Source organism: Hyalangium ruber, from assembly GCF_034259325.1.
GTDB classification, from domain to species: Bacteria; Myxococcota; Myxococcia; order Myxococcales; family Myxococcaceae; genus Hyalangium_A; species Hyalangium_A rubrum.
In genome coordinates, this window is sequence record NZ_JAXIVS010000013.1 from 173,015 (window position 1) to 230,685 (window position 57,671).

General features: G+C 69.8%; 42 protein-coding genes (1 of these 42 cut by a window edge). 22 read left to right on the forward strand and 20 right to left on the reverse strand.

All coding sequences use genetic code 11. The features are described 5' to 3' along the window. Positions 1–296, reverse strand: the start of a protein-coding gene (locus tag SYV04_RS31990; RefSeq protein WP_321549761.1) for a Re/Si-specific NAD(P)(+) transhydrogenase subunit alpha. It extends 1,327 nt beyond the left edge of the window; only the first 296 of its 1,623 coding nucleotides appear in the window; its start codon is at positions 294–296; its stop codon lies off the left edge, out of view. 75 nt (positions 297–371) lie between these two features. Next, entirely contained in the window at positions 372–893 is a 522-nt protein-coding gene (locus tag SYV04_RS31995; protein WP_321549762.1) for a polymer-forming cytoskeletal protein, read from the reverse strand. Between the two features lie 98 nt (positions 894–991). On the opposite strand from SYV04_RS31995, the gene SYV04_RS32000 reads away from it, so the two are divergent. Then, positions 992–1,576 carry a GNAT family N-acetyltransferase gene (locus tag SYV04_RS32000; RefSeq protein ID WP_321549763.1) on the forward strand — a complete coding sequence of 195 codons (585 nt, stop codon included), beginning with the start codon at positions 992–994 and terminating at the stop codon, positions 1,574–1,576. On the opposite strand, the gene SYV04_RS32005 is transcribed toward SYV04_RS32000, so the two are convergent. Continuing rightward, positions 1,563–1,979 carry a hypothetical protein gene (locus SYV04_RS32005; protein ID WP_321549764.1) on the reverse strand — a complete coding sequence of 139 codons (417 nt, stop codon included), beginning with the start codon at positions 1,977–1,979 and terminating at the stop codon, positions 1,563–1,565. The genes SYV04_RS32000 and SYV04_RS32005 overlap by 14 nt on opposite strands. 145 nt (positions 1,980–2,124) lie before the next feature. Here SYV04_RS32005 and SYV04_RS32010 point away from each other — a divergent pair, with 145 nt between their 5' ends. Both SYV04_RS32010 and SYV04_RS32015 read left to right on the forward strand, forming a co-directional pair. Next, a complete protein-coding gene (locus tag SYV04_RS32010) occupies positions 2,125–2,943 on the forward strand; it encodes a helix-turn-helix domain-containing protein (protein WP_321549765.1) in 819 nt (272 codons plus the stop codon). A gap of 116 nt (positions 2,944–3,059) precedes the next feature. Further along, positions 3,060–4,202 carry a dienelactone hydrolase family protein gene (locus SYV04_RS32015; RefSeq protein ID WP_321549766.1) on the forward strand — a complete coding sequence of 381 codons (1,143 nt, stop codon included), beginning with the start codon at positions 3,060–3,062 and terminating at the stop codon, positions 4,200–4,202. A gap of 6 nt (positions 4,203–4,208) precedes the next feature. Here the strand turns inward: SYV04_RS32015 and SYV04_RS32020 are convergent, their stop codons facing one another. The 8 genes from SYV04_RS32020 to nhaA all read right to left on the reverse strand — a co-directional run bounded on the left by SYV04_RS32020 (position 4,209) and on the right by nhaA (position 19,822). Next, positions 4,209–5,564, reverse strand: a complete 1,356-nt coding sequence (locus SYV04_RS32020) for a TrpB-like pyridoxal phosphate-dependent enzyme (RefSeq protein ID WP_321549767.1) — start codon at positions 5,562–5,564, stop codon at positions 4,209–4,211. A 71-nt stretch (positions 5,565–5,635) separates the two neighbouring features. After that, on the reverse strand, positions 5,636–7,816 hold the full coding sequence (locus tag SYV04_RS32025) for a PAS domain-containing protein (protein ID WP_321549768.1): 2,181 nt from the start codon (positions 7,814–7,816) through the stop codon (positions 5,636–5,638). Between the two features lie 90 nt (positions 7,817–7,906). Further along, positions 7,907–8,767 carry a DUF1206 domain-containing protein gene (locus SYV04_RS32030; protein WP_321549769.1) on the reverse strand — a complete coding sequence of 287 codons (861 nt, stop codon included), beginning with the start codon at positions 8,765–8,767 and terminating at the stop codon, positions 7,907–7,909. 106 nt (positions 8,768–8,873) lie between these two features. After that, the gene (locus SYV04_RS32035; RefSeq protein ID WP_321549770.1) at positions 8,874–11,636 is read right to left on the reverse strand and encodes a cache domain-containing protein; all 2,763 of its coding nucleotides are present in this window, start codon (positions 11,634–11,636) and stop codon (positions 8,874–8,876) included. Further along, positions 11,633–15,616, reverse strand: a complete 3,984-nt coding sequence (locus SYV04_RS32040; protein ID WP_321549771.1) for a protein kinase domain-containing protein — start codon at positions 15,614–15,616, stop codon at positions 11,633–11,635. The genes SYV04_RS32035 and SYV04_RS32040 overlap by 4 nt, the downstream gene beginning before the upstream one ends. A 216-nt stretch (positions 15,617–15,832) precedes the next feature. Next, a complete protein-coding gene (locus SYV04_RS32045; RefSeq protein ID WP_321549772.1) occupies positions 15,833–16,507 on the reverse strand; it encodes a DUF4336 domain-containing protein in 675 nt (224 codons plus the stop codon). 216 nt (positions 16,508–16,723) lie between these two features. Next, a complete protein-coding gene (locus SYV04_RS32050) occupies positions 16,724–18,406 on the reverse strand; it encodes an ABC1 kinase family protein (protein ID WP_321549773.1) in 1,683 nt (560 codons plus the stop codon). A gap of 78 nt (positions 18,407–18,484) precedes the next feature. Further along, positions 18,485–19,822 carry a Na+/H+ antiporter NhaA gene (nhaA, locus tag SYV04_RS32055; protein ID WP_321549774.1) on the reverse strand — a complete coding sequence of 446 codons (1,338 nt, stop codon included), beginning with the start codon at positions 19,820–19,822 and terminating at the stop codon, positions 18,485–18,487. 162 nt (positions 19,823–19,984) lie between these two features. Between nhaA and mutS the strand changes: the two genes are divergently transcribed. After that, complete coding sequence (gene mutS / locus SYV04_RS32060; RefSeq protein WP_321549775.1) at positions 19,985–22,756, forward strand: DNA mismatch repair protein MutS; 2,772 nt, start codon at positions 19,985–19,987, stop codon at positions 22,754–22,756. Between the two features lie 28 nt (positions 22,757–22,784). Further along, the gene (locus tag SYV04_RS32065; protein WP_321549776.1) at positions 22,785–23,549 is read left to right on the forward strand and encodes a DUF3592 domain-containing protein; all 765 of its coding nucleotides are present in this window, start codon (positions 22,785–22,787) and stop codon (positions 23,547–23,549) included. Positions 23,550–23,573: 24 nt separating this feature from the next. Here SYV04_RS32065 and SYV04_RS32070 read toward each other — a convergent pair whose 3' ends face one another. Beyond that, positions 23,574–24,758: an LLM class flavin-dependent oxidoreductase gene (locus SYV04_RS32070; protein WP_321549777.1), complete on the reverse strand. Its 1,185-nt coding sequence runs from the start codon at positions 24,756–24,758 to the stop codon at positions 23,574–23,576. A 145-nt stretch (positions 24,759–24,903) separates the two neighbouring features. Between SYV04_RS32070 and SYV04_RS32075 the strand changes: the two genes are divergently transcribed. After that, entirely contained in the window at positions 24,904–26,664 is a 1,761-nt protein-coding gene (locus tag SYV04_RS32075) for an N-acetylmuramoyl-L-alanine amidase (RefSeq protein WP_321549778.1), read from the forward strand. An 18-nt stretch (positions 26,665–26,682) separates the two neighbouring features. Here the strand turns inward: SYV04_RS32075 and SYV04_RS32080 are convergent, their stop codons facing one another. Then, positions 26,683–31,995 carry a trifunctional serine/threonine-protein kinase/ATP-binding protein/sensor histidine kinase gene (locus SYV04_RS32080; protein WP_321549779.1) on the reverse strand — a complete coding sequence of 1,771 codons (5,313 nt, stop codon included), beginning with the start codon at positions 31,993–31,995 and terminating at the stop codon, positions 26,683–26,685. A 158-nt stretch (positions 31,996–32,153) separates the two neighbouring features. Further along, positions 32,154–32,912: a TVP38/TMEM64 family protein gene (locus SYV04_RS32085; protein ID WP_321549780.1), complete on the reverse strand. Its 759-nt coding sequence runs from the start codon at positions 32,910–32,912 to the stop codon at positions 32,154–32,156. Positions 32,913–33,202: 290 nt separating this feature from the next. On the opposite strand from SYV04_RS32085, the gene SYV04_RS32090 reads away from it, so the two are divergent. The 9 genes from SYV04_RS32090 (at position 33,203) to SYV04_RS32130 (ending at position 40,895) form a co-directional block, all read left to right on the forward strand. After that, a complete protein-coding gene (locus tag SYV04_RS32090) occupies positions 33,203–33,649 on the forward strand; it encodes a general stress protein (protein WP_321549781.1) in 447 nt (148 codons plus the stop codon). A gap of 36 nt (positions 33,650–33,685) precedes the next feature. Then, complete coding sequence (locus SYV04_RS32095) at positions 33,686–34,024, forward strand: hypothetical protein (protein ID WP_321549782.1); 339 nt, start codon at positions 33,686–33,688, stop codon at positions 34,022–34,024. 33 nt (positions 34,025–34,057) lie between these two features. After that, a complete protein-coding gene (locus tag SYV04_RS32100) occupies positions 34,058–35,260 on the forward strand; it encodes a sodium:proton exchanger (protein ID WP_321549783.1) in 1,203 nt (400 codons plus the stop codon). Continuing rightward, positions 35,257–36,555, forward strand: coding sequence for a cation:proton antiporter (locus SYV04_RS32105; protein WP_321549784.1), 1,299 nt, complete (start codon positions 35,257–35,259; stop codon positions 36,553–36,555). The genes SYV04_RS32100 and SYV04_RS32105 overlap by 4 nt, the downstream gene beginning before the upstream one ends. A 128-nt stretch (positions 36,556–36,683) precedes the next feature. Continuing rightward, positions 36,684–37,295 carry an L-threonylcarbamoyladenylate synthase gene (locus tag SYV04_RS32110; protein WP_321549785.1) on the forward strand — a complete coding sequence of 204 codons (612 nt, stop codon included), beginning with the start codon at positions 36,684–36,686 and terminating at the stop codon, positions 37,293–37,295. Between the two features lie 18 nt (positions 37,296–37,313). Continuing rightward, positions 37,314–38,309: a hypothetical protein gene (locus SYV04_RS32115; protein ID WP_321549786.1), complete on the forward strand. Its 996-nt coding sequence runs from the start codon at positions 37,314–37,316 to the stop codon at positions 38,307–38,309. A 46-nt stretch (positions 38,310–38,355) separates the two neighbouring features. Next, the gene (gene xerD / locus SYV04_RS32120; RefSeq protein WP_321549787.1) at positions 38,356–39,288 is read left to right on the forward strand and encodes a site-specific tyrosine recombinase XerD; all 933 of its coding nucleotides are present in this window, start codon (positions 38,356–38,358) and stop codon (positions 39,286–39,288) included. An 80-nt stretch (positions 39,289–39,368) separates the two neighbouring features. Next, the gene (locus tag SYV04_RS32125) at positions 39,369–40,022 is read left to right on the forward strand and encodes a Uma2 family endonuclease (RefSeq protein WP_321549788.1); all 654 of its coding nucleotides are present in this window, start codon (positions 39,369–39,371) and stop codon (positions 40,020–40,022) included. Positions 40,023–40,073: 51 nt separating this feature from the next. Continuing rightward, a complete protein-coding gene (locus SYV04_RS32130) occupies positions 40,074–40,895 on the forward strand; it encodes a metallophosphoesterase family protein (protein ID WP_321549789.1) in 822 nt (273 codons plus the stop codon). Here SYV04_RS32130 and SYV04_RS32135 read toward each other — a convergent pair. Next, positions 40,886–42,079 (reverse strand): DUF4388 domain-containing protein, encoded by a 1,194-nt coding sequence (locus SYV04_RS32135; RefSeq protein ID WP_321549790.1) that lies wholly within the window; start codon positions 42,077–42,079, stop codon positions 40,886–40,888. The two genes, SYV04_RS32130 and SYV04_RS32135, sit on opposite strands and share 10 nt — an antisense overlap. A 255-nt stretch (positions 42,080–42,334) precedes the next feature. Between SYV04_RS32135 and trpS the strand changes: the two genes are divergently transcribed. The 6 genes from trpS to SYV04_RS32165 all read left to right on the forward strand — a co-directional run bounded on the left by trpS (position 42,335) and on the right by SYV04_RS32165 (position 51,609). Continuing rightward, positions 42,335–43,348 (forward strand): tryptophan--tRNA ligase, encoded by a 1,014-nt coding sequence (gene trpS / locus SYV04_RS32140; protein ID WP_321549791.1) that lies wholly within the window; start codon positions 42,335–42,337, stop codon positions 43,346–43,348. 71 nt (positions 43,349–43,419) lie between these two features. Continuing rightward, complete coding sequence (locus SYV04_RS32145) at positions 43,420–44,277, forward strand: segregation and condensation protein A (protein WP_321549792.1); 858 nt, start codon at positions 43,420–43,422, stop codon at positions 44,275–44,277. Beyond that, on the forward strand, positions 44,264–45,271 hold the full coding sequence (scpB, locus tag SYV04_RS32150; RefSeq protein ID WP_321549793.1) for an SMC-Scp complex subunit ScpB: 1,008 nt from the start codon (positions 44,264–44,266) through the stop codon (positions 45,269–45,271). Before SYV04_RS32145 ends, scpB begins: the two co-directional genes overlap by 14 nt. A 22-nt stretch (positions 45,272–45,293) precedes the next feature. Then, positions 45,294–47,324: a pseudouridine synthase gene (locus SYV04_RS32155; protein WP_321549794.1), complete on the forward strand. Its 2,031-nt coding sequence runs from the start codon at positions 45,294–45,296 to the stop codon at positions 47,322–47,324. A gap of 75 nt (positions 47,325–47,399) precedes the next feature. Next, a complete protein-coding gene (locus SYV04_RS32160; RefSeq protein WP_321549795.1) occupies positions 47,400–49,532 on the forward strand; it encodes a HEAT repeat domain-containing protein in 2,133 nt (710 codons plus the stop codon). A gap of 1 nt (position 49,533) precedes the next feature. Next, a complete protein-coding gene (locus tag SYV04_RS32165; RefSeq protein ID WP_321549796.1) occupies positions 49,534–51,609 on the forward strand; it encodes a cyclic nucleotide-binding domain-containing protein in 2,076 nt (691 codons plus the stop codon). A gap of 8 nt (positions 51,610–51,617) precedes the next feature. Here SYV04_RS32165 and SYV04_RS32170 read toward each other — a convergent pair whose 3' ends face one another. After that, positions 51,618–53,954 carry a glycoside hydrolase family 88 protein gene (locus tag SYV04_RS32170; protein WP_321549797.1) on the reverse strand — a complete coding sequence of 779 codons (2,337 nt, stop codon included), beginning with the start codon at positions 53,952–53,954 and terminating at the stop codon, positions 51,618–51,620. A gap of 129 nt (positions 53,955–54,083) precedes the next feature. Next, positions 54,084–54,758: a GspE/PulE/PilB domain-containing protein gene (locus SYV04_RS32175; protein ID WP_321549798.1), complete on the reverse strand. Its 675-nt coding sequence runs from the start codon at positions 54,756–54,758 to the stop codon at positions 54,084–54,086. Between the two features lie 138 nt (positions 54,759–54,896). On the opposite strand from SYV04_RS32175, the gene SYV04_RS32180 reads away from it, so the two are divergent. Continuing rightward, positions 54,897–55,730, forward strand: coding sequence for a hypothetical protein (locus SYV04_RS32180; protein WP_321549799.1), 834 nt, complete (start codon positions 54,897–54,899; stop codon positions 55,728–55,730). Between the two features lie 14 nt (positions 55,731–55,744). Here the strand turns inward: SYV04_RS32180 and SYV04_RS32185 are convergent, their stop codons facing one another. The 3 genes from SYV04_RS32185 to SYV04_RS32195 form a co-directional block, all read right to left on the reverse strand. Next, positions 55,745–55,993 (reverse strand): carboxymuconolactone decarboxylase family protein, encoded by a 249-nt coding sequence (locus tag SYV04_RS32185; RefSeq protein WP_321549800.1) that lies wholly within the window; start codon positions 55,991–55,993, stop codon positions 55,745–55,747. Positions 55,994–56,113: 120 nt separating this feature from the next. Beyond that, positions 56,114–56,365: a carboxymuconolactone decarboxylase family protein gene (locus tag SYV04_RS32190; protein WP_321549801.1), complete on the reverse strand. Its 252-nt coding sequence runs from the start codon at positions 56,363–56,365 to the stop codon at positions 56,114–56,116. 30 nt (positions 56,366–56,395) lie between these two features. Further along, positions 56,396–57,643 (reverse strand): ArsB/NhaD family transporter, encoded by a 1,248-nt coding sequence (locus SYV04_RS32195; protein WP_321549802.1) that lies wholly within the window; start codon positions 57,641–57,643, stop codon positions 56,396–56,398. Positions 57,644–57,671 lie beyond the last annotated feature (28 nt).

The following is a 57,671-nucleotide window of genomic DNA, read 5'->3' on the forward strand; positions in this document are numbered from 1 at the left end:
GCCTCATCCGGGGTAGGGGGCCGCACCTTCACGATGACATCGGCCGCCTGCCACAAGGCCTCGGGCGAGTCCGCCAGGGTGGCGCCCGCCTCGACGTAGGCGGCATCGGTGAGGCCCGAGTCGGTGCCCGCGCCCTTCTCGATCTGCACCTCGAAGCCGAGGTCGCGCAGCTTGCGGGTGGACTCGGGCGTGGCGGCCACGCGCCGCTCGCCCGGGAGGATCTCACGTGGAACGCCGATACGAATCGCCGGCCTCCTTGATAAAGGTGCGCGGACGATAGCCGTAAACGGCGCCATCCCCTACCAGAGAACAACCCAACGGGTTCCGGGGGGCCCGGTTGCCCTGGAAGGGGGCGTCCCGGCGAGCGGAGGCTACTCCTTCTCGTCATCTCCGAAGGAGAGGCGGCAGTCGGAGTTCTCGAGGGCTTTGTCCACGAAGCTCCTCGCGAGATCCTTGCCGTTGAGGTTGATGCTGAGGCTGGACTGCTTGCCCCCCACGCTGGCGTCCTCGTCCATGCGGAGCGAGCCCCCCAGCGCCACCACGTCTCCGTCCACCCGGGCCTTGCCCTTGAGGACCAAGTCTCCGCCCAGGGCGATCACATCTCCCTTCACCTCGGCGCCCTCCTCGATGGTGACCTTGCCCTGGATGACGACGACGTCCTCCACCACGGCGCCCTTGCGGATGGTGATGTTGCCGTCGATGGCGACCGCGTCCTTGATTTTCTCACCGGCCTTCACGATCAGATCCGAGCCTTGAACGGCGCGGCTCCCGTTCTTGGAGTGGATGGCGCAGCGCACCTTGGGCTCCGGCTCCTTCTTGTCGGTGTCATCGGCCAGGGCAGGCAGGGCCAGGAGGCTGACGAGGGCCAGGGTCGGGGCGAACATCGAGCGCATTGAGAGGGCTCCAAGGAAGAGGGTGCCTCTTCCCTACGCGGAGCGGCGCCTTCCATTGCAGGGGCCTGTCACGTCGCCTGCCGCTAGACTCGTGGGGGATGCTCGCCCTGCCCCCACCTGTCGAGGTCACCCTTCGGGATGGCCGCAACTGCCTCATCCGCCCTGCCGCGCCCGAGGACTTCGTCGGGCTGTTCGAGCTCGAGCGGGCCATCGTCCGCGCCCGGCACGGCGTCGTGAAGCACGAGGACGAGCTGCCCGGGGATGTGGCCTCCTACGCGGATGTTCAGGTGCGCGCGGGGCTCGCGGCGACGGATGGCTCGGCGTGCCAGCTCGTGGCGGAGCTGGAGGGCAGGGTGGTGGGCGAGGCGTCGATCCTTCGGCTCCGGTTCCGCATGGTGAACCACGTGGGCGTGCTGGGCATCGGCGTACTCCCGGGAGCCCAGGGCCTCGGCATCGGCCGGGCGATGATCGAACACCTTCTGGCCTGGGCACGCTCGCACCGGGACGCGGACGGAGGCGGCGTGCGGAAGGTGGAGCTGGGGGTGAGAGCCGACAACCTGAAGGCCGTCGAGCTCTACCGCGCGCTGGGCTTCGTGGTGGAGGGAACGCGCCGAGGCCTGGTCCGCGCGGACGACGGCACGTTCGTGGACAGCCTGTCGATGGCGCTCTTCATCCCGCGCTAGGGACGAGAGCAGGGGCCGAGCGCCGCAGCCCGACGTACTGCAGCCCGGCGAAGGCGGCCACCGCGAGCGCCTGGAACGAGGTGAAGAGGTAGCCCAGGGTCGTGGGCTCGGCCCAGCCGCTCACCATCAGCAGCACGCTGTCGATGACCCACAGCAGGTTGAGGACGACGATCGCCCAGACGACGCGGCGCGAGATGTTGCCCCGCGCGGCGAGGTACACCAGGAAGGCAGCGAAGGGCAGCAGGCTGAGGCCGGCGATGCGCAGCAGGTCCACGTTCAGCCCGAGCAGCCCGCCCAGGGGGCTGGCGGCGAGCAGCATCAGGAGCCCAGTGCTGCCACTGATGACTCCGTCGGCCAGCAGGACACGGCGCAGCAGGTTCCACGAAGCGGTCAGGGTGCTCATAACGGGTGTTCTCCAATGAGAGAGGTGAGCGCGACGGCGCTTCCGGCGTCCGTTGCGTGAGACACAAGATGCGCGCCGGCCCGTCTGGAGTCGATTACGTCCGAGGTAATTGGTGGGATGACCTCGCGCCTCTATCTTCCGAGGCATGACGACTCAGAGCCGCCCCGTGGGAGAGCTGCTGCGCATGTGGCGCCAGCGCCGCAGCATCAGCCAGCTCGATCTGGCGTGTCGCGCGGAGGTGTCCGCCCGGCACGTGAGCTTCCTGGAGACGGGCCGCTCCCAGCCGAGCCGGGAGATGGTGCTGCTGCTCGCCGAGGAGCTCGACATTCCCCTGCGTGACCGCAACACGCTGCTGGTGGCCGCCGGGTTTGCGCCGGTCTACGCGGAGCGGAGCCTGGATGATCCGGCGCTCCAGGCCTCACGGCAGGCGGTAGACCTGGTGCTCGCCGGGCATGAGCCCTATCCGGCGCTGGCCGTGGATCGGCACTGGACGCTGCTCGCCGCCAATCGCGCGGTGGGGGCGCTCCTCGTGGGGATCGCGCCGGAGATGCTCCAGCCTCCGCTCAATGTCTTGCGGCTCAGCCTGCACCCCTCGGGGCTGGCGCCTCGCATCGTCAACCTGGAGCAGTGGCGGCACCACGTGCTCACACGGTTGCACCGGCAGGTGGAACTCACCGCCGATGCGACGCTCGCCGCGCTCTATGACGAACTCCGCGGATATGGCGCGCATGGCGACACCTCCCAGAAGTTCGCCCGGGAGCCGGACTACGCGGGGGTGGTCCTGCCGATGCGTCTCCAGACGCCGCACGGGGTGCTGTCGCTCATCAGCACCATCACGGTCTTCGGCACGCCGACCGACATCACCCTCTCGGAGCTGGCGATCGAGTCCTTCTTCCCCGCGGATGCCAAGACGGCCGAGATCCTGAGGAGCCTCTCTGTCGACGCGCCGCGTCAGGCCAACTGAAGTCCCTGTCACAAATGCGCGGTGGCTTCTCTGACGATCGCCGGGAAGATCTTTTGCCGGGTTCGTTCTTCCGGCAGACCGCCCCCATGAAGGGGGGATCTTCCCAGAGGCGCACCATGTTCTTGTCCCGCACCACCCTCTGCTTCTCCCTGCTGTGCTCGATGTCGGCCTGTGGTCCCGAGCTCGCCGCTCCCGACCCGGAGCTCTCGCGGTCCCAGTCCTCCGTGGTCGTCGACCCGTGGCCCACGGGCCAGCGCATCGCCGTGAGCATCCCGAACGGGGCGCTCGGCTACACCCTCGACGGCTACCTGTACCTGCCGACGGGCACGCCCACGGATCCGGAGACACCGGCCGAGGACAAGGTGCCCGCGGTGGTGATGCTCCACGGCTGCGCGGGGCTCTTCAACGCCTCGGGCGAGATCAAGCGCGTCTTCGACAACGCCAGCACGACCGCCTCGCAGCAGGGCTGGGCCCAGCGCGCCATGGACGCCGGCATGGCCGTGCTCCTCGTGGACAGCCTGACCACGCGAGGGCTCTCGGACGGCTCGGACGTAACGGTCACCCGCAACGGCACGCCCACCACCGTCACCATCACCAAGGGCATCTGCAAGGAAGGAAGCGGCTACCCGGGCGATGACGTGCTCCACACGCTCGGCGTCGAGGAGACGACACAGCGTCCCCAGGACGCGCTCGCGGCCCGGCAGTTCCTCGCCACCGTGCCCGGCATCGACACCAACCGCGTGGGCGTGCTCGGCTGGTCCCATGGAGGCAGCACCCTCATGGCCCTGCTGGCTCACTCCAACACCTGGACCAGCGGCTCGCAGACCCTGACGGGCCCGGCGCCGCTCTACAACGGCGCCAAGCCCTTCAAGGTGGGCTACGCCTTCTATCCGGGCTGCGGCCTGGAGACCCGCGACGCAGACAACGGCGCCACGGACCTGAGCGCGGAGCGCAATTACGGCGGGCTCAGCCTCACCGGCACCGTGGCCAACAGCACCTGGATCCCCAACGTGCCGTTCCGCCTCGTCATGGGCACCTCGGACTCGCTGCTCACCAACTGCCGTGACCGCCGCATGGTGAAGGCGAAGCAGCTCGCCCTCTCGGACGCGTCGGTGGCGGACGCCTATCCCTCCAGCGTCCGCCACAGCTTCGACGAGGCCTTCACCACCGGCGGCTCCTTCACCCAGGCCGACGTGGACGCCAAGGTCACCTACGATCAGGAGGCCCTGGACTTCCTCACGACCCACCTCGACCCGTAAGGGGACTCAGGCGCCGATCTTGGGCAGCGCGGCCATCGAGCGCTCGATGGCTTCGCGCGGGTACTCGAAGTCCTCGAGCTGTCCGGCGAGGTACTGGTCATACGCGGCCAGATCGAAGTGCCCGTGCCCCGAGAGGTTGAAGAGGATGACGCGCTCGCGGCCCTCCTGGTCGGCCCGGCGCGCCTCCTCGATGGCGGCCTTGATGGCGTGCGAGCTCTCCGGAGCGGGCAGGATGCCCTCCGCCTTGGCGAAGAGCAGGGCCGCCTCGAAGCAGCCCTTCTGGGGGAAGGCGACGCCCTCGGCGAGTCCCGAAGCCACCAGCTGGGACACCAGGGGGCTGGCGCCGTGGTAGCGCAGGCCGCCCGCGTGGATGCCCGGCGGCATGAAGTCATGCCCCAGCGTGTGCATCTTCATCAGCGGCGTCATCTTCGCCGTGTCGCCGAAGTCGTAGGTGTACACGCCCCGGGTGAGCGTGGGGCAACTGGTGGGCTCGGCGGCCACCAACCGCACCTGCCTGCCGTGCATCTTGTCGCGCGCGAAGGGGAAGGCGAGGCCGGCGAAGTTGCTGCCGCCGCCGTGGCAGCCGATGACGACGTCCGGGTACTCGCCCGCGAGCTTCATCTGCTCCTGGGCCTCCAGCCCCACTACCGTCTGGTGCAGGCACACGTGGTTGAGCACCGAGCCCAGCGCGTACTTCGTGTCCTCGTGGGTGGCCGCGTCCTCCACCGCCTCGGAGATGGCGATGCCCAGCGAGCCCTGGCTGCGCGGATCCTTCTGGAGGATGCCTCGGCCGGCGTTCGTCTTGTCCGTGGGCGAGGCGAACACCTCGGCGCCCCAGGTGCGCATCAGCGAGCGCCGGTAGGGCTTCTGCTCGTAGCTGATCTTCACCATATATACGGTGACGGCGAGCCCGAAGAGCTGGCCCGCGAAGGCCAGCGAGCTGCCCCACTGACCGGCGCCTGTTTCCGTAGCCAGCCGCCGCACGCCCGCCTTCGCGTTGTAGAAGGCCTGGGGCACCGCCGTGTTGGGCTTGTGGCTGCCCGCGGGCGAGACGCCCTCATACTTGTAATAGATGTGGGAGCGCGTGCCGAGCTGCTGCTCCAGGGCGCGGGCGCGGAACAGCGGCGAGGGCCGCCAGCGGGCCAGCGCGGCGCGCACCTCCTCGGGGATGGGGACCTCGCGCTGGGCGCTCATCTCCTGCTCGATGAGGGCCATGGGGAACAGCGGCGCCAGGTCGTCCGGCTTCACGGGCTGGAGCGTGCCCGGGTGCAGCACGGGCGCCGGAGGGGAGGGCAGATCCGGGATGATGTTGTACCAGTGGCGGGGGATCTGCTCGTCGGAGAGTAGGTACTTCAAGGGCATGGCCGGGCCTCCTGCGACGCGTGGAAGCGCGGGAGTGTACCGCGCGGGCATGCCCCGCTTCACTGCTGGTCCTAGGAATGAGAAGGCAGCAGCAGGGAGAAGGTGGTGCCTCGACCCACCTGGCTCTCCACCCGCATCTCTCCGCCCATCTTCTGGACGATGGCGTGGCTGATGGACAGGCCGAGCCCGCTGCCTACGCCCACCGGCTTGGTGGTGAAGAAGGGATCGAAGATGCGCGGCAGCACATCCGGGGGGATGCCGTGGCCGGTGTCGCTGATGTCCACGCGCACCCGCTCGCCCTCCCGCCGCGTGTGGACGCGCAGCCGATGGTCCCTCGCGGAGCCCGGCCGCATGGCGTGTACGGCGTTGATGATGAGGTTGAGGAACACCTGACTCAGGCGGCCCTCGCTGCCGAGCACCAGGGGCAGATCCTCCGCGTACGCCTTCTCCAACTGGGCCGTGCGCTTGAGCTCTCCCTGGGCGAGGTGCAGCGCCGCGTCCAGGTTCGCGTGGATGTCCAGCAGGGTGGGCTCCTCGTCGTGGCCCTGGTGGGACAGGTAGCGCATGCCGCGCACGATGTCCTGGATGCGTGAGGCCCCGTCCAGGCAGTCGGCGATGAGCTGCCGGGCCTCGGACAGCCCCCCGACCAGCGCGGGCGGGAGCGCGGGCTGGGTACACAGGTGTTGCTCCAGCTCGTCCCAGCGCGCCCGCAGGAAGTCGAGGTTGGAGAGCACATAGGCGGTGGGGTTGTTGATCTCATGGGCGATGCCCGCCGCCAGCACGCCCATGGCCATCAGCCGGTCGTTCTGGATGCCCTGCTGCTCCAGCCTCCGCCGCTCGGTGAGATCGTGCGCCACGAGCAGCAGGTTCCGCGAGTCGCCAGCGTCCTGGATCGATCCGATGATCTGCACCGCCGTCCGCGCGCCCGTGGCCGAGCGCAGGCCCTGGTCCTCCAGTCGCAGCGTGCCGCGGGTGAGCAACTCCCCCAGGGCGCGCTCCAGGGCGGCCTGTTCGCAGGAGGGGGCGAGCGTGTGAAAGGGCATGCCCAGGAGCTGGGAGCCGGGCATCCCCACGAGCTGCTCGGCCACCGGGTTGAGCTCGAGCACGCGCCCCGCCTCATCGAGGACGAAGACCGCGTCCAGGGAGGCCTCCATGAGCCGGCGGATGCGCCCGCGGGCCTCGTACACCTGGAACTCCAGCCGCGCGGCGTGCCGCTCCACCTCGCGCAGGGCATGGTGGAGCACGTTCTCCTGGACGCGGCGCTCGGTGATGTCCGCGAAGATGCCGAGCACCGCCCACACCTGGCCTTCCGGATCCCACAGCGGCACCTTGCTCGTCAGCAGCCAGTGATCGGTGCCCTGGGCCGTGCGGATGGGCTCTTCGATTCCGAGCTTGGGCATGCCGCTGTCCATCACCTGCAGATCATCCTGCCGGTAGGCCTTGATCTGCACGGGGGGCAGGCCGAGCTCCAGCTCCGTCCGGCCGACGATCTCCTCGGGCGAGGCCCGGCCGAGCTGGTGCGCGAAGGCGTCGTTGCAGCCCAGGAAGATGCCCTCGCGGTTCTTCCAGAAGACCGAGTGGGGGATGTGGGTGAGGACGTTGGTGAGGATCTCCCGCTGGGAGCGCAGCTCGCGCTCGACGCGCCGGCGCTCGAGGATCTCGGCCTGGAGGTCCTGGTTGAGCGCATCCAGGCGCGAGCGGGCCTCCTCCAGCTCGGCGTTGCGCTCCTGGGCCTGCTGGAGTTGGAGCCGCAGGCGCAAGTGCGTCTCGATCTGACGCCCCAGGTGCTCCAGGACGTGGAGCTGGCCGTCGTCCAGGTGGCGGGGAGTCCGATCGAAGATGCACAGGGCGCCGATCCGAGCCCCGTTATCGGCATGCAGAGGGACTCCGGCGCAGAAGCGGACGAAGGGCGCCCCGCGCACGCGCGGGTTGTCACGAAAGCGGGGATCCTCCAGCGCGTCGGCGACGATGAAGGGCCCGTCCTGCTGGATGACGTAGGTGGAGAAAGAGCTGGCGCGATCCAGGCGGGTGGTGCTGCTCGTCAGCCCGAGGCTGGCCTTGACCCAGAGGTGCTCCCGGTCCACCAGGCTCATGAGGGTGATGGGCACCTTGCACAGCTCCGCGGCGAGCCGGACGATGGCGTCGTACTCGGGCTCGGGCGGCCCCTCCAGCAGCCCGTACCGATAGAGGGATTGCAGGCGTTGCTCTTCCCCGAAATCGGGCGCGCTGGACTGGAGTCGCGACTGAAGCATGGCGGACCGCCCCCCAAGGGAAGATCCTGGTTTTCCGGTGAAACTCAGGGAAAACGCAAGGCTTTGCCACGCTGCGTTGTAAACCCGACGTCAGACGCTGGGGGCGATGCGGCGGTAGCGCGCCTCGATGAAGAGATAGAGGGCGTAGGCGACGAGCCCCGCGGCGGTGATGCCCAGGAGCACGACGCCGTGAGGCTGTCGGGCCAGGATGGCCAGGGCCTCGCCCAGCCCCTTGGCTTCGCCGGGATCGGCCTGCAGCGCGGCGCGGATGAAGAAGGCGCCAATGAGGAGGAACACGCCTCCGCGCGCGGCCAGCCCGAAGCGGCAGAGCTGCACGGCGGTATGCGCGCGGTTCGGCGCCAGGCGCTGAAGGTCCAGCTTGCGGCGGAAGTTCGCGGTGAATGCCTTGTGGAACTCCTTCACGGCGTAGCCGATGACGACCAGCCCCACGAGCGCCACCAGCACCTGTCCCAGGGGCTGCTCGAGCAGCCGCGCCGTCCAGCCTCGGGTGCTGGTGCCCTCGCGAGGGGCGCCGCCCAGGGCGCGCTGCGCGGCGGTGAGCGCGAGGCCGGCGTAGAGGGCGCCTCCCGCGAAGTAGGCCACCCGCTTCACCAGCGCCTTGCCGCGAGTGCCCACGTGCTCGGGATCCAGGAACGCCTGGACCCAGCGCCACACGACGAAGCCCACGAGGCCCACGGCGAGCAGCGCGAGCAGGAACCGGCCGAAGGGCTGGTGGGCCACGCTCTCCACGGCTCCGTGGCTGTCGGTGGTGCGCCCCCCTTGGCCTAAGGCCAGCCGCAGGGCCAGGGTGCCGATGATGGCGTACACGACGCCCTTGGCTCCGTAGCCCAGCCTCGCACAGCGCTCCACCCAGCCGCCGCGCGCTGACGCACGCACCTCGTCAGGCACCCGCCCCCAGTTGGGGGATCGCGTCACATTCACCGTTGCCATGTCCGCCCCTCCCTCGACGCTGTCGCGCCGCTAACGGTGTTCACGGCGCACCCAGGCGCCAGCGCGTGCCTGGTCGGCTGGGCTCCTTGCGAGCGGGGGCGGCAGCTCAGCCGGTGGAGGGCCGCGCCAGGTCCTCGTCGGAGCGAGAGGGGGAGAAGTCCCTGCCAGAGGGCGCGGGCACCAGGGGGAGGCTGAAGGAGAACGTCGAGCCTGCCTCGGGAGAGCTCGCCACCCAGATGCGTCCGCCCTGGGCCTCGATCATCTGCCGGCTCAGGTGCAACCCGAGCCCCACCACCCCGGTGTAGCCCTGCGCCCCAGGAGGCAGTGGCTCGTAGAGGGGCTCGAAGACATGGGGTTGGCGCTCCGGTGGAATTCCCGGGTCCTGGTCGTGAACGGAGACCACGACCTCTTCGTCCTGCCTGCGCGCCTTGATCTCGATCGCCTGGCCGGGGAACGAGTACCGGACGGCGTTCTCCAGCAGGTGCGTCACCACATCCCCGATGAACTGGCGGTCGGCCTGGACGAAGAGCGGGCCGGAGGCCTCGATGGAGATCGGGTTCTCCGTGGTCCGGGCGAGGTTCTCCACCCGCTCGCGGATCAGCTCCAGGAGATCGAAGGTCTCGTGCTCCTGCGTGCGCGGTCCGGGCGCCATCCGCACGGCCGTGAACAAGTGCTCCACCAGCCGGGCGATCCGGCGCGTGTTGCGCATGATGGCGGTGAGGCCCTTCTTCTGGCGGGGCGTGGAGTCCTCGTGGTGCAACAGCATCTCCGCCCAGGTCTGGATGGTGGTGACGGGCGTCTTCAGCTCATGGGCCGCGGCGGACATGAACTCCTCGCGCAGGCGCAGGGCCTCGCGCACCTGCTGGAACAGGCGCGCCTTCTCGATGGCCACGGCGAACAGCCGGCCCACGGTGGAGTAGAACTCCAGCTCCCGGCTGGAGAAGCGCCGGGGCGCATACGTGCAGCAGGTCATCACTCCCACCAGGCGATCCTGTGAGAGCAGCGGCAGCGCCGCGATCCCCCGGAAGGGCTCTTCGGTGAGCATGCACGAAGCCGGGCACTCCTCTTCCGACTGGGTGTCCTCGACGGTCTGGATGTGCTTCGTCAGGGCCGCATGCGCCGTGAGCACGGGCGCATCGAAGGGCAGGTGATGGAGCTGCTCTCTCACCCCCAGACGGTGGGAGGCGATCAGGGTGAGCTCCTGGCGCTCGGGCTCGGCCAGCCAGAGCCCCAGCGCATCTACCCCCAGGGAATGGAGGCACTGCTCGATGAACACCTGGGCGATGCGCTCGAGCTCCACTTCGCTGACCAGCGCCTGGCCAATCCGGGCCAGCGCCAGCTCCTGGTCGAGCAGCCGCGCCAGATCGTCTTCCGCCTGCTTTCGCGCGGTGATGTCCCGGATGACGACCTCTCCGAGGATGATCTGCCCCGAGGCATCCCGGACCGGGGCGCCGTTGACGCTGAGCAGGCGCTGTTTGCCATCCAGGCTGCGCAGGCGGATCTCCGCGTCGGTGAACGTCTCCCCCGACAGCGCGCGGAGGACGGGCATCTCCTTCGCCTCCAGCGGGCGCCCATCGGGGTGCCGGATGTCATAGCGCTGGAGGTACTCGGGCAGCGACCGCTCGAACTCGGAGTAGCTCTTGAGCCCGAGCAGCCGCAAGCCCGAGGGGTTGGTGCCGACCAGTCGCCCATCCCGGCCGGCGAGGAAGATGCCATCCGGCACGCTGGCGATGATCGCCGCCAGCTCGAGGGCCTGCCGCTCGGCCTCCTTGTGCAGGGCGTTGACCTCCTCCTCTCGGCGGATGACCTCCGTGGCCATGGCGTTGAAGGCGTTGCCCAGGTCCTCCATCTCATCGCCCGTGTGGATCCGCACGGTCGCGTCCCGATCGCCGCGCTCCAGGGCCTGGGCGGCCGCTCGGAGCTGATGCACCGGGCGGGCGTAGAAGCGCGCCAGCACGAAGGCCAGCAGGGCGTTGAGCAGGAGGATGCCCGTGAAGGCCAGGAGCTTGACGCGCAGCTCCGAGAACAGCGGGGCCAGCGCGACGTCGCGGGGAATGGACACGCCCACGGCCCACGGATACCTCGGCACGGGGGCGAAGGCCCCCATGTGCTCGTCACCGATGAAGGGGTTGGTGAACCGATCGAGCTGGCGGCCGATCCCCGACGCCGCCTCGCGGAGGGCCCCGAGTTCCATGAGGGCGTCGCTCTGCCGATAGGGCAGGTGGGAGGAGCCCGTGTGGAAGGCCAGCCGGCCCTGGGAATCGGCCAGGAAGATCATCTGATCCTGTTGAAGGCGGGCGTCCACGAAGCGATAGGCCAGTTGCTCGGAGCGGATCATGATGTTGACCACGCCGATGGGCGTGCCCTGGGGCCCGCGGATGGGGATGCAGGCGACCAGCCCCGTGCGCGTGGGGCGTTTGAGCTCCAGCACCTCGGAGATGATGGGGACGTTGGCGGCCATCACCTGCTGGAAGTACCGGCGGTCACGGATGTTGAGCCTGGGCGTCGCGGGCTGAGAGGGATCTCCCCAGCCCCGGTTGACGCCGTTGGCGTCATAGACACCGATGGAGTCATAGAGCGGGCTGTGCGTGACCATCTTCTTCAGGTGCGGATCCAGCACCTGGGGGTCCAGCGTCCGCAGCATCGGATCCTGCGCGATGGCCCAACCCAGACCGATGGCGCTGTCGAAGACCTCGGACACCTGCACGGCGACGGAGCGGGCCGTCATCGACTGGGACACCAGGATGGTCTGCCGGGTCCTCTGCAAATCCGACAGGAAGCCGGCGATCAGCAGGATCAGCACCGGCAGCAGGATGATGCTGAAGGCCATGAGGAGCTTGGCGTGGATGTGCAGACGTGGGCGGCTCATGGGAACACCTGCGTTGGGGTGGAAGTGAGTGCGGACGGCCCCAGCCGCTGTTGTGCAAGACGCGCGAAGGTGAACGCTTCTTGAGCGAGGGCCACCTCCAGGGCCCGCTGGAAGCTGACCTGGCTCTCCTGCTCACGACCGAGCGCGCGCAGGCTCTCGCCCCGGAGGCGATGGAGCGCCGATTCGTAGAAGCGCTCCTCTCCCAGCTGGGCCAGCGCCTTGTTCACCACCTCCAGCGCTTGCCGGGGCTGTCGCTGCCACAGGTGGATCTCCGCGAGCATGCCGAGGTTGTGGTGGTTCTGGTCGCTCCGGAGCCCGGAGGCCCGCCAGTTCTCGAGCCCCTGTCGCATGAGCGCCAGGCCCTGGGAGCCCCACCCGAGCCCGGCCATGGCCCAGCTTCGCAGCAGCGCCGACCAGCCCTGCCACAGCCGGAAGTGGTGCTCGCTCGAGAGCGCCAGGCAGCGCTCCGAGAGCTCGAGCGTGGTGGCGGCATCCCCCCGGTATTGGCAACCCAGCGCCACATGCTGGAGGGCGAAGGCGGAGGTATGGAGGTGGCCGATCCGGCCCGCCAGCTCCATGGCCTCTTGGCTCCAGAGTCGGGCCTGCTCCAGCTCGCCTCTCCAGGAGAGGATCGTCGAGCCGTAGGCCAGCCCCGCGACCTCGGGATCCACCCAATGTCGCCGTGCCAGGAGCCGGTGCTGCTCCAGGGGGAAGTGGGCGTTTTCCAGCGAGCGCTCGATCTGCTCTATCGCGGCGCGGCCCTGTCCCCGGGTGAAGGCCACCACGGCCTCCATCCAGTGCCCCAGGGCGAGGAACTCCCGGTGTCGCTGGCGCTGGCCGAGCGTGACCAGCCGCTGGGCCAGCTTGTGCGCCTGGACCAGCTCTCCGCGCGCCATGTTGAAGGCGAACGGCCCCCAGTAGGACAGCTCCAGCCGGGGCAGCACCTCGCCCACCTCGTCGAACAGCACGTGTACGCGGGCATAGGTCCGCTCGGCCTCGGGGGACTGGTAGCCCTGCACCTGCACCAGGGGCATGCCCAGCGTCAGCAGGAGCTGAAGCTCTTCCCCCTTGCGCTGAGCGGTGTCAGGCAGCTCTCGCAGCAGCTTCAGCGCCTGGTTGAGGTGGCCCATGGCCTCCTGGTAGGCCGAGCGCTGGCTGGCATGGGCTCCGGCGCGGGCCCACCAGCGGACGGCCGACGCGTGCTGGCCTGCTCGGGTGTAATGGTGGGCCAGCAGCTCCGGGCGTGACTCCGCGACCTCGGGGAATTGCCGCTCCAGCACCTCGGCGATGCGCCGGTGGTACTCGCGCCGGGTGTCGCGCACCAGGGACTGCGCGGCCGCCTCCTGGATGAGGGAGTGCCGGAAGTAGTACTCCGCGCCGCGGGAGCTGGGCTCGCTCGGCTGGAGGATGCCCGCCGCGACCAGCCCTTCCAGGTCTCGCTGCCGCGAGGCCTCCGACTGCTGCGTCAGGGCCGCCAGCAGCGCGCTGGAGAAGCGTCGCCCGACCACGGCGCCGAGCTGTGCCAGCGCCTTCTGCCGGGGAGGCAGCTCGTCCAGTCGCGCCAGCAACACCTCATGCAGGCTCAGGGGGATGGAGAAGGAGGGGGCCTGGCTGCCCCGTGGCTCCAGGAGGATGCGCGTCATCTCCTCCATGAAGAGCGGCACGCCCTCCGTCCTCTGGACGAGCTGCCGTACCAGCTCCGGCTCCAGGTCCTGGCCGTGGGTCATCTCCCGGACCAGCGACGCGGAGTCCGCCTCGGACAGCCGCTCCAGCTCCAGGAGCCGGACGCCGGGCGGCTCCAGCGGCGCATACCGCAGCTCGGAGCGGCTGCTGAGCAGCAGCAACACCCGGGACTGCCGCACCGACTCGAGCAGCCAGGCCAGGAACTCCAGGGTGGAAGGATCGGCCCAATGCACGTTCTCCACCACGGCCAGCACGGGACGCTCCCGGGCCAGGTTGCGCAGCAGGGTGCCCAGCGCCTCGAAGGCCAGGGACTTCTGTCGTTCGGGCGTGAACGGCAACTGCCCCTCCGAGGAGGGAGACAGCAGCGAGGCAAGCGCCTGCACGTGCTCGCTGGAGAGCCCGAGCGCGAGCAGCCGCGGCTCCATGGCGCGCTGGGAAGAGGGCGGGAGGCCCTCCGGGAGGGCACCCTGGAGCAGGCGCTGGAGCAGCTCGATGAGGGGGTGGAGCGCGCTGGCGGTGAACTGCGGGCCACAGAGGGCCTTCAGGCGATAGCTCTCCTCGGAGGCCACCTGGACGCGCACCTCGTGGATGAGGCGGCTCTTGCCCAGCCCTGCCTCGCCCCGAAGGAGCACGGCGCTGCCTTGCCCCCGCCGGGCTTGCTCCCACAGGCCGAGCAGCTCCCGCAGCTCCCGCTCTCGGCCCACCAGGGGCGTGAGCCCGAAGGCCGCGCGCCGCTGATCGAAGCGGGAGCGCGCCTTGCGCTTGCTCAACGCGCGGTACATCGCCACCGGGCGGTTGGTGGGCAGTCCCTCGGGAGTGGCCGAGCCCCGGGCCTCCAGCTCGAAGGCACCGCGCACCACGGTGCGGGTGGAGGCGGTGAGGAGCACGGTGTTGGGCTCCGCCTGCCGGGCCAGCCAGGCGGCCACCTCGGGGGCGTCTCCGGCGAGCGCGGGCGCGTCCGGCTCCAGCGTCCCAGTGCTCTCCCGCAGCGCCACCCGGTCCGTGTGGATGCCGACCTTCACGGCGAACCCGGGAGGAGGCCGGCGCGCGAGCTGCTGCTGGAGCACCTGGGGGAAGCTCTCCGTCAGGAGCATCCCCGCCTGGACGGCGTTTCGGGCGTCCCCCTCCTGGACCTGGGGATAGCCGAAGCAGGCAAGCACCTGGGAGCCCATGGACAGCATGATCGAGCCGCCACAGCGGCTGAGGAACTCGGCGCAGCCATGATGGAAGGCGGCCTCCAGCTCATCGCGCTCCTCGGAATCGAGCGACTCTGGCCGGCCGGCCGACACACAGCACACGAGCGTCACCTGGCGGCGCTCGGGGGGACGGGCCTGTCCTTGCTTGCGGCGCAGCCCGAGGCGCTCGCTCACCTCTTGGAGCTCCTCCAGCAATTCCTGGCCGGAGGGAATCCGCCGGGCGGGATCCTTGGCCAGGGCGGCGGCGACCAGCGGCTCCAGCTCCGAGGGCAGCTCGGGGTTGCTCTCGCGCAGCGAGGGCATGGGCCGTGGAGAGAGCACGGCGTCGCGGATGCGGTCGGGGACTCGGGAAGGGAAGGGCAGCGTGCCGGTCAGCAGCTCGTAGAGCATCACCCCGGCGGCCCAGATGTCCGTGCGCTCATCCTGCGGCTCGCCGCGCCACTGCTCCGGCGACATATAGGCGGGGGTGCCAGCGGTGGGCAGGTTGGGGAGGGGCAAGGCGCTCGCCAGCAGGTGGGCCAGGCCGAAGTCCAACAGCTTCGCCGTCCCTTCCTGGGTGACGGAGACGTTGGCGGGCTTGAGGTCGCGATGGACGAGGTGGCGGCGGTGGGCGTGCGCCAGGCCCGCGGCGATGCCCTCCATGAGCGTCAGCGCTCGCTGCAGCTCCGGCCGGCCCCGGCGCAGCAGGGCCGAGAGCGACTCACCCTCCAGGTATTCCATCACCAGGAAGGGCACCCGAGGGCCCCCATGCTCGACGCTCCACTCGGCCACGTCGAAGAGGCGGACGATGTTCTCGTGGTTCAGCCGGGCGATGGCTCGCGCCTCTTGCTGGAGCAGGCCGCCGGCGCGGCTCCCGAGTGGCAGGCCGCGGGGTCGCAGGAACTTGAGCGCCACCACCCGTTGCAGCTCCGCGTCCCACGCTCGGTACACGGTGCCCATGGAGCCCGTGCCCAGCGCCACCTGGAGCTCGAACCGCCGACCATCCGTGCCTCCCAGCTTTTCGCCGGGGACGGGACTGGGCAGCCAGGGCTCAGTGGATGCGACCTCCACCAACAGGGAGTCACCGAAGTCCTGGTCATCGTCGTCTTGCGGCGAGTCCATTCCCGGCTGCCTCTGGAGGGGCAGGCTCCCTCCTACTTGCCGTTGCGTTCCCTCGCTAAAAGCTGGGGCTAGCTCCGAAGGAGCGCAACACATCCGCTCGCATGGGCAAGAGGCCGGTCAGGCCCGTGATGGGCTTGGGCATGCGCCTCCACCCGGTATTCCCGGGGAGGGCAGCTGTTGGGGTGCGCGTGGATGTCCTTCGGATTTCAGAGGGGACTACAGCCATTCATAGGCTGCGCGGAAGGCACGTGCCCCCTCCTGCTCGACGATGTGTCCGTGGGCGACGATGACGCGTTGGATGTCCCACTTCAGGATGGAATCCACGTTGGCGCGAGCGACGGCGCGATCCCGGTTGACCACGCGATCGATCACCGAGGTGCTCAGCCGACCGTAGCCGCCGATCGTCTTGAAGACGAAGCGCGTGAACGGCGCGGCATCCGGGCCGATGTTGTGCGCGCAGTCGGTGACGATGAGGGTACGGCTGGCGCGATGGAAGAAGACGACCTCGCCGATCATGGGAGCACCGCGCCAGGGCAGGACGTCGATCTGCTCGGCCCATTCGGCGGAGACCGCTTCGGAGAGCACCGCGTGGAAGCTCAGATCCTTGCGCTTTTCCGGCAGGCCGGGCGCCGCGAAGGCGCGGGCCTGGGGGAAGGCAGTCATCCAGTCACCGATGAACAGGTGGTGGAACATGTTGGGCGCGACGAGGAAGCGCACGGGCCCGAGCGCCTCCACGGCCTGGCGCCGTTCGGGGGTGAGGCGGAGAGGGGAGTGGACCCAGAGCGCTCCATCCGCGAGCCGGATGACCGTCATCCGGGCTTCCATCTTCAGACCCATGAAGGTCAGCGGTTGTTCGGCGACCCACAGGTTTTCGTCCAGCTTGCGCAGCATGGCACCTCTCCACGGGCCCTCGAGTGGGCGTGTGGTAGACCTTTTAGGTCGGCTGGGCCAATAGGAGAACGGGTTTGAGTGGAGAGACGGGCTCGCGGTCTGGGGACGCAGGTCGCGGGTCCCTCGTCTCGGCGCGGGGCCCCCCGTCAGCGGACGGGTCCTCCCGCGCCGGCCGTCCCGCTCTTCCTCGGCTCACGGGCCGCTTTCACTCCTCAATTACCGGCGCTTCTTGAGCCAGCGGATCACGCTCACTTTGCGGAACCTGCCGCCGAACAGGTACCAGGTGAACACCGCGCCGAAGAACGCCGCCGCCAGTGCGATCCCCACGATTCCCAGCACCGGCACGTTCCCGTACATCCACGGCTTCTGCGCGAACGAGATGAACGCGCCCACGATGAACCCGCACGCGCACAGTCCCAGGAACGCGATGATCGCCACGCTGCGCAGGTTCTCGTTCAGCTTGTCGAACTGATCGGCCCGCACCGTCACCGTGAATTTTCCGGACTCGAGATCCAGCAGGATCTGCGACAGCTGCGTGGGCAGGTCCGTCGCCAGTGACTGGAAGCGCAGGAGCGTGCGCATCAGCCCGCCCTGGAATTGGCTGGGATCGTATCGGCCCGCCAGGAGTTCCTTCGCGTACGGCAGCACCATCTCCAGGATGTTCATCTCCGGGTACAGACTGCGCAGCATGCCCTCGGTCGATACCGATGCCCGGCTCAGCAGCGCGTACTCCTTCGGAATCCGGATCCGGTACTTCACCGCGAGGTCCAACAGGTCTCGCAGCAGCGTGCGCGCGTCCACCTGGCCTAGCGTCGTCGGCAGGTGCTGGCCGATGATGTTGTCGATGTCGTTGCGAAAGCCCACGAGGTTGGCCCGCGTGTCCGCCTGCCCCATCCGGTAGAGGATGCGTGCCACCGAGTCGCTGTCCTTCAGCGCCACCGCGAGGCACAGCATCACCAGCGTCTCCTGCATCGGCTTCGTGAGCCGTCCCACCACGCCGAAATCCAGCAGCGCCAGCCGGTTGCCCTCCAGCACCAGCAGGTTCCCCGGGTGCGGATCCCCGTGGAACAGGCCGTCGTCGAAGAGCTGCCGGAAGCTGCCCTCCACGATGTGGTGTGCTAGCACCTTCCGGTCGTCCTCCGACAGCTTCGCCTGGCTGATCTTCACGCCTCGGATGAACTCCAGCGTCAGGACCTTGCGGCTCGACAGCTCGTCGTACACCCGGGGGATCTTCAGGTACGGCCGATCCACGTGGTTGGCCAGGAACGCCCGGATGTTCGAGGCCTCGTTGATGAAGTCCAGCTCTTCGTGGATCGCCTTGTCGAACTCGTCCACGATCCCCGAGGGCGTGTAGACACCCGTCTCCTCGATCACGGCCTCGAGCAGTCGTGCCAGCGAGCGGAGCACCGTTAGGTCCGAGTCGATCCGCTCGGAGATCCCCGGCCGCTGCACCTTCACCACCACCTCGTCCCCCGACTGCGTCACCGCCCGGTGTACCTGCGCAATCGAGGCTGCGGCCAGAGGCGTCGGATCGATGTGCGCGAACAGATCCTGTACTTCCTTGCCCAGTGACTCGCGGATCTGTGCATGCACCTGGTCCAGGGGGATGGGATCCACCTGATCCTGGAGCATGGACAGCTCGTCGATGAACTCGGCCGGCAGCAGGTCTCCGCGCGTGGAGAGGATCTGCCCCAGCTTCACGAACGTAGGGCCCAGCTCATTGAGGAGCATCCGGAAACGACGCGCCGTGGAGGCTCGCTGGCTCTCGGGCGAGACCTCCACCTTCTCCTTGCGGCCCAGCATCCGCCACAGCCCCGCACGCTCGGTTACATCGGCGAATCCGTGCCGTGCCGCGATGACGGCGATCTGACGCACCCGGTTGAGGTCCTGGAGGATCACGCGGCCGGCACCTTCCCACGGGCGCAGGGCTCCCGCAAACGGTTGAGCGGGCGCTTCGTTGAGAAGCGGGGGGAGATGTCAGGCGGCGGGCTGGGCCACCTTGGGCGCTGGACCGAAGCGCAGCAGCACGTAGCCCACCACCGCCGACAGCAGCGAGCCCAGCAGGATGCCCAGCTTCGCCTCCGTCAGCAGTTCCGGCTCCTTCGCGAACGCCAACGTCGCCACGAACAGCGCCACCGTGAACCCGATGCCCGCCACCACCGCCACCCCATGCAGCTGCGTGACCTTCGACCCGCCCGGCATCGGCGATACCCGCGCCTTCACCGCCACCCACGTGAACAGGAAGATGCCCACCTGCTTGCCCACGAACAGCCCCACCATGATTCCCAGCGGCAGCGGCTTGGTCAGATCCGACAGCGACATGCCCTCCAGCGAGATGCCCGAGTTGGCCAGCGCGAACAGCGGGACGATCACGTACGCCACATAGCCGTGCCACAGGTGTACGAACCGGTTGAGCGGCGGCTCGATGTCCTCCAACTGCTCCTCGATATAGAGGATCTGCGCCCCCCGCACCGCCTCGTCCTCCGGCTCCTCCACGCAGCGCGTAATGTAGGCCGACAGCTCGGTGAGCACCTCGCGCCCCCGCCGCGTCGGCCGTGCCGGAATGCACATGCCCAGCACCACCCCCGACAGCGTCGCGTGTACTCCGCCGTGGTGCATCGTGTACCAGAGCGCCGCTCCCAGCAGTGCGTACACCATGCCGTTGCGCACGTAGAAGCGGTTGCACACCCCCAGCAACAGCACCACGCCCAGCGCTCCCAGCAGCCACTCCACATGCACGCCCGTGCCGTAGAAGAAGGCGATCACCAGGATGCCGCCGATGTCATCGAAGATCGCCAGCGCCGTGAGGAACACCACCAACCCGTGCGATACCCGGCCCTTGAGCAGCGTCAGGCACCCGATCGAGAAGGCGATGTCCGTGGCCATCGGGATCGCCCAGCCCTTGGCCGCCGGCGTGCCCGCATTGAAGATCATGTAGAGGCCCGCCGGCACCACCATGCCGCCCAGCGCCGCGATCAGCGGCAGCATGGCCCGCGACGGCGTGCGCAGCTCTCCCGCCGACAGCTCGCGCTTGATCTCCATGCCCACCAGGAAGAAGAAGAACGTCATCAACCCGTCGTTGATGAACTCCCGGAAGCTGAACGCCCCCCGCGACCCCGCGAGCTCCAGTGCCAGCGGCGCGTCGAAGAGCCCCGTGTAGCTTCCGGCCCACCCGGAGTTGGCCCACACCATGGCCGCCACCGCGCACAGCGCCAGCAGGATGCCGCTGCTGGCCTCCAGCCGGAAGAAGGCCTGGAGGGGCGCGATCGCGACCTTGAAGAGGGCAGGGACGGGCGGTGGCGGGCGTGGCTCCATGATCGGCCGGTAGGTTGCCTCCCTGGGGGTCGGCCGTGAATTGTTTTCGGCTCCAACAAGGGCGATTGTCGCCGCGGCGTGTTACAGGTGCGGCGCAGGTGACGTAGTGGGTAGGACGCCCGAGCGTTGATCCAGGACGGTGGGCGTGAGAGAAGGGAAGCCATGGGTGTGACGCAGGTGAAGACAGCCAAGGGCGCCGGCGAGGAGGCCGCGCTGGAATCCAACCTGGAGGGTTTGGAGAACGGGACCGAGCCCGTCGGGGCACGCGAGATCGCCTCGCTCACTCCGATGATGCGCCAGTACCTGGAGACCAAGGCGCTCCACCCGGACACCATCCTCTTCTTCCGGCTGGGCGACTTCTACGAGATGTTCTTCGAGGACGCGGTCCGCGCCTCGGAGCTGCTCCAGATCACCCTCACCGCGCGCGCCAAGGGCAGCGACAAGGTGCCCATGTGCGGGGTGCCCTACCACTCGGCCCGCCGCTACATCGGTCGCCTCATCGAACAGGGGCTCAAGGTCGCCATCTGCGAGCAGATGGAGGAGCCCGGCAACGGTCCCGGCATCGTCCGCCGCGAGGTGACGCGCATCATCACCCCCGGCATGGTGCTGGACGATGAGGTGCTCGAACCCCGGGCCAGCAACTTCGTGGCCGCCGTCCACTGGAGCGAGCGGGGCTTCGGCGCCGCGCTGCTCGAGGCCTCCACCGGCGAGTTCTTCAGTGTGGAGGCTCCCAGCGCCCAGGATCTGGTGGAGACGCTGTCCCGCGTGGAGCCCCGCGAGCTGCTGGTCCCCGAGGGGCTCAAGGCGGCGCCCGAGGTGGGCTTCCTCACCTCGCGCCTGTCGCGCCCGCCTCCGGTAACGGAGATGGAGAAGGCCGCCTTCGAGCCGGCCCGGGCCACCACCTATCTGCGCAACCACTTCGCCGTGGCCTCGCTGGAGGCCTTCGGGCTGGCCGAGGCGCCCCTGGCCACCGGCGCAGCCGGCGCGGCCCTGCGCTACCTCAAGGACACGCAGAAGACGCCCGCCGCGCACGTGGACCGGCTCAGCCGCCTGGAGCGCGCCGGCCACCTGCTCATGGACGAGTCCTCGCGCTCCAACCTGGAGGTCCTCAAGACGCTCCGGGACGGGGCGCGCAAGGGCAGCCTCCTGGGCGTGCTGGACCGCACCGCCACCAGCATGGGGGGCCGCAAGCTGGCCCGCTGGCTCGCCTCGCCCCTGTGCGCCTTGCCGGAGATCCACGCCCGCCTGGATGCGGTGGAGGAGCTGTCCGGGCGCAGCGTGTGGCGCGAGGAGCTGACCACCATCCTCAAGGAGGTGGCGGACCTGGAGCGGCTGTGCGGCCGGCTCTCGCTGGGTGCGGGCAACGCCCGGGACCTGCGCGCGCTCGGGGTGTCGCTCACGCAGCTGCCCCGGCTGGGGGCGGCGCTCTCGCGGTGCTCGGCTCCGCTGCTCAAGGCCCTGGCGGGGCCGCTGGGCGCTTTGCCCGAGCTGGCCGAGCTGTTGACCCGGGCCGTGGTGGACGAGCCGCCGCTGACGCTCAAGGAGGGAGGCCTGTTCCGCACGGGCTTCCACGCCGAGCTGGATCAGCTCGTGGCGCTGTCCACCTCGGGCAAGGACTACCTGCTCAAGCTCGAGGCGCGCGAGAAGGAGCGCACGGGCATCTCCTCGCTGAAGATCCGCTACAACAAGGTCTTCGGGTACTACATCGAGATCACCAAGGCGAACCTCCACCTGGTGCCCAAGAGCGGCGAGTACATCCGCAAGCAGACCACGGTGGGCGGCGAGCGCTTCATCACCCCCGAGCTCAAGGAGTACGAGGAGAAGGTGCTCACCGCCGAGGAGAAGCGGTGCGCCCTGGAGTTCCGTCTCTTCGAGGAGCTGCGTGCCCAGGTCGTCGCCGCCGCGCCCCGCATCCGCTCGGCCGCCGAGGCCGTGGCTACGTGTGACGTGCTCCTGTCCTTCGCCCGCAGCGCCGCGGAGTATGGCTACACGCGGCCCACGGTGGATGACTCGGACGTGCTCACCATCACCGCCGGCCGCCACCCCGTGGTGGAGCGCCTGCTGGCCGCTGGCGACTCCTTCGTCTCCAACGACGTGCGGCTGGATGCCACCGACGCGCAGATCCTCGTGATCACCGGCCCCAACATGGCCGGCAAGAGCACCGTCATGCGGCAGGTGGCGCTCACCGTGCTCATGGCCCAGGCGGGCTGCTTCGTTCCGGCCCGGGCGGCGCACATTGGCCTGTGCGATCGGATCTTCACGCGCGTGGGCGCGGCGGACAACCTGGCGCGCGGCCAGTCCACCTTCATGGTGGAGATGACCGAGACGAGCCACATCCTCCACCACGCCACGCGCCGCAGCCTCGTCATCCTGGATGAGATCGGCCGCGGCACCTCCACCTTCGACGGGCTCTCCATCGCCTGGGCGGTGGCCGAGCACCTGCACGACAAGCTCGGCGCGCGGACGCTGTTCGCCACGCACTACCACGAGCTGGTGGACCTGGCGCGCGAGAAGCCTCGGGTGAAGAACCTGTGCATCGCCGTGAAGGAGCAGGGCGGCAAGGTGCTCTTTCTGCGCAAGCTCGTGCCCGGCGGGGCCAACCGCTCCTACGGCATCGAGGTGGCGCGGCTCGCGGGGCTGCCCCAGGAAGTCGTGGCCCGGGCGCGGGACATCCTCCAGAACCTGGAGTCCGGCGAGCTGGACGAGGCCGGGCGCCCCCGGGTGACGCACCGCAAGGGCTCCAAGGTGTCCGCCGGGCAGCTGGGGCTGTTCGGTGGGGGAGAGACGGGGCCCGTCGCCCAGGCGCAGGGGGCTCCCGCTGTGCCCGCCGAGCACCTGAAGGTGCTGGAGGCCCTGCGCTCCACCGCGCTGGACACCACCACTCCGCTGGAGGCCCTCAACCTCCTGGCCCGGCTCCAGAAGGAGTTGAAGTAAAAGGGGGCTGAGCCAAGGAGGCTGCCCCGTGCAGTTCGCCATTCCCCACGCGCCCCGGCGCGTTCGCTTCACCCAGGTCCCCGGCGCCGTGGGGCGGCTCTTGCGTACGCTCGCCCTGGGGCTGCTGTTCATGGGCGTCCTTGGCGCGGGGGCCTCGTTCGTCGGGCGCTTCTTCCTCAAGGAGAGCGCTTTCCTCGCCCGCGCTCGCGAGGTGGAGGGGCTGGTGTCCCATGTGACGCTGCCGCCCCTGGAGAAGCGGCTGGAGGCCGAGGCCACCCTGGAGGTGCTCTACAGCGTCGATGAGGTGCAGCACTCCGTCAGCGGCGTGCGCACCTCCGCCGAGTACGCCGAGGGGCTCGGGCACGGGGCCAAGGTGAAGTTGCTGGTGGATCCCGAGCAGCCGGACCGTCCGCGCGAGGAGCGCTTCGCCCGCGAGCGCTCCGGGGCGATCAATCTGCTGCCCTGGGGGCTCGGGCTGGGGGCGCTGGGCGCCGTGGCCCTGTTCCTCCGCGAGCTGCGCCGCACCATCCGCGCGGAGCTGGAGCCCCTGCGCCTGGGCGCCCTGGTGTGGCTCACCCCCGAGGGGCCCCTGCCGGAGACGCGCAAGGAGATCATCTTCCCCGCCACCTACTTCCGGCAGGACGTGAAGCACTCCGTCCGCGTCCGCGCGCGCCCGGGCCGCTCCCCGGTGCGCAACGGGGAGAAGGTGCTCGCCGCCGTGGTGCCCCGCGAGCCGGACTGGGCCCGCGTCATCGACGAGGACCTGGCCCGGACTCTCGGTTGGATTCGTTGAGCCGCCCGGCTTTTCAGCCGCGCCTCACTTCGGATCGAACATCGGGATCAGGTGCTCGCCGACCAGGCGGATGCTGTTCATGATGTGCTCGTGCGGCAGGTGACCGACCTGCTGGAAGCACATCAGGCGGTCGATGCCGATGTCCTTGTAGCGCTGCATCTTCTTCCGGCATGAGGCCACGTCGCCGATGATGACCGCGGCGTCGGCGTTGAGGATCTCGTACACCTCCTCGTTGGAGACCTGCTCGCCCGCCACCAGCCGGTCGAGCAGCGCCGTCGTCGGGCTCTTGGGCGCGGAGGCCTTCTCCGCGGTGAGCTTCGCATACGCGGCGAGCGGGCTCGTCGGGTCGCGCTCGGCCGCCGCCGTCATCTCGTCGATCGTGCGCATCATGTGCTCGCGCGCCTCGAAGAACGTGAAGGCCGTGTTGATGTACCAGGCCGCCGCCGCCGCCGCGCCGTGCTCGATCGCCTCGCGCTCGGTCTCCGCGCAATGCACGAACGTGAACAGCGCGACCTGATCGTTGACGGTCTGGCCGACCGGGGTGCAACGCTTGATCTCCCGGCGATACACCTCGAGCATCTCCTCGACCGCCGCGATCGGTGTCGAGACCGTGGTGAGCAGCACGCCGACGCCGTTGCGCCCTGCCTGCTCGAACCCGCTCGGTGTACCGACCGCCTGCCACAGCGGTGGGTGCGGCTTCTGGAACGGCTTGGGCACCACCGCGACGTCCTTGAGCGTGAAGTCAGGGCTGCTCCACGAGAAGCGCTCCTGCGTCCACATCTTCGGGATCATCTCGAAGGCCTGCTGGAGCTGCCGGCGCACGTCGTCCGGCTCGACGTTGAACACGCGCCACTCCGGGAGCGTCGAGCGCGCGAGGCCCAGCTCGAGCCGGCCCTCGCTGAGGTGATCGAGGAACGCCGCGCGCTCGGCGATCCGCATCGGGTGGTTGACCTTGATGGGCGCGAGCACGGCCGAGTGCCCGACGCGCATCCTCCGGGTGGAGCGCGCGATCGCGGTGAGCATCATCTCCGGAGCCGAGCTGTAGCTGAAGTGGGGGGCGCCGTGATGCTCGACCTGCCACCAGCAGCCGTAGCCGAGCTCGTCGGCGAGCCGTGCCTGCTCGAGCGTCTCGAGGATCAGCGCGTGCTCCTGGCCCTCGCCGAAGAACATCTTCGGCTTCATCATCTCGCAAAATATGTCGATCTTCATTCGAGCCGCCTTATGCACCATGTGTATGCCGATCGCACTGACTGGCTGTGACACAAGCCGAGGGCAGGGGAGGACCGAAAATTTGCGGGGTCAGTGGGCCCGTGACACACAGCTGTAGCTCTCGCTACTTGTGTCCGGAGGCCTCATGCGCACACGCCTCGTGCTCTGCCTGCTGCTGCTGTCGACTGTCGCCGCCGCGGCGAAGCGAGACGTGGCCGAGGAGGCCTACCAGGAGGCGCGTACGTCCTACTACGCCCTCAAGGGGGACGCGGCGCGTCGCAAGCTGCGCCACCACTGGCTGAAGGTGAGCCACCGCTTCGAGGCCGTGGCCAGCGAGCACCCCAAGAGCGAGCGCGCTCCGGATGCGCTGTTCACCGCCGGCGAGCTGATGAGCGAGCTGAGCCGGATCTCCTTCCTCGCGGAGGATCTCCAGGCCGCCGTCGGCAGCTACGGAAAGCTGGTGGCGGAGTACCCCCGGCACCGGCTCGCGGATGACGCGGCGCTCTCGCTGGCGCGCATCCACCTGGATCGTCTGGAGCAGCCCGAGACCGCGCGCCGTGTCATCACCGAGACCCTCGCTCTCAACGGCAAGGGAGACCGGGCCCGCGAGCTGAAGGAGCTGCTCGCCTCGCTGCCCGCGCCCAAGGCGTCGCCCGCGCGCACCAAGGCCCCCGCCGTCGCCGAGGCGCCCGCGCCGCAGCCCGAGCGTTCGGGCAACGCGCTGGTGGAGGCCATCTCCCGGACCGCCCGGGAGTCGGCGCCCGCCACCCCGTCGCCCGCCGCCGAGCCCGCGCCGCGCAAGGTCGAGGAGGGCCCGCGCGTCGTCGTCATCACCCCGCTGAAGCCCGAGGAGACGCCGGCCCCCGTCGCGAAGTCCGCGGGGGAGGCCGTGGCCACGACTCCGAGTGTGTCCGCAGAGACGCCGGCCGTGGTCGCCTCCGTCGCGAAGCCCCGCTCCGAGCCGACCCCCGTGGCGGTGAAGCCCGCTCCGGAGAAGGTCTCTCCGCCCGCCAAGCAGGAGGCTCCCACCATCGCCGTCGCCGCGGCGCCGTCGAAGGCCGAGAAGGCTGAGAAGGCCGAGTCGGACGAGGACGAGGCCGGGCCGCTGCCGATGCCGAGCATCCCCGCCCTGGACCAGCACGTCGCCGAGGCCCGCATGAAGACGGCCGCGAAGCTCTCGCGCCGCGCGGAGCTGACGCTGGTGGAGCAGCTCGGCCTCAAGGTGCGCCGCGTCATCATCGATCCCGGCCACGGCGGCCACGACACCGGAGCCATCGGCAAGCAGGGCACCCGCGAGAAGGACATCACGCTGGCCATCTCCCACAAGCTCGCCCAGCAGCTGCGTGAGCGCGGGCTGGAGGTCATCCTCACCCGGGACGACGATCGCTACGTGAAGCTCGAGGGCCGCGCGCAGTTCGCCAACGAGGCCCGGGGAGACCTCTTCATCTCCATCCACTGCAACTCGGCGCACAACCGCAAGCTGCGCGGCGTGGAGACCTACACCCTGAACATCTCCTCGGACCGGTACTCCATCCGCCTTGCGGCGCGAGAGAACGCCTCCACGGAGAAGGGCATCAGCGATCTGCAGTTCATCCTCGCGGACCTGGCCACCAAGGCGAACACCGGCGAGTCCACGCGGCTGGCCAGCCAGGTGCAGAAGAGCCTCGTGGGGCAGCTGACCCGCGAGTACACGGGCATCAAGGACCTGGGCCACAAGGAGGCCCTCTTCTACGTGCTGCTGGGCGTGAAGATGCCGGCGATCCTCGTGGAGACGGCCTTCCTCTCCCACGCGGAGGAGGAGGAGCGTCTGGCCTCCGAGGCGTACCAGGACTCGGTGGCGCGGGCGATCGCCCAGGGCGTGGAGGACTTCCTGGGCGACCGGAACCGGCTCGCCAAGGTCGACTGAAGCCTCCCCGACGCCGCCTCAGGGCATGTGGTGGACGGCGCGCCGCAGCGCCGGAGCCTCGGGCTGAGCCACTGGCAGCTCCAGCGTGGCGGTGGCGCCCTTGCCCAGGCCCTCGCTCTCCAGCGTGAGCTTGCCGCCCAGCAGGCGCGTCGCCAGCGCGCTGGAGTGCAGGCCGATGCCGTGCCCGTTCTTGCGGGTGGTGAACCCCTGGGTGAACAGCCGCTTGCTCACCTCGGAGGCGATGCCCACGCCGCTGTCGGCCACTTGCAGGCAGACGCGCTCGCCCTTCGGCTCCAGCCGCACCACCAGGTTCCTGCGGTCCATGGGGACCTCCTCCATGGACTGGCGGGCGTTGGTGATGAGGTTGAGAAGGATCTGCACCACCTTGTAGCGATCCACCCGCACCGGCGGCAGGGGGCGAGACTCGCGCGTCACCTGGATTCCGGCCCGCTGCAGGGCGCCCTGTTGCAGGCGCAGCGCATCCTCCAGCAGCTCGTTGAGATCGCACTCCTCCGTGAGCAGCGTGGACGTGGCGTACGTCTGCTGCATCTGGACGATGGTGCGCACCCGGCCGACGTTCTGGTCCAGGTCCTCCAGGGTGGTGTGCAGCACCTCCTTCTCCCGGTTCAGCTCATCGGCCAGGCGCGAGAGGTAGCTCACCAGCTGGCTGCCCCGGGAGTCGTCGGTGAGGAAGTTGGCGAGATCGTCCCGGTGCTCCTCCAGCATCGCCGCCACCTGCTTCACCCGCCCCGAGCGCGAGGCGATCAGCGCGTGGCGGATCAACCCCGAGTCCACGAGGATGCTGGTGAAGGCGTTGCCCACGTCGTGCAGCACGCTGGTGGCCACCTCCGCCATGCCCATCATGCGCGCGGTATCCACGAGCTGCGCCTGGGCCTGCTTCAGCTCCCGGGTGCGCTCCTCCACCCGCTGCTCCAACTCCGCGTTCGCCTGGCGCAGGGCGGCCTCCGCCTTCTGCACCTCCGCGTACAGCCGTGCGTTCTCGATGGAGATGACCGCCTGCGAGGCGATGTGGCCCAGCAGGGCCAGGCGCCCCGGAGAGAAGGCCTCGGTGGTGAGGGAGTTCTCCAGGTACAGCACGCCGTAGAGCTCCTCCTGGCGGCGCAGGGGCAGGCAGAGCACGGAGCGGGCTCGGCCGCGCAGCAACTCCGCCTCGGAGGCGAAGGCATGGGGCCGCGTCGTATCGCCGATGAGGACGAACTCCCCGGTGCGCCGCGTATAGGACAGCATCGTCCAGGGCAGCTCCGCCTCCACCAGGGGCGTGGTGTCTCCCTTCATCTCCGAGAGGACCACCGGCTTGAGCGCATCTCCCTGCTTGAGCAGCAGCGCCCCACGCTGGGCGCCCGCGCTCTCCAGCGCCACGTTCATCAGCGTGGCCACCAGATTGTCCAGGACGATCTCCCGGGAGACGGCCTGCTGGGCCTTCACCAGGCTCAGCGCATCCAACTGGTAGGAGCCCGTCTGCGCGGTGCCGTGTCCCCCCTCGCCGGAGACACCCAGGCTCGGCCACAGGGTCTCCAGTTGCCGCGCCTTGCCCTCGGCGCCCCACTGCCGATAGGACTCCCAGGCCTCGCGCGCGTAGGTGACCGCCACCCGCGACATGCCCCGCTCCTTCCAGGAGCGCGCGGCCAGCTCCGCGGACAGGGCGCCGTGCTCGATGTGGCCGTACTCGCGCGCCGCGTGCATGGCCTCCTCGTAGAAGCGCATGGCCTCCTCGGGCCGGCCCGTCACCCGTGCCAGCTCGGCGGCCACCATCCGCTCGGGGGCGCGGAAGTTCTCCGGGCACAGGCTCGCCCAGAGGTTGAGCTGCTGGTGGTGGTGCCGCATGGCCTCCAGGAACTCCAGCTGCCGGGGCGCGGGCGACTCGCGGAAGCAGGCCGCCAGCGTCAGCGACCGGTACAGGTAGAAGTCGGCCTGGAGGATGATGCCGGAGAGCATCCCCAGGTGCTCCGCCGCGATGGAGGAGGCCTGGCGCGCCTCCTCGTACGCCCCCGCCATGAAGCGCGCCCGCGTCTTGTGGATGAGGTAGACGCAGGAGACGATCGGCAGGCCCCGGCTCTCCAGCTTCGCTTCGACCTCCGCCTCGCTGAAGCCCTCTCCGTCCAGGGTGTCGAACCCGTCCGAGAGCCCGCGCATCTGCTGCACGTAGCGCTGGATGAGGACGATGAAGAAGCCGATGTCCTCGTAGTTGGCCTTGCGCACGAAGTCGAGGCGCGCCACCGACTCCTGGTACACCTCTCCCAGCTCGCGGCCCTGGAAGAGCATGTCCAGCAGCATGTTGTCGCAGCAGTAGCACGCGGTGCGGAAGTCTCCGCGCATGAGCCCGTGGCGGAAGGCGTCCTGGAGCAGCCCCAGGGACACGGGGAAGGGGCGGACCCAGCGGCTGATCAGCGCCAGCACGAAGAGCACGCCGCTGCGATGGGCGGCGAACTCCGGGCGCTCCACCAGGCGGTGGGCGAGCCGGCCAAAGGCGTGGCCCGCCTCGTACTTGCCCGCCGCGGCCACGCAGCACACGTTGCCGTACCAGACATAGGCGTGCGCGGCGGCGTCCATGTTGCCGTAGCGGATGGCCAGGGCCACCATCCGGCACAGGTGGAAGGCCAGCAGGCTGCCGGAGGAGTAGAGCGCCGGCACCGTGAGGGCCGCCAGCACGCTCATGGCCGCCTTCATGTCGGCGTCCGCCATGGTGGGCAGCTCGATGAGGCTCTCGATGGGGCGCGCGCCCAACAGCTTCCACACCTCGGCGTCGGCGGCCTGGATCTCCTCGGGGGTGGGATCGGCCGGCATGGGCATGCCGAACTTCTCCAGGCACTCGAGCAGGCAGGAGACGGCGTCCTGCACCTCTCCCGAGGCCAGGTGCAGGGTGCTCTTGAGGCGGTACACCTCGGCCATGTCCGGCCGCGTGCGGGCCCGGGGCAGCAGCTCGTCCACCAGTCGCCGGGCCTCGGCGGCGTTGCCGCCCATCAGCTCACAGCTGGCCTGATCCAGCCGCAGCTTGAAGGCCAGCGCGTACTCCGTCTCCCACGGGTCTCCGTGCAGCAGCGGGAAGACGGTGGTGAAGTAGCCCACGGCCGAGCGCCAGGCCGCGGAGCGCATGGCCCGCCAGCCCGCCTCGGCGTTGAGCTGGGCCAGCCGGTGGCGCTCGGCCCGGTCGTCCATCAGCTCCATGCCGGCGTTGAGCTGGCCCACCACGTCGAAGAGCCGCTCGCGCAGCTCGTCCGGGGAGAGCCGGGCCAGCAGCATGCGCCCCAGCCGCAGGTGGAGCGACTTGCGCTCCGCCTCGGGGATCAGGGCGTAGGCCGCCTGCTGGATGCGATCGTGCAGGAATCGGTAGTCGTCGGCGCCCATCCGCACGACCACGTCCTCATGGAGGGCGGGCTCCAGCCGGCGCTCCACCTCGACCGTGTCCAGGCTGGCCAGCAGCGCCAGCGTCGTCACGGAGAAGGTGCTGCCCTTGCACGCCGCCATGCGCAGCAACTGCTGCGTGGGACCGGGCAGCAGTTGCAGCCGGCCCGCCATGAACTCCACCACGTTGTCCGAGTAGCCTCGGGCCCGCACTCCCGCCTCGTCCCAGGTCCAGGAGCCCTGCGGGGTGCGCGTGAGCAGCCGGTCATGGTGCAGCGTCTGCAAGAGCTGCAGCAGGAAGAAGGGGTTGCCCGCGGTCTTCTCCTGCAACACGGCCGACAGCCCCTTCACCACCTCCGGGCGCGTGCCGGGCAGGGCATCGGTGACGAGCTGTTGTACCTGTCCCAGCGAGAGGGCCTCCAGGTGGATGTCCCCCATCCGCGCCCCCGCCTTGCGCATCTCCTCCAGCGCGGTCTGGAGCGGGTGGGTGGGGCTCACCTCGTTGTCCCGGTAGGCGCCCACCCACAGCACGGGCGGCGTATCCGGGTGCTTGGAGAGGTACGTCAACAGCTCCAGGCTGGCGAAGTCCGCCCACTGGAGGTCATCCAGGAACATCACCAGCGGGCGCCCGGGCAGCGAGAAGACGCTCAGGAAGCGCTGGAAGATGCGGTGGAAGCGGTTCTGCGCCTCCAGGGGCGCCAGCTCGGCCACCTCCGGTTGCCGGCCCGCCACCATCTCCAGCTGGGGGATGAGGTTCACCAGCACCTTGCCGTTGCCCTCGAAGGCCTCCAGCAGGCGATGGCGCCAGGCGCCCACCTCCGCGTCATCTCCCGCCAGGAGCTGCTGCACCAGTCCCCGGAACGCCTGGGCCAGGGTGGCGTAGGGCACGTCGCGCTGGAGCGGATCGAACTTGCCGCTGAGGAAGAAGCCGCGCTGCTGCAGCACCGGCCGGTGCAGCTCGTTGACCACCGAGGACTTGCCGATGCCGGAGTAGCCGCTCACCAGGAGCCACTCGGGGCGCCCCTCGCGCGCCACGCGCTCGAAGGCGCCCAGCATCACCTTCACCTCGTGCTCGCGGCCATAGAGCCGCTGGGGAAGCTGGAAGCGGGCCGGGAAGTCCTGCCCGCCGGGCGCGAAGCCCTCCTGGCCGCCGCGCTCCAGCCGCTCGCGGCACTTCTCCAGGTCCGCCTTGAGCCCCTCGGCGCTCTGGTAGCGCTCCTCGGGCACCTTGGCCATCAGCTTGAGGACGATGGCCGACAGCATCGGCGGCACCGAGGGCTCACGCTGGTGCGGCGGCACGGGCGCCTGGGCCAGGTGCGCGTGTACCCACTCCAGCGTGTCCTTGCCCTGGAAGGGCAGGTGGCCGGTGAGCAGCTGATAGAAGGTGACGCCCAGCGAGTAGAAGTCGGTGCGGTAGTCCAGCGCGCGGTTCATCCGCCCCGACTGCTCCGGGGACATGTAGGCCGGCGTGCCTTCGATGAGGTGCAGCGGCGCGGCCTGCACGTGCTCCACTGGCTGCAGGGTGGCGATGCCGAAGTCGATGAGCCGCGGCCCCGCGGGCGACACGAGGATGTTGGCGGGCTTGATGTCCTTGTGGATGACGCCGCGCTGATGCACCTCGGCCAGCGTGGAGGCCAGAGAGAGCGCCACTTCCAGGAAACGACCCAGCGCGAAGGGACCTACCTGCTTCGAGAGATCCGTGCCCTCCGTGTCCTCGAGCACCAGCACGGGACGATCATGATGCACTTCGTAGGCGTGAGCGGTGACCACCCCGGCCACGTCCTTGAGGTGGCGCAAGAGGCTGTACTCGTACTCGAAGCGGGCGCGCGCGCGCGGACCGGAGTGCTCGGTGCGCGGCGTCTTGAGAATCACAGAGCGGCGGTCCCACACCCGCACGGCGCGGTAGAGCAGATGCGAGCCTCTTGCCTGCAGTGGACTGAGGAGTGTGTACCCTGGGAGTTCGATCATCCGGCCCTCTGAGCCATTGGCGGAGGATCCCATCATCGCTGATCGCCGGACAGCGTGCCTCCGCGCAGGGTGCTCGCTGCCAAGCCTAGTTGTCAGCAGACAATGGTGATTCTTAAGAGGGTTCCGGGAAATCCCTGGAATGCCGGGCAGATGGCCGCTCAGGAGGGGGCGGGCAGGCTCTCTTTGTGCGTCACGCCCACGCCTCGTGGTGAAGCGGGCTCCTCGGGCTGCGAGGACAGCGGCGGTGGAGCGGGCAGGGCGTGGAGTTCTCGGTAGACCCGGCGACCGAGCAGTCCTCCGAGCACCAGCGACAGCAGCAGGCCCACGCCGGAGACGATCGTCATCACCGTGCGCCCCTGGGCCAGCCCACTGCCGAACTGCACCATGAGGAAGGTACCGGGCAGGGTGCCCAGCATCATCCCCCCCACCGAGGGCCAGAAGCGCGCGCCCGAGGCGGCCGCCGTGGCGAACATGATGTCGGTGGGCAGCAGCGGGTTGATGCAGCAGAGGAAGGCGAACTGGAAGTCGTGCTTGCTGGCCAGGTGCGTGAGGGCCTGGTAGTGCTCGCCGGCCAGACGCTTGAGCGGCCGCGCGCCCAACTTGCGAGCCAGGGCGAAGATGGCGGCGCCGGACAGGAAGCTGCCCACCAGCGCGTAGAGGGTGCCGGCCAGGGTGCCGAACGCCATGCCTCCCACGGCGGCGAAGAGCGTGCCGGGCAGCAGCGTGAACGGCCGGATGGCGAGCGCGAGGATATAGGCCAGCGGGGCGGCCTTGCCCATGGGCGCCAGCCACCCGCTCAGCGTCTCCTGGTCCACGAAGTCGGGCCCCAGCAGCCTCAGCAACGCCAGGCCGCAGATGGATGTCGCAATGGGTGCCAGCACTCGGAGCCAGCTCTTGACGCGTCCCGCCTTCGCCACGCTCACCTCCCCCGTCAATGTGCGCGTGAAGGTGGGGTTTTGACGGGGAATCGGCAATGCATCGCGGCTTGTTCTCAACAAGAAAGCATCCTGCCGGGCAGGCCATAGCCCGGTGAAGATGCCCAGCAAGCCTGGCAACCCTCTGTAATCATTGGGGTTAGGGTGTGGTTTGTCGGGTGTGAACGGCTGGCGGTGTACGGAGCTTGCTTGCATCGGGGCGCTTCCGTCCCAAGGTTTCAGGCAAGGGGCACCGTGGCGAGGCGTCGGTCGTAACGAGAGGAGATGGCGATATGTCGGACAAGGACAACAAGGGCAGCATGACGGTGGCAGAGGCCGGGCGTAAGGGTGGCGAGACCGTCCGTAACGAGCGAGGTCGCGAGTTCTACGAGACGATCGGCCGCAAGGGAGGTGCGACGGTCAAGGCCGAGCGTGGCCGCTCCTTCTACGAGGAGATCGGCCGCAAGGGCGGCGAGACGGTGAAGGCCGAGCGCGGCGCGAAGTTCTACGAGGAGATCGGCAAGAAGGGTGGCGATCGCGTCAAGGCCACCCGAGGCCCGAACTTCTACGAGGAAATCGGTCGTAAGGGCGGCCAGAAGGTGAAGAAGCTCATCGAGGAGGGCAAGCGCGCGGCCCGTGCGGCGATGGCGCAGCCGCAGGAGCCCTCCGCGAGCACCGAGGAGCCCAGCGCTCCGAGCACGCCGGCGGCGACCGAGGGGCAGGAGCCGCAGCGCGAGTAACGTGACGTGGGAGCACGGACCCGGTAAGAGGGGTGCGTGTTCCTGCTCATCACGTTGCTGGACCAGGTGGAGCAGCTCGAGCGGGCGATCCGCCGGCTCCGGGACTTTGGCATCCCGGAGCCGCTGGTGCTCCGGGCGCGAAGCGCGGCCGCGGCGCTGTCGGCCGAGGTGCCCGTCTTCGCGGGGCTGCGCAGCCTGGCGCTGGGCGCGGACGAGGATCGACTCGTGTTGGTGAGCGTGTTGCCTCAGTCCAGCGCCGAGGAGATCGAACGGTTGGTGCAGCGGGTCCAGCTGGAGATGGACGCGGACGAGCCGCCCATGGGGCGACTGCTGGCCTTGCCGGTAATCGCCGCGCCGCTGTTTCGCCGAGAGTGACGGGGCACCCCAGGGCGGTGTAAGCACGAGAGCGTGCAGGCGCTGCTCGTCTTCCTCGCCATCGCGGCGCTCTCGTTGCTCGCATCGAGTCGCACGCTGCTGGATCCCAGCCGGTTTCCCGGAGTGGCCCAGCTCGCGGCCAGCGGCCTGTTGTTCCTGGTGTTCGGCGCGCTGCTGGGGCCCGGGCAGATCGGGGTGCTCTCCGTCGCGGATTTGGATGGCCTGAGGCCGGTGCTGGCCCTGGGGCTGGGCACGGCGGGCGTGATTCTGGGGCTGAACCTGGAGCCGCGCCTGTTGCGGCTGCTGCCGCGGCCGGTGTTCTCCGCGGCCCTGGCGCACGCGGGGGTGGCCTTCCTGTTCGTGGCGGTGCCGCTGTCCGGCGCGCTGGTGCTCACCACGCGGCTGCCGCTGCCGGCGGCGGTGGGCGGCGCGGCGCTGCTGGGCGCGGCGGCCAGCCTGTCCTCGGGACACTTCGCGGTGCTTGGCTATCGCAGCGGGCGCATGGAGCGCTCGCGCGGGCTGGGGGTAGCCCTGCTCACCATGTTGGATGATGGGGTGGGGCTGGGGGTGTTGGCGCTGGCGCTGGTGTTGGGAGCGGCGGCGAGCCCCACCGAGGGCTTGGGCCTGGTGAGCCTGGCGCTGCTGCTGGGCATGCTGTGCGGGGGCTTGCTCGCCTTCCTCACGTACGCGCTGAAGGATCCGGCGGAATTGGTGGCGGTGGCGCTGGGCGGCGTGGCGCTGGTGGCGGGCGCGGCGGCGTACCTGCGGGTGTCGGTGTTGCTGGCGGGCGTGGCCTGCGGGGCGACGCTGGCGCTGGTGGGCGGCCGGGCGGTGGGGCAGGTGGCCCGGGCGCTCGGGCGCTTCGAGCGGCCCACCTACCTGGTGCTGGTGTTCCTGGCGGGCTGTCACCTGCAGGCGCGGGACAAGGAGGCCTGGCTGCTGCTGCCGGGGTATGTGGCGCTGCGCTTCCTGGGCAAGATTCTGGGAGGGAGGCTGGCCCACCGCTTGGTGGCCAACGCGCTGGATCTGCCGCCGCGGCTGGGGCTGGCGCTCATCGCCCAGGGCGGGTTGGCGGTCTGCCTGGTGGTGGAGTACCTGCTGCTGGTGCCCGGGGAGCTGTCGCAGCACATCTTCGACGTGGTGGCCCTGGGGGCGGTGATCAACGAGGTGCTGGCCCGCCGGGCGTTCCGGCAGGTGTTGGAGTCGCACCGGGCGGCGCCCAGGAGCGCGGCATGACGGGGGCGATCGTCCGGCTGGGGCTGCTGGTGGTGCTGCTGGCGGGGATCACCCGGGTGCAGGTGTGGCGCGTGGACACGGGCACCTCGGTGATGCTGGCGGCCGGGGCGCTGCTCTTGTGCGGGCTGTTCGCCGGCAAGGTGGCCAAGGGCGTGGGGCTGCCGCGGCTCACTGGCTATCTGCTGGTGGGGGTGGTGGTGGGGCCCTACGCGCTGGGCTTCATCCCCGGCGCGGGCGTGAAGGGACTAGAGCTGGTGAAGGGGCTGGCGGTGAGCCTCATCGCCCTGGTGGCCGGCACGGAGCTGCACCTGGGGCTCATCCGCCGGGTGGGCATCAAGGTGGCCGTGCTGTGCGCCGCGGTGTGCGGCGTCACCTTCGTGGTGTGCTTCGGGGCCGTCTTCGCCCTCAAGCCGGTGCTGCCCTTCCTGGCGGCCATGACGGTGCCGCAGGCGCTGGCCGTCAGCGCGCTGGTGTCCACGGTGGTGGTGTCCTTCTCGCCCACGGTGACGATCGCGATCGTCCAGGAGACGCAGGCGCGAGGCCCGTTCACCGAGTTCCTCATGGCCCTGGTCATCATCGGCGACCTGTTCGTCATGGTGGCCTTCGCGCTGGCGGCGGGCATCACCAAGGCGAGCTTCGGCGGGGGCTTCGATGTCCAGGGGTTGCTGGGTGGGGTGGGCTGGGAGCTGTTCGGTTCGGTGGCGGTGGGAGGGCTGCTGGCGCTGGCGCTGCTGGTGTACATGAAGCGGGTGAACCGGGAGCTGCCGCTGTTCCTGGTGGGGCTGTGCTTCGCGGCGGCCGAAGGTGGGGCGCGGCTGCACCTGTCGCCGCTGATGGTGGCGCTGTCGGCAGGGGCGCTCATCGCCAACCTGGACGAGCGCGAGAGCCAGCGCGTCCACCACGCCATCCAACTGGCGGGCCTGCCCGTGTTCGCCCTCTTCTTCGCGGCGGCTGGGGCGGGGCTGAAGCTGGACACGCTGGTGACGGTGGGGCCGGCGGCGCTGCTGCTGGTGGTGGTGCGCGCGGTAGCCATCCACCTGTCGTGCCGGCGCTTCGCTCCCCCAGAGGATCCACGGCTGCGGCGCTACTTGTGGATGGGGCTCATCTCCCAGGCGGGAGTGACGTTCGGGCTGGCGGCGCTCGTGGCCCGCACCTTCCCGGACTTCGGGCCCCAGGTAGAGGTGCTCATCGTGGCGATGATTACCACGCACGAGCTGGTGGGCCCGGTGCTCACCCGAAAGGCGCTGGAGCGCAGCGGCGAGACTCGAGGCGACGAGCGCCCACACGTGGCTTGATCCTCACTTTCTCAACCCGCGGGAGTCGGATCCACGTACGTCAGGTGCGTGCGGCAGCATGGCGGGGAGTGCGCGGCGACGCGCGCTCGCGGACGACGTAAACTAGAGAGCTTCAGAGGAGACATGCCATGGCGGCCCCCATCCTCGAGGTGGACATCGAACATCCCCAACCCCGGCACGTGGCGCGGGCCGTGGAGGTGCTGTCGCGCGGCGGGGTGATCGCCTATCCCACGGACACGTATTACGGCCTGGGGTGCGATCTGTTCTCGAAGAAGGCCATCGAGCGGCTGTACCAGCTCAAGGGTCGGGACAAGAAGAAGCCGATGTCGTTCCTGTGCCCGGACCTGTCGGACGTGGCGAAGTACGCGCACGTGAGCAACTTCGCCTACCGCACCATGAAGGGCCTGACGCCGGGGGCCTTCACCTTCATCCTCGAGGCCACGCGCGTGGTTCCGGAGATGATGATGTCGAAGCAGAAGCAGGTGGGCATCCGGGTGCCGGACGCGCCCCTGGCACGCGCGCTGGCGGCGGGGTTGGGCCATCCGCTCATCACCACCTCCGCGCATGACGAGGAGGGCGAGCCGCTCATCGACGCCAAGGGCATCAAGGAGAAGCTCGGGCACGGGTTGGAGCTCATCCTGGACGGCGGGGTGACGCTCATGGAGCCCTCCACGGTGGTGTCGCTGATTGGCGACTCGCTGGAAGTGCTTCGTCAGGGTAAGGGTCGGCTGGACGCGTAGGAGGGGGGAGACGGCACGGTGAATCTCCAGGGCTCGCACGAGGTGGCGCAAGACGCTCCGGAGCGAATCCCCGGTGTGTTGGGACTGTTGTGGCAGCTCTTGTGGCGGCCGGTGGATCTGCACTACCGGCTGCATGGGGCGGGAATCCGCACGCCGGGCGGACGCATCGGCCAGCTGTGGCAGGAGCAGTCCGCGGGCAGCCGCGCGGCGGGGCTGCTGGCGCGGCGGATGCTGGTGCTGCTGCTGCTCGTCTCGCCGCTGACCTCCTTTCTCATGGGAACCCTGGCCTCGACGCTGGGGGTGAGCATGGCGCCCTGGTGGTGGGTGAGCGCGGTGCTGTGCTCGCTGATGGGGCTCTTCCTGTCACTCACCACGGGGCTGGCGGCCGGCATGCTCATGGGGATGTTGGCGAGCCTGACCATGGTGCTGGGTGTGCATGCCGTGGTGGCGGAGGCCTTCGGGCCGCGCATGGGCGGAGTGGCCGGCGTCATCATGGGTGGGTGCCTGGGGTTGGTGGGAGGCCTGTGCGCCGGGAGCATCGGCGCGCTGGCTCGGGGCCAGGGCCTGTCCGTCAACCGCGTGCAGATGGGCGCCATCGTGCTGAGCCTGGTGCCGATGGTCGTCTGGGGCTTTGGCGGTTCCTGGAACTTCGGTGGGGCGGTGGCGGCCAGTGCCCTGGTGGCGTACCTGGTGGCTGCCTTCCGGCTGCCCATCTTCCTGGTGGAGACGGTGGTCCAGGCGGCGGCCTTCGGGTTGGAGCGGTGGGCGGGGCTGCGCACGCTACGCTGGTCTCCGGTGGTGCATCACAACCTGAGCTACCTGCCATACCCCTTCCTGCGCGCGCACATGGCGCTAGCGGCGCGCTCGCGCCCCATGGAGGTGCTGGAGGTGGCCAACGCCTGCCTGAAGTCCCCCGGCAATGCGCTGTTGGGCTGGCCGTGGGTGCTGGCGGCCCTGGCCCAGGCCGAGGCGGCCGCACTCGGAGAGCCACCCGGGCCTCACGGAAAGCCTTGAGGCGCCAGCAGGTTGCCAGGATCCGCCGCTCCGCTACCCTGGGGGCATGGAAGGGCTCCTGGATGCGTTCATCGCCTTCATCCGCGCCGAGCGAGGGCTGTCCGGCAAGACCGTGGACGCCTACGCCGCGGACCTGACGGTCTACTTCGAGGACCTGCGCTCGTGGGGCGTGCTCGACGTGGCGCGGGTGAAGCAGGAGGACGTGTCCGAGCACCTGAAGCGGCTGGGGCAGCGGGGCCTGTCGCGGCGCAGCCAGGCGCGGCACCTGGCGGCCGTGCGCGGCTTCCACCGCTTCCTCATCGCCGAGAAGCTGGCGGAGAAGGACCCGACCGAGGACCTGGACACTCCGCGCTCCGCGCGCAAGCTGCCCAGCTTCCTCACGCTGGAGGAGGTGGAGCAGTTGCTGGCCGCTCCGGACGAGCGCCACCCGGCGGGCCTGCGCGACAAGGCCATGCTGGAGCTGCTCTACGCCACGGGCCTGCGCGTGAGCGAGCTGTGCTCGCTGGGCATCAACGACGTGCAGCTGGGCGCCGGCTACCTGGTGGCCAAGGGCAAGGGCTCCAAGGAGCGCGTCGTCCCCGTGGGCCGAATGGCGGTGGAGAAGGTGCAGGCCTACCTGGACGGGGTGCGGCCGGTGATGCTGGGCAGGCGCGAGTCGCGCGCGCTCTTCGTCACCCCTCGGGGCGGCGGCTTCACCCGGCAGGGCTTCTGGAAGCTGCTCAAGCGCTACGCCCTCAAGGCTGGCATCCGCAAGCCGCTGTCGCCCCACAAGCTGCGCCACTCGTTCGCCACCCACCTGGTGGAGCGCGGGGCGGACCTGCGCGCCGTGCAGGCCATGCTCGGCCACGCGGACCTGGCCACCACGCAGATCTACACCCACGTCAACAGCGCCCGCCTGCGCGCCGTCTACGACCAGCACCACCCCCGGAGCGAGGGCGTGAGCCCCCCGCGTCCGAAGCGACGTCAGACCGGGGCGTAGACTCCCTGTTGCGTCTCCTGGAAGGTAGACTACCCTCCAGGTAGGACGGTCAACGGCCGTACGGCACGGGAGGAACGGACATGGGGAAGGGGCAGGGCAGGAAGCCACCGGAGCGCGGGTATTCCCAGGCACCACGAGGGCAGGGGGGCTCGTCGCGCAAGAAGCCCGCCTCCTACGAGGACATCGAGGCGCTCCCCGTGGGGTGGATTGGAGAGATCGTCGACGAGGAGCTGGTAGCCCAGCCTCGCCCGGCCTTCGGGCACCAGCGCGCGGCCTGGGCGCTCGGTGGCCAGCTCTACACCCCGTTCGACCGGGGACAGGGAGGGCCCGGCGGGTGGTGGATCTTCTACGAGCCGGAGCTGCACTTCGGCCAGAACGTCCTCGTGCCGGACCTGGCGGGCTGGCGGCGCGAGCGCATGCCCCAGCCCCCTCGGCCCACCGCGCCCTTCGCCACCTCCGCTCCGGACTGGATCTGCGAAATCCTGTCGCCCTCCACCGCCACCGTGGACCGGGCGCGCAAGCTGCCCATCTACCACCGCGAGGGGGTGTGCCATGCGTGGGTCATCGACCCCCTGGAACGCACCCTGGAGGTTTTCCACCGCTCGCGCCGGGGGTGGATGCTCGCCGAGAGCCACGCGGGGCAGAGCGTCGTGCGGGCCATCCCCTTCGAATCCGTGGCCTTGGAGCTCAGCGCACTGTGGCTGCCCGGCTCGGAGATTGCCTATGTGCCCTGATTGGTTGGGTCAGAGACTTGAGGAAGGCCCAGCATTCTCTACTCTGGGGGGGTGACTCCCCGCCTCCTCCGGCTCCCGGCCTCTGGCCGGCTCCTGGTTGCCACCGACATTCAGGGCAACCTGCGCGACTTCCTGCGCATGCTGGAGCTCTTCGAGGCGTCGCCGGAGCGCAGTGTGCTCGTCTTCACCGGGGATCTGGTGCATGGGCCGGACGAGCACACCGAGCAGGACTGGCCGGACTTCCTGGGCACGCCCTACCGCGACGAGTCTCCCGAGGTGGTGCGGGCCTTCCTCGAGGCGGAGGCGCGCTACCCCGGACGGGTCTACTGCCTGATGGGCAACCATGAGCACGCGCACGTGGGGGGCCCTCGCACCGCCAAGTTCCACGACGACGAGGCCCAGGTCCTGGAGGAGCGGATGGGGCCCGGGCCCACGGGGGCCATGCGCACGCTGTTTGCCCGGATGCCGCTGGTGGCGGTGGCCCCCAACGGCGTGGTGCTGCTGCACGCCGCTCCGGCCGCCCACCTCGAGCGCATCGAGGATCTGGAGAACGTGCAGCTCGATGGCTACACCCAGTCGGGCATCGACGACTTCTTCCACGCCTCCGTGCTGGGGCCCATCCTGTGGAGCCGCATGGCGCGGCCAGAGCAGGCCCGCGCCTTCCTCTCCGTGTTTGGCGGTCGCATCGCCATCTACGGACACGACGTGGTGCGCGAGGGCTATGAGCGCGTCGGCGCCGAGCAGCTGTGCGTCTCCACCAGCTTCGCGCTCTTCGATCAGGACAAGACGTACGTGGAGCTGGACCTCGCCCGGGTGTATCCGGACGTCCAGTCCCTGCGCGAGGGTGTCGAGCTGAAGAAGCTCTACACCTGACGGCGCCAGGCCGGCGCCTCTGCGCTCCCCGAGGGGATGAAGCCGTACGGGTCCGTCTTGCGCTGCGGCTCGAGCTCGCCCAGGGACGGGGCGATGCGGATCAACCCCGTGGCCAGCAGCCGGTGTACCGAGCGCGACGCGGCCGCCTCCCCCATGGCCGCGGTGCGCAGCGCCTGGCGGATGCTCGCGCTGCCCCGCAGCTTCGAATACAGGTACAGGTCATCCGCCGTGAGCGACACCGGCAGCGGGCGGGGCAGGGGCTCGAAGAGCAGCCGCCCATCCAGCGAGAACAGCTCGTCACAGACGGCCAGCGTCAGCGCCACCTCCGCCGCGCGGTACAGCGCGTGCGCCTCCGGCAGCGGGCCGCGCTCCAGCACCTGCTCCGTCACCGCCAGCGCGTGGTCGTACCGGCCCTCCTGCATGAAGCGCCGGGCCGCCTCCATCAGATCCGCCACCTGGGTGGCCTCGCCCACCGTGGGTCCCCGGGTCCGCTGCGGCGAGAGCGCTCCGCGCCGGTACAGGTGCATCAGCCGCCGCGCCACGAAGATCCGGGGCTCCTTGCCCGAGGCCAGCAGCTCCGCCAGCGTGGCGCCCGCGTCGGCGCGCTTCATCAGCACCGACTCCTCCTCGGAGAAGCGCCCGCCCGCGTGCTCGCGGAAGACCCGGAACGTGGCGTCCACGCCCGGGAAGACATCTCGGAACACCTTCCACTCGCGCCGCCGCGCCAGCGCGTCCCGGTGCAGCCCCGACAGCGGCATCTTCAGCGCCACCGCCTGCTCCAGCGAGGGCAGCTGCAGGGTGAACTCCACCTCGCCCGAGTCCCAGTTGTAACAGTCGAAGAAGGCCTCGCGCGCCTTGTACTCCAGCGCCTCCACCATGCGCGGCAGCTCCACGAACTGCTGGTGTACCAGGAAGGCCCCGTAGGGCACCTTCGCCACCTCCGCCGCCTCGAAGGCCAGCGCCGCCCGGGGCGCGTCCAGGATGCCCAGGTCCACCAGCACCTGCCCCAGGTGCTCGCTGGGCGTATTGGAGCCCTCGCCCACCAGGAAGCCGCCTCGGAAGAAGAAGTAGCGAACCACCGGGCCGCGCTCCACGCGCAGCGTGCCCTCCGCGCGACGCGAGAGCAGCACGGGGACCACCACCTCCATGGCGTAGTGGCTGAGGCTGCCCTTGAAATGCTCCATTGGTGTCTCTCCCGGTGCCTGCGGGCGCTCGCTTGCTGTCCCGACACGCTAATGGAGCCTGGGGGGTTCCTCAAGCTGTTGATTTTACTGGCAATTTCCGAGGCTGTTACAAAGTTCCAGCTTGGAGCCGCGCGTGTCGCCGGGGTACGAGCGGGTTACTGGGAAAGCGGTTTGCGCGGACGCGGAAAAGCTGGTTGCAGGGGAGGGGCGGGTGTGCGAACGAGGGCCCTCCTTTAGAGCGAAGGACCTCATCGCATGCGGATTCTCTCGGGCGTGCAGTCCTCGGGCCGGCTGCACATCGGCAACTACTACGGCGCCATTCGCCAGTTCATCCAGCTGCAAACAGAGGGCGAGGCCTTCTACTTCATCGCCAACTACCACGCGCTCACCACCGTGCGGGATGCGAAGCTGGCGCAGGAGCTGACGCGCGAGGCGGCCATCTCCTACGTGGCGCTGGGGTTGGATCCCGCGCGCGCGGTGCTCTTCCGGCAGAGCGATGTGCGCGAGGTGCTGGAGCTCTACTGGATCCTCGGCACCCTGGTGCCGCAGGCGAACCTGGAGCGGGCGCACAGCTACAAGGACAAGATCGCCAAGGGCATCAGCCCGGACTTCGGGCTGTTCGCCTACCCGGTGCTGATGGCGGCCGACATCCTCCTGTACAGCACCGACTTCGTGCCGGTGGGCAAGGATCAGGTCCAGCACATCGAGTTCGCCCGCGACTGGGCGGTGAAGTTCAACGTCACCTACGTGCCCGGCTACGACCCGGCCGATCCCGACGGCAAGGAGAAGGGGCACGCGCCCGGAATCCTCCGGCTGCCGGCGGCCCGGGTGCAGGAGAGCACCGCCGTGGTGCCCGGCATCGACGGGCAGAAGATGTCCAAGTCCTACGGCAACACCATCGACATCTTCGGAGACGAGAAGGAGCTCAAGAAGCGCTTCATGAGCATCAAGACGGACTCCACGCCCGTGGAGGCGCCCAAGCCCACCGAGAACGCTCCGCTGTACGACTTGCTCAAGGTGATGCTGCCCGAGTCCGAGTTCGCCCAGGCGGACGCCACCTGGCGCGCGGGCGGCAAGGGCTACGGCGATTACAAGAAGCTGCTGCTGGAGGCCTTCCACACCACGTTCGGGCCCGCGCGAAAGCGCCGCGCGGAGCTGCTGGCCGACCCGGGCGAGCTGGAGCGAATCCTTCAGGACGGAGCCCGGCGGGCCCGCGAGGCGGCCTCTCCGGTGATGGAGCGCGTGCGCCGCGCGGTGGGGCTCTCCTGACCCGCCGAATGTTTGACCCCCCTGAAGGGCACTGCTAAGGGGTAGGCCTTGATGTGCCCGAAGGACGTCCGGTGAACGAGGACCCCCGCTCGCCGCCCGAGGAGGGCTCCAGCGATGGCGAGGTGCCCCGTTCTCCTGGGGACGCCTTCCGTATTGCCCTGCCCAATTTCGAGGGCCCGCTCGACCTGCTGCTGCACCTCATCCGCGAGCACCGGGTCGACATCTTCGACATCCCCATCGCGCTCATCGTCGGCAAGTACCTGGAGTACCTGGAGCGGATGCGGGAGCTGAACCTGGACATCGCCGGAGAGTTCCTGGTGATGGCCTCCACGCTGGCCCACCTCAAGAGCCGCATGCTGCTGCCGCGCCAGGACGCCGCCGCGCCGGTGGAGGGCGGGGAGCTGGCGGTGGAGGAGGCGGGAGACCCGCGCGCCGAGCTGGTGCGCCGGCTGCTGGAGTATCAGAAGTACAAGGACGCCGCCGAGCAGCTGGCCCGCCAGGACCTGCTCGAGCGCGATGTGTTCCCGCGCCGGGTGCCGGTGGAGGCCGTGCCCATCCCCGAGGAGGAGGTGGGCCTGCAGGAGTTCTCGGTCCTCAAGCTGATCGAAGCGCTGGACCGGGTACTGGAGCGCCTGGCTCCCAAGCCGCAGCACGAGGTGGTGCGCGAGCGCCTCAGCCTCGGCGAGGCCACCTTGCGAGTCGTCGAGCGCCTGCGTGGCCAGCCGCAAGTGGTCTTCGAGAACTTGTTCACCGAGGCCACCACGCGGCAGGAGATCGTGATCACCTTCCTGGCGATCCTGGAGATGGTGAAGCGGCGCCTCATCCGGGTCCACCAGGAAGAGCCCTTGAAGGAAATCATCCTCACGCCCAACGGCGACGCCTTGGAGCGGCTGGTCCCCACGGAGGTGGACGAGAGTGACTACCGGTAGCGACCCGACGGACACCCCCGAAGGCACCGAGGCGGCGGACGAGGCCCCGGCCCCTGGCACGCCCGGAGGCCCGGGCCCCTTCTCCGAGGAGGAGATCGCCGCCGTCACCGGCCCGGGCGGCGAGAACGAGCTGGACGAGGTGGAGGCCGCCGCCATCGAGGAGGACTCCGGGCCGGATCTGGAGACCTCGTTCGAGAAGCTCGTCTCCAAGAGCCGCAAGCTGTCCGAGGATCGCATCCGCACGGTGCTCCAGAGCGTGCTCTTCGTGGCGGACAAGCCGCTCACGGTGGACCAGCTCTACGAGTCCACCGGCATCGATCGCGAGCTGATCCTCCAGGCGCTCAACCAGATCTCCGGCATGCACCGCGATGGCATCAACGGCATCGTCCTGCACGAGGTGGCCGGCGGGTGGCAGTTCCGCACGGATCCGCACTCGGCCGAGTACGTGCGGCGCTACCTGCGCGTGAAGCCCCAGCGGCTCACCCGGGCCGCCGTGGAGACGTTGGCCATCATCGCCTACCGCCAGCCGGTGACCCGGCCCGAGGTGGAGGAGATCCGCGGCGTGGACTGCGGCGCCGTCATCAAGGCGCTGATGGACCGCAAGCTGGTGAAGATCCTCGGCAAGAAGGAAGAGGTGGGCCGGCCCATCCTCTATGGCACCACGCGGGAGTTCCTCGAGTTCTTCGCGCTCAAGGACCTGTCCGCCCTGCCCACGCTGCGTGAGTTCCACGAGCTGACGCAGGAGCACCAGGAGATCGTAGAGAAGGAGAATGTCGTGGCGCCGAAGGCCGCCGGCACCGTGGAGGCCCTGTCGGACCCGGGCTTCCAGAAGCGGCTGGACAAGAACGCGGCGGCGAGCGAAGCCGCGCTGGAAGACCTGGAGGAGGCCATGGCCGCGGCCGATCGCACCCAGAAGTCCGCCTCCACTGTATTGACGACGAACACGTCCCCGCAGACGCCCGAAGCCGGCGCCGCGGGGCCCAAGCCCGAGTGACGGGCATTGAAGAAGGCATTGCATGGCTGCTGAACGACTGCAGAAGTACCTGGCCCGAGCGGGTGTTGCCTCGCGCCGACACGCCGAGGAGCTCATCACCGCGGGCCGCGTCACGGTGAACAACGAGAAGGTGACCGAGCTGGGCAGCCGGGTGGATCCGGAGAAGGACCTGGTGGCGGTGGACGGGCAGCACGTGGCCCCGCCGGAGACCTCCTCTTATTACCTGCTCTACAAGCCGGCCGGCGTGGTGACGACGCTGTCGGATCCGCAGGGCCGCCCCACGGTGGCCAGCTACGTGGAGAGCGCCGACAAGCGGCTCTTCCCGGTGGGCCGGTTGGACTACGACGCCGAGGGGGCGCTGCTCTTCACGGATGATGGGGCGCTGGCCCACAAGCTCACGCACCCCAGCTTCCAGGTGCCGCGCACGTACCTGGCCAAGGTGAAGGGCTCGCCGGACACGGCGACCCTGGACAAGCTGCGCGGCGGCGTGCGGCTCGAGGACGGCATGGCCACCCCGCTGTCGGTGGACGTGTTCGAGCAGGCCGAGCGCAACACGTGGCTGAAGATCGTCGTCGCCGAGGGGCGGCCGCACCTCATCAAGCGCCTGTGCGCGGCGGTGGGGCACCCGGTGGTGCGCCTGTACCGGCCGGCCTACGCGGGCGTGGGCGTGGGCGGGCTGCGGCCGGGCGAGCTGCGGCCGCTCACGAACACCGAGGTGCGTCTGCTCCAGGACGTGGCGGAGGCCCGGACGGCGCCTCCCGAGGGAGAGCTGGGCCTGCCTCCGCGGCGGCACGGGCGCTCCGCGCCGGGCTTCACCTCGGACGATGACAGCGAGGATTTCGATCTGGAGGAGGCGCGGACCGCGCCCCCTGCGCCTCGGCCGGAGGCGGGTGGTCGCAAGCCGCGTGCTGGCACGGCGGAGCGTCCCGAGCGCAAGGCTCCGGGGCGGGCGCGGACGGAGGGAGGCACGGGGTTGGCTCGTTTCGATCGCACGCGCGGGGCAGAGGAGGGCGGAGAGCGGCCCCGTCGCAAGGCGTGGGGCGAGGAGGGTGGCCGTCCCGAGCGCAAGGAGTGGAAGCCTCGGGCCGAGGGCGCCGGTCGTCCCGAGCGCAAGGCATGGTCTCCTCGTGGCGAGGGGGCCGGTCGCCCGGAGCGCAAGGAGTGGAAGCCCCGTGGCGAGGGGGCGGGTCGCCCCGAGCGCAAGGAGTGGACGCCCCGTGGCGAAGAGGGCGGTCGTCCCGAGCGCCGGGAGTGGAAGCCTCGGGCCGAAGGCGCGGGGCGCCCGGAGCGTAAGGCGTGGTCTCCTCGTGGCGAGGGCGCGGGTCGTCCGGAGCGCAAGGAGTGGAAGCCTCGCGGAGAGGGCGCCGGTCGCCCCGAGCGCAAGGAGTGGAAGCCCCGTGGCGAGGGAGCAGGCCGTCCCGAGCGCAAGGCATGGGCACCGCGCGGTGAAGGCGCTGACCGCCCGGAGCGCAAGGAGTGGAAGCCTCGTGGCGAGGGGGCGGGTCGCCCGGAGCGCAAGGAGTGGAAGCCCCGGGGTGAAGAGGGCGTTCGTCCCGAGCGCCGGGAGTGGAAGCCTCGTGGCGAGGGCGCGGGCCGCCCGGAGCGCAAGGCGTGGTCTCCTCGTGGCGAGGGCGCCGGTCGTCCGGAGCGCAAGGAGTGGAAGCCTCGCGGAGAGGGCGCCGGTCGCCCGGAGCGCAAGACGTGGGCACCTCGTGGCGAGGGCGAGGGCCGTCCCGAGCGCAAGGAGTGGAAGCCTCGCGGCGAGGGCGCCGGTCGCCCCGAGCGCAAGGCGTGGGCACCCCGTGGCGAGGGCGCCGGTCGCCCGGAGCGGCGGGATACGCGTCGTCCCTCCCGCTTCGGCGGTGCGGGCGAAGGCGCTCGGCCCGAGCGCCGGGGGGCGCGTCCGGAGGGTGGCTCGGAGGGCGGCAGCGGCTTCGTCGACTGGCGCAAGCGCAAGAAGAGCGAGCCGGGCACCTCCTGGAATTCGGAGCGCCCGGGGTCTGGCGGGGCTCGGGGCCCTCGCAAGCCCGCCGGCCCTCGCCGGCCGCGCTAACGCGTGACGGTGCGGCGTCCGGCACGGGGGCTGATATAACCGGACGCCTCCCCACCGTTTCCCTCCCGGAGTGCGATGAGAACCGGCGTTCGCCCCCTTTTCGTCGTCCTGTCCCTCGTGCTGGTAGCTGGGTGCCAGGGCAACCGTGATCAGCTCCTCGCAGACCTCCAGAGCCCTCGGCCGGAGGTCCGCGCCCAGGCCGTGAAGGCCCTGGCCAAACAGGGCAACGCGGACGATCTGGTCCTCTTCACCCGCGCCGCCAAGGACATGGCCTCCATCGTCCGAGGCGAGGCCGCCGAGGCCCTGGGCGAGAGCCAGGATCCCCGCGTGGTGGATCTGCTGGGCGAGCTGCTCGAGGACCAGGACGAGGACGTCCAGGGCCGCGCTGCCATGGCCCTCTCCAAGGTCAAGAACGACAAGGCCAAGGCGTACCTCACCCTCCAGTACGGGCGCCGGAGCCGCAACACGCGCCAGGTCATCGTCCAGGCCCTCAAGTCCGCCAACGTGCCGGGCGCCATGGCCGAGGTGGTGGCCGCCGAGTCCAAGGCGATCTGGGATCGCAACCTGCTCACCCTCAACGAGGGCACGCTCCCCGAGCGTGTGGGCGCCGCGGAGGAGCTGGGCAAGAGCGGACGCTCCGAGGCCGTCAACCGCCTGTTGCCGCTGGTGCGCGACAGCCAGGTCATCCTCGCCGCCGCCGCCGTGCGCGGCCTGGGAGACGCGGGCGATCGCCGCGCCGTGGCCGCCATCGCGCCGCTGCTCGATGAGAGCTTCCCCGAGCTGCGCGAGGCCTCCATTGGCGCGCTGCGCAAGCTGCAGGATCCCTCCTCGGTGCAGCGCCTGCTGGCCGTCGCGATGGAGAAGAGCCCGGTGAGCTCGCTGGCGGCCGACGCCATCGCCGCCCTGCCGCGCTCGCCGGAGACGGACGCGGCCCTGTGCAACGTCGCCCTGGAGGGAGCCCGCAACGAGGCCCTCTCCGCGGCCCGCGCGATGCGCTCGCGCAACGGGTGCCCCGTGGAGCAGATCGCCGAGCGCCTCACCCGCCCGGCCAGTGTCGAGAACGGCCTGCGGGCGGTGATCGGCCTGGGCCCCGTGGCGCAGGCGGCGCTGCCCAAGGTGCTGCCGCTGCTCGCCTCGCCGGACGTGGGCCAGCGCATGCTCGCGGTGGAGGCCGTGGCGGCCATTGGAGATGCCTCGGCCGCCCCGGCGGTGCAGAAGCTCTATGAGCAGGAGCTCAAGGCCACCGAGCCGTTGCGTCAGGACTGGGTGAGCGCGCCGCTGCCCAAGACGTACGGCGCGGGGCTCGATCCCTCCGCTCCGGTGGAGGAGCGTCACAAGCACTCGCACTCGGACCCAGAGGACGGCCGGGGCGCCAAGTACAACCAGCTCTTCGATCGGGTCCGGAGCCTCAACGCCCAGCGCGCCCGGGAGGCGGGCCGGGTGCAGGTGGAGGCGCGCGTGCCCTCGGAGCTGTATGAGGACGTGGAGCCGGCGAAGCTCGAGCCGCTCGCCGCCGTGCTGCGTGCGCTGGGCACGCTCAAGGCGCCGGGAGCGCTCGAGCTGCTCAAGGGCTACGCGGGTGACTCCAGCGTCACGTTGCGCACCGCGGCCCTGGTGGGGCTGGCGCGGCTGGGGCCCGAGGGCGTGGAGGCCGCCAAGGGCGGCATGTTCGAGTCCGAGCGAGACTTGCAGAAGGCGCTGGCCCAGGCGCTGGCGGAGCAGGGTGAGGCCGGGCAGTTGGCGCTCGTGGCGCTGCTGCCTCAGTTCTCCAGCGAGAAGCTGGTGCTGCTCGACGCGCTGGATCGCTTCGGGGCGCCGGCCTCGGCCTCGGAGGCGCTGCGGACCGTGGTGGGCGAGGGCGGAGCGGAGGCGGCGCTGGCGGCCAACGTGCTCGGCCGGCTCAAGGCGCGCGACGCGGTGGACACGCTCCTCAAGGCGCTGGGGGAGCCCGCCAGCGTGGCGCGGCGCGAGGTGCTGCTGGCGCTGGGGGAGATCGGCGACACCAAGGCCGCGGAGGCGGTGGCCCGGGACCTGTACCACGACCTGCCGGATATCCGGGCCGCGGCGGCCACGGCGCTGAGCCGGATCGGCACCGCCTCCCAGACCGAGGCGCTGGACGCGCTCAAGAGCGACTATTATCGGCGGGTCCGCGAGGCGGCCGGCGCGGCGCTGGCCAAGAGTGGCACCGCGACGGAGGGGGCACGCTGATATGGAGCTGCGCAAGCTCAGGGACAAGGCCACCGAAGCCTTCGCCAAGGGCCGCTTCTCCAAAGCCGCGGAGTTCTATGAGGAGTACTGCAAGGCGGAGCCCAAGGACTACCAGGCCCGCCTGCGCATGGGGGACGCGTGGGTCAAGGCGGGGCAGAAGGACCGCGCCATCTCGTCCTATCAGTTCGCCGCCGAGGGCTTCGCGCGCGAGGGCTTCCTGCCGCGCGCCATCGCCGCCAGCAAGCTGATCCTCGAGCTGGATCCGGCCCACCGGGGCGTCCAGCAGATGTTGGCGGACCTGTACGCGCGCAAGAGCTCGGGTGATTCGCTGCCGCCGCAGCGGGTCCAGAAGCCTGGGCGCAAGGTGGAGCTGCCCTCCTTCACCGAGAACATGGGCGTCTCGATGGGGCCGGGCGTGGCGCTGATCGAGCTGCCCGAGGAGGATGAGCCGGAAGTGCCTCCTCGGAAGCAGGCGCCCACTCCGCCGCCGCCTCTGCATGCGCCGCTGGAGGTCTCCGACGAAGAGGAGGAGATCGCCGTTGTGCAGGGCGTTCCGGTGCCTCCTGCCGCCGAGCCTACCGCCCCCGTGGCAGCGCCTCCGTCGGCGCCCGCGCAGGTTCGCGCCCAGCCGCCGCCCTCTCCGGAGCCCACGCGGCCCTCGGGGAGCTTCTCGCCTCCTGGCCTTGCCCCCCGTGGCACCGCGCGGCCTTCCACCTCCACTCCGACCGTGCCCGTGGAGCCTCCTCGCCCGGCGGCGCCTCCGACGCCCGCGGTGGCTCCGCCCGTCCAGGCGAGCCCGGCTGCTCCTGCTTCGCGGGATGAGACGGCCCTCGAGGTGGATGTGGGGCTCGGGCCGAAGAAGCACGCCTGGGCCGCCCTGAGCGAGCCGCTGATCTCTGGCGCCTCCTCCTCGGTGGGTGAGGCATCCCGTTCGGTTTCTCCGACCGCGCTTCCCAGCTCCGCGCCTCCAGGCCTCCGCCTGCGCCGTTCCTCGGACGGGGGAGCGGACATGGTGCTCACGCCAACCCCGGGACAGTCGGCGGTGAAGACACCGGCGGCCCCCTCCGCGTTCACGGAGCTGAACCTGGAGGAGGACACGCTGCTGCACGCGGTGGAAGAGGCCGCGCTCGCGGGCATGAAGCAACGCGCCGCCGATGCCAGTGCGAGCGGCGCGCCTTCGCGGGCAGAGGAAGAAGAGGCCCCCCTCACCCTCGCGGAAGAGGTCTCCGAGGAGGAGCCCTCGGTGGACGCGCTGCCGAACATCCCTCTCTTCTCGGATCTGCCCCGGGAGGCCTTCATCGAGCTCTTCGAGCGCTGCCCGCTGCGGCGCTTCTCGCAGGCCCAGCGCGTCTTCGAGCAGGGCAGCCGGGGGGACGCCTTCTACGTTATCTGCGAGGGCAGCGTGCGCGTCTTCCGGCAGGAGGGCGCGCAGCGCAAGGAGATCGCCACCCTGGGCAGCGGCGCCTTCTTCGGAGAGATGGCCCTGCTGTCGGGCTCGCCGCGCATGGCCGCGGTGGAGAGCGCCTCGGAGGACACGCAGCTCCTGGAGATCTCCGCCCCGGTGCTCTCGGAGCTGTCGCTGCGCTACCCGCAGGTGGCCCGGGCGCTCCGGAAGTTCTGCCGCGATCGGCTGCTGTCCAACGTGATGGGGACTTCGGCGCTGTTCCAGCCCTTCGGGCGCAAGGATCGGCGCACGCTGGTGGAGAAGTTCCGCGCCCGCGAGGTGAAGAAGAACGAGGTCATCATCCACGAGGGAGATCGGGTGGATGGGCTGTACGTGGTGCTCTCCGGAGAGGTGGAGGCGCGCAAGGGCGACCAGGTGCTCTCGCGCCTGAAGGAGGGAGAGCTCTTCGGGGAGATCTCCCTGCTCCAGAAGACGCCGGCCACCGCCACGGTGTTGGCCATCCGGCGCACGTCGCTGCTGCGGCTGCCGCGCGAGGACTTCGACGCGCTGATCCTCAGCCACCCGCAGATCCTCGTGCTCATCTCGGAGCTGTCCGAGCAGCGCCTGCGGCGGACCGAGGCGCTGACGGGAGAACCGGTGATGGAGCTGTCGCCGGAGGAGCTGCTCGTCTGAGCCTGGCGTCAGCCCTGGCGGGCCGCCGCGCGTGAGCGCCGGCCCGTCCGCAGCATCAGCCACGCCAGCCCCCAGGCCACGAGCGCAGTAGAGCCTCCGGCCGTGCTGCAGCCCATGGCGGGCACCTCGGGAGCATCGACCACTGCCAGGGGCGCCGCGGCGGCCACCGTATCGTCCTGGCCGGAGTTCGGTGTGGGCTCCACCGAGAGCGGAGCGAACGTGCCTGCCCGAACGCTGTGGTTGGCCACCGAGTAGTCGTTGTCCTGTCCGCTCTTGAGCGAGACCTGGCCGAGGTCATCGGTCAGCGGCGCGTCGGAGCGGAAGGCGTAGTTGTTGGCGATGAGGATCTCCGCGCCGCCGGGAGGCCGCACCCAGACGCTGTACCTCCTGGCGGCCATGTCCGCCACGATGCGCACGTGGTAGGTGGTGTTGACCGCATAGAACACCCGGGTGACGGCGGAGTAGCCAGGGCCGTTGTACACCTCGAAGTAGCCGCTCGGGTGCAAATGCACGATCATCGCCAGGTCCGAGCGGAGCGTGACCGTGGTGGAGCTGTCGGCGTAGCCGATGACGCCATCGATCGAGGGGCGCAGCGGCTGCACATCGAACTCGACGGTCCGCATGCCGGTGTTGCCGGTGCCCAGCCGGTGGATGCTCGCGAAGAAGCCCTGGCGCGAGAACCAGGTCTCGGTCGCCGCGCCCCGCACCGTGTGGTTGGCGACCCGGAACTCGTTGTCCACGAAGCCGCTCTTGAGCACCACCTTGCCGAGATCATCGGTCGGCGGCGCGTCGGAGCGGAAGGCGTAGTTGTTCGCGATGAGGATCTCCGCGCCACCGGGAGGCCGCACCCAGACGCTGTACCTCCTGGCGGCCATGTCCGCCGCGATGCGCACGTGGTAGGTGCTGTTGGCCACGTAGGGCACGGAGGTGACGGCGGCGTAGGCGCCACCGTTGCGCACGTCGAAGAAGCCGCTCGAGTTCATGCGCAGCGCCATGGCCAGCCCGGAGAAGGACGTGACCGTGGTGGAGCTGTCGGCGTAGCCGACGACAGCATCGAGCGGAGCGCTCTGGGGCGTCAGATCGAACTCGATCGTCCGCACCCCCGTGTTGCCCGAGCCCAGCTCGCGCACGGCCTCCGCGAAGTTGAAGCGCGAGTACCAGGTGAGAGGGGAGGGAGGCACGGGCTGTTGCTTGAAGCGGCGCAGGGCCTCGATGAAGTAGTAGTCCCCGTAGATGAGGCTCACATCCACCTCCTGGCCCGCGGGGTAGTTCCCCACGCCGTGCAGGAGGATGCCGGGGCTGGTGGTGCCCGAGGCCAGGTAAGCGCTCGAACTGAGCGAGTCGAGCATCCGCGAGGCGGCGTTCCAGTATTGCAGCTGCTTGTTCGCGTCCGGGACGTAGTTGCTCAGCTCCAGCAGCGCCGAGGCGACGATGGCCGCCGAGGACGAGTCCTTCACCTGCTGGCCCGCGGGCGCATCGAAGTCCCAGAAGGGGACGGCGTCGGCGGGCAGCCGGCTCAGGTAGAGGTCGGTCACTCGCTGGGCTGCCGCCAGCATGCGCGGGTCGCGCGTGTACCGGTAGACCATGGTGTAGCCGTACACGGCCCAGGCCTGCCCTCGGGCCCAGGTGGACTCATTCGCGAACCCCTGAAACGTGCCCCGGAAGAGCCGCGTGCCGGTGGCCGGGTCATAGTCCGCCACGTGGTAGGTACTCCCGTTGGAGCGGACGAGATCCGACAAGGTGCGCAACGCGTGGTTGAGCGCCATGTCCCGCCAGCCTGGCTGGCCGCCGTTCTGCGCGCCCCAGAGCAGCAGCTCCAGGTTCATCATCGTGTCGATGACCAGCGGCAGGTGCCAGTTGGGGTTCCAGTCGCAACAGTTGATGATGCCCACGCGTGGGTTGTAGCGGGAGGCCAGCGAGCCGGCGGCCGTCAACAACGTCTGCCGGTAGAGCTCATCCCCCGTTGCCTGGTACGCCGGCTCGAAGCTGAGCTTCATCTTGAAGCCCAGGTCGTGTGTCTGCATGTTGCTCTTCTGGATCTCCAAGGGGCGCGTCCGGGCCTCCGCCTGTGCCCTCCAGGTGGGGTCGCCCGTCAGCTGGTACATGGACCAGAGCGCTCCGGGGAAGAAGCCCTGGGTCCATCCGATCATGTCCGTGGCGGGGATGAGCCTCCAGGTTCCATCGGGCTGTGAGGCCTTCGGGTACTGGTTCGCCGGTACCTGCGCCGTCGTTCGGGCCAGCTGCTGCTGTGCGAAGAGCAGGGCGCGATCCGCCGCTGCTTCATCGAAGGCCCGGGCGGGCCCGGCGACCAGCATGCCGAGCATGACCGCCAGGGTCAGGGCCAAGGTTCTCCCGCTCTCTCCACGCACCATCCGCACGCCTCCTCTTCGAGTGCCGTGCAAGATGGGGCGTGCGAAGCGGGCGACCATTGGCCCCGCGGGTCAGGGGCTTTCGAGCCGCCGAGGGCCCGAGCCTCAGGACTGCGATGAGCCGCGCAGCTTGGAGAAGTACTCCTCGCGCGTGAGAGTGCCGCGCGACTCCAGCACCTCGACCAGGGTGCTCAAGGAGCGGGCCTGGTTGGCCACCATCCGCTCCAGATCGGCCACCTGCTGGGTGAGGGCCTCCACGCGCTGGTGCAGCTCGGCCTCTCGGGGCGAGCTGCTCATGGGCCGCGAGGGCGGGGCGAACTCATAGGTGGGCTCGCTGATCCCGAACTCGTCCGGCTTCGCGGTGGTGTTGCTGGCGCCTCCGTAATAGTGCTTGCGGATGGCGCGCTCGATGGCCGAGGCGCTGCTGACCACCACCTGGATCTTCTGGCCGGTGTGGAAGGCGAGCTCCTGGAGCGCGTCCACGTTGGTGGGGTCCGCGCTGGCCACCGTGAGCACCTTGTGCGTGGTGTCCGCGGCGACGGGGAAGACGGTGTAGCGCTCGGCGAGATCCACCCGGAACATCTGAATGAGGTACTCGGGGGGCGTCTGCGCATCCAGCTCCATGGCGGGGATGTGGAGCTGGCGGGAGAGGGCGTGGACCATGGAGCTCTCGTCCACGAAGCCCATCTGCACCAGGGTATGGCCGAGCTTGCCGCCCCACTTGCGCTGCTCGGCGAGGGCCGTGCGCAGCTGGGTCTCGGTGAGGATGCCGGCGTCCATGAGGATCTCGCCAAGGCGCTTCTTACGGACGGGAGGGGGGCTCACGAGTCGTAAAGTACCAGTCGCTTCGAGGGCTGCAACTCTGGGTCGAAGGGTGGGAATGGAGCCCCGCGCCCCGGCTTGGGGTATGTGTGGGGAATGGCGCGATGCGTGTTCCTTGTCCTGGTGGCGGTTCTGTCGGGTTGTGCCTCCACGCGGCTGTCCGGCGCGAACCTGGATCGCGTGGTACAGCCGGCCTTCATCTCCCGTATCGAGGAGGCCGCGGGCCCCAAGAGCCTCGTCTTCCAAGAAGATGATGCGTACGGAGAGAAGCTCAAGAAGCTCGAGCCGAAAGAGGCCGACCGGCGGCTGCGGGCGAAGCTGATCTCGGCGGTGACGCGCTTCGAGATCTCCGAGCGGCTTCGGGTGAACACCATCGGCCAGCTGCCGGTGGAGTACCCCTGGACGAACATCGTGGATCCGGCGCGGGTGGCCACGGCGCTGGAGAGCTTCCTGGTGGAGGAGGTGCCGGCCAACGCCCCGGACTACGACTTGCTGGCGCCGCTGGGCACGGACACGGTGGTGGAGTTCGTCATCCAGGACTACGGCATGCGCAGCGAGAAGGGGCACGCGGGCGCGTACATCAAGGGCTACGGGCGCATGTTCACGCTGAGCAACCGGAACGAGGTGTGGTACCGCTCGTTCGAGGAGGATCAGGTGAAGGCGGGGGATCCGCACCTGGATCCGTTCAAGGTGGGCAAGGATCCGGATCTGTTCCGCCAGGCCATCTCGTCGCTGTTGGACACGCTGTCCACGCGGTTCGCGAAGGACCTGACGCCCAAGGATCGCCGGGGCGGGCCGCCGCTGCCGCAGGGCGTGGAGCAGTCCGCGCCGGACAGCACCAACCGCACGGGCCGCGAGAACCAGCGGCCCCCGCCGCCTCCGCCGGAGCCGGAGCTGCCGGCGGGCGAGCTGCCGGATCCGGATCCCTGAGCTGAGCCGTCGGATCAGCCCGACTTGGGGGGGCCTGGAGGGGGCTCGGCATAGCCGCCCGCCGCCAGGCGCTCGCCGCTGCGGGCGTAGAGTTCGCTCGAATGGTCTCCCACGCCGGTGGCATCGGCCCACCGGTTGTAGAAGTTGAACAGCGAGCACACGGAGATGGCGTCGTAGATGGCCTCCTCCGACCAGCCAGCCGCCTTCACGGTGTCCACGTCCTCCTGACGGATCTGCGCGGCGGTGTGGTTGACCTTGTCCACGAAGGTGAACAGGACCCGCTCGGCCTCCGGAATGGCAGCAGTGAGGTGGTTCTCCAGGACCGCCTGGACCTTCTTCTCGTCACCCAGCAGCTTCGCCGCGACCGCGGCGTGGGAGTTCGTTCAAAACAAGCACTGGTTGCCGCGCGAGGTGAACGCGGCAATCAGCTCGCGCATCCCGGTGGGCAGGGGCGAGGGGCCGCGCATCACCGCCTGGGTGAACTCGGCCAGCGCCTTGGTCGCCTCGGGCTTGTAGGCGAAGAGGTGCCAGAGCCGGGGGAAGCCGACGCCCATCTGCCGGCACCGGTGGATCATCCCCGCGTAGTGGCCGGTGCCCTCGTGGGCCTCGACCTCCTTCAAGAACATCGGATCCATGTGCGCGCCTCCAGAGGACCGGATGGTACCTCAGAACAGCGCATGCTCGGCCAGGAGCACCGCCAGCCCCACGATGAAGCTCAAGAGCGTCACCGGTATGCCCACGCGCAGGTAGGCCATGAAGGTCATCTTCACCTTGTCGCGCGCGGCCTCGAAGACGATGAGGTTGGCCACGCTGCCGATCAGCGTGAGGTTGCCGGCGAGGGTGGAGCCCAGCGCCAGCACGTGCCAGCCCAGCTCCGGATCCTGCAGCGTGGGCACCCACGTGCGCGCCAGCATGACGAACGGCACGTTGCTGAACAGGTTCGACGCCACCAGCGTCAGCGCCGCGAACCCGAGCGTCTCGCGCCACGGAGGCCCGGCCATCAGCGGGCCGAACAGCTCGCGGATCTCCATGGCCCAGCCGTGCTTGTTCACCCCGTACACCACGACGAACAGGCTGGCGAAGAAGAGCAGCAGCACGAAGTCCACGCGCTCGATGATGGTGCGCGGCTCGCGGCGGGAGACGGCCATCACCACCGCGGCTCCGGCCAGGGCGCTCCAGCTCATGGGGAAGCCCAGGAAGAAGGCCACCACCACCGCCACCAGCACCGCCAGCGTCAGGGCCAGCAGCGGCCGGTCCACCGGAGGCGGGGGAGGGTGGGGATCGAAGCGCTTGGAGGGCAATTCCTTGCGGAACAGATACAGCAGCATCGCGATGACGACGCCGGTGGACAGCACGGCCGGCAGGGCCATGTAGGCGGCGAAGCTCGCGTACGACAGCCCCGAGGCACCCTGGATGAGCATGTTCTGCGGGTTGCCGGTGAAGGTGGCCACCGAGCCGCTGTTGGAGCCCATGCACACCGCCAGCAGGTAGGGCACGGGCGGCAGGCGCGCATCCTCCACCACCGCCAGCACCAGCGGGGTGAGCATCAGACACACGGTGTCATTGACGAGGAAGGCGGACAGCAGCGCGCTGATGCCCGTCACCGCCGCCAGCAGCAGCCGGGGCGTGTGCGCCATGCGCACCGTGTAGGCACCCGCCGTCCGGAAGAAGGCCGCCTGCGCCAGGTAGGCCGCCAGCAGCATCATCCCCAGCAGCAGGACGATCGTGTCCATGTCCACCGCGTGGCGGGACGAATCCTCGCTGTGGTTGAACACCTCGCCGGGGGCGACGACGCCCAGGACCACCATGAGCACGGCACCCAGCAGCGCGCCCCCCGGCCGGTCCAGCTTGAGGAAGGGCAGGCGCGCGCCGGCGATGAAGACGTAGGTCAGAAGGAAGATGGCAAGGGCCACGAAGCGCGGACAGTACCCCAAGGGCTTC

Coding starts and splice junctions, on each gene's coding strand:
- SYV04_RS32135 (WP_321549790.1), bottom strand. CDS start 42,079: ATGGAGCATTTCAAGGGCAGCCTCAGCCACTACGCCATGGAGGTGGTG.
- SYV04_RS32160 (WP_321549795.1), top strand. CDS start 47,400: ATGAGAACCGGCGTTCGCCCCCTTTTCGTCGTCCTGTCCCTCGTGCTG.
- SYV04_RS32030 (WP_321549769.1), bottom strand. CDS start 8,767: ATGGCAACGGTGAATGTGACGCGATCCCCCAACTGGGGGCGGGTGCCT.
- SYV04_RS32090 (WP_321549781.1), top strand. CDS start 33,203: ATGTCGGACAAGGACAACAAGGGCAGCATGACGGTGGCAGAGGCCGGG.
- SYV04_RS32000 (WP_321549763.1), top strand. CDS start 992: ATGCTCGCCCTGCCCCCACCTGTCGAGGTCACCCTTCGGGATGGCCGC.
- SYV04_RS32070 (WP_321549777.1), bottom strand. CDS start 24,758: ATGAAGATCGACATATTTTGCGAGATGATGAAGCCGAAGATGTTCTTC.
- SYV04_RS32125 (WP_321549788.1), top strand. CDS start 39,369: ATGGGGAAGGGGCAGGGCAGGAAGCCACCGGAGCGCGGGTATTCCCAG.
- SYV04_RS32075 (WP_321549778.1), top strand. CDS start 24,904: ATGCGCACACGCCTCGTGCTCTGCCTGCTGCTGCTGTCGACTGTCGCC.
- SYV04_RS32010 (WP_321549765.1), top strand. CDS start 2,125: ATGACGACTCAGAGCCGCCCCGTGGGAGAGCTGCTGCGCATGTGGCGC.
- trpS (WP_321549791.1), top strand. CDS start 42,335: ATGCGGATTCTCTCGGGCGTGCAGTCCTCGGGCCGGCTGCACATCGGC.
- SYV04_RS32005 (WP_321549764.1), bottom strand. CDS start 1,979: ATGAGCACCCTGACCGCTTCGTGGAACCTGCTGCGCCGTGTCCTGCTG.
- nhaA (WP_321549774.1), bottom strand. CDS start 19,822: ATGGAGCCACGCCCGCCACCGCCCGTCCCTGCCCTCTTCAAGGTCGCG.
- SYV04_RS32190 (WP_321549801.1), bottom strand. CDS start 56,365: ATGGATCCGATGTTCTTGAAGGAGGTCGAGGCCCACGAGGGCACCGGC.
- SYV04_RS32080 (WP_321549779.1), bottom strand. CDS start 31,995: ATGATCGAACTCCCAGGGTACACACTCCTCAGTCCACTGCAGGCAAGA.
- SYV04_RS32045 (WP_321549772.1), bottom strand. CDS start 16,507: ATGCTGCGCAAGCTGGACGAAAACCTGTGGGTCGCCGAACAACCGCTG.
- SYV04_RS32035 (WP_321549770.1), bottom strand. CDS start 11,636: ATGAGCCGCCCACGTCTGCACATCCACGCCAAGCTCCTCATGGCCTTC.
- SYV04_RS32175 (WP_321549798.1), bottom strand. CDS start 54,758: ATGGACGCCGGCATCCTCACCGAGACCCAGCTGCGCACGGCCCTCGCC.
- SYV04_RS31995 (WP_321549762.1), bottom strand. CDS start 893: ATGCGCTCGATGTTCGCCCCGACCCTGGCCCTCGTCAGCCTCCTGGCC.
- SYV04_RS32110 (WP_321549785.1), top strand. CDS start 36,684: ATGGCGGCCCCCATCCTCGAGGTGGACATCGAACATCCCCAACCCCGG.
- SYV04_RS32015 (WP_321549766.1), top strand. CDS start 3,060: ATGTTCTTGTCCCGCACCACCCTCTGCTTCTCCCTGCTGTGCTCGATG.
- SYV04_RS32180 (WP_321549799.1), top strand. CDS start 54,897: ATGGCGCGATGCGTGTTCCTTGTCCTGGTGGCGGTTCTGTCGGGTTGT.
- mutS (WP_321549775.1), top strand. CDS start 19,985: ATGGGTGTGACGCAGGTGAAGACAGCCAAGGGCGCCGGCGAGGAGGCC.
- SYV04_RS32155 (WP_321549794.1), top strand. CDS start 45,294: ATGGCTGCTGAACGACTGCAGAAGTACCTGGCCCGAGCGGGTGTTGCC.
- SYV04_RS32025 (WP_321549768.1), bottom strand. CDS start 7,816: ATGCTTCAGTCGCGACTCCAGTCCAGCGCGCCCGATTTCGGGGAAGAG.
- SYV04_RS32020 (WP_321549767.1), bottom strand. CDS start 5,564: ATGCCCTTGAAGTACCTACTCTCCGACGAGCAGATCCCCCGCCACTGG.
- xerD (WP_321549787.1), top strand. CDS start 38,356: ATGGAAGGGCTCCTGGATGCGTTCATCGCCTTCATCCGCGCCGAGCGA.
- SYV04_RS32165 (WP_321549796.1), top strand. CDS start 49,534: ATGGAGCTGCGCAAGCTCAGGGACAAGGCCACCGAAGCCTTCGCCAAG.
- SYV04_RS32040 (WP_321549771.1), bottom strand. CDS start 15,616: ATGGACTCGCCGCAAGACGACGATGACCAGGACTTCGGTGACTCCCTG.
- SYV04_RS32105 (WP_321549784.1), top strand. CDS start 35,257: ATGACGGGGGCGATCGTCCGGCTGGGGCTGCTGGTGGTGCTGCTGGCG.